Origin of the sequence: Sodalis sp. C49, assembly GCF_046352915.1 — a bacterium.
Classification (GTDB): domain Bacteria; phylum Pseudomonadota; class Gammaproteobacteria; order Enterobacterales; family Enterobacteriaceae; genus Acerihabitans.
The window spans coordinates 2,363,709-2,421,010 of sequence record NZ_CP163303.1 but is presented as its reverse complement, the minus strand read 5'-3'; the positions used below and the strand labels follow the sequence as shown (position 1 = coordinate 2,421,010).

The window sequence follows — 57,302 nt, the reverse complement described above, 5'->3', positions numbered from 1 at the left end:
AATCGCCAAACAACATATTGCCGGGTGAAAAGCATTGACGGCGACCGGCGCTGACCGTACTATTCGCCTCGCTTTCCCGACAAAGCACATGTGCGGTGTGGTAGTTCAGTCGGTTAGAATACCGGCCTGTCACGCCGGGGGTCGCGGGTTCGAGTCCCGTCCACACCGCCAACTAATTCCCAATGGGCTGCTGCGTTTACGCTGCGGCCCATGTTGTTTTTTAACACCCTTGGCGAGCGCGCGGCGTGTTTCTGGTTAACCTCTTTTGCGATAGCGCGGCGTGTTTCAGGCGCCGCGCGATGTCACGATAATAATCTAGGCGCCCGTCAGCCTGCGTATTGGGCAATGCCGTTGCCAAACGACCAATTCTCTTTCTTTACTTCGATAAGATTAATAAACACATCCTCGGGCGATACGCCCAGCGCCTCGCGCAGTCCACCGGCAATGGTTTTGTAGAGCGATTTTTTCTGCTCGATGCTGCGGCCCTCATTCAGGGTAATCTGGATGATGACCAGCTTATCCGTACGGTTAATGCCGAGGTAACCGGCATCATAAATAAAATGATCGCCGTCGTGCTCGCCGAGAATCTGGAAATTATCATGTTCGGGCACATTGATGGCGCTTTTCATCGCCTGATAAACGACTTTACCCACCCGGCCAATATAGGTCGGGTCGGGATTTTTCTTGATATCGATACGAACCAGCGGCATAACGTTCACTCCACGGCAAAATTGAAGAATATCCGGCCATCCGACTATCCATGGCCGCGAATGCAGCAATAGTAGGGTATGACCCCACGCCATGCAAGAGCACGTTCCCCGGAGGGTATACCGGCAGTGCCGTAGCGGATGGCGGGTGGGCAGGCGGCGGTATTTCTGCGGGTGAGAGAACTATCAGCGCCTTTTTGCAGACTAAACTTAGACACCGGATCTTTAAAAGGAACTGATCATGAGTGAAGCGACCGACAAAAAAAGTTTTTCGTTTAATAAAAACTATCCGCGCGACCTGATCGGTTATGCCGGCAAGCCACCTCACGCCGCCTGGCCGGAACAGGCCCGCATAGCAGTGCAGTTCGTGCTGAATTACGAAGAAGGTTCCGAAAACAGCGTATTGCACGGCGATACGGGATCCGAGCAGTTTCTGTCGGATATTATCGGCGCGGCAAGTTACTCCGAGCGCCATATGTCCATGGAATCTTTATATGAGTACGGATCCCGCGCCGGTTTCTGGCGCATCCAGCAGGAGTTTGAACGGCGCGGGTTGCCGCTGACCGTGTTCGGTGTAGCTATGGCGTTGGCGCGTAACCCCGCGGTGGTCGAGGCCATCAAAGGCGCGGGTTACGATGTGGTCAGCCATGGCTGGCGCTGGCTGCATTATCAGGGGATGGACGCCAAAACCGAGCGCCAGCATATGCAGCAGGCGATAGACACGTTAACCGAACTGTTCGGCAAGACGCCGCTGGGCTGGTATACCGGCCGTGATAGTCCCAATACCCGCAGGCTGGTGGTGGAACATGGCGGCATTCTCTACGACAGCGATTATTATGGCGACGACTTGCCCTTTTGGACTCAGGTGGCCTGTACGGACGGCTCGGTAAAGCCGCATCTGATCATCCCTTATACCCTCGAGGCGAACGATATGCGGTTTAGCACGCCGCAGGGATTTAACAGCGGCGAGCAATTTTTCACTTATCTTAAAGACAGCTTTGACGTGTTGTATGCGGAAGGGGAAACGTCGCCGAAAATGATGTCGGTGGGGATGCATTGCCGGATACTCGGGCGGCCAGGACGTTTCCGCGCCCTGCAGCGTTTCCTGGATTATGTGCAGCAGCATGAGCGGGTCTGGATTTGCCGCCGGCAGGACATCGCCGATCACTGGATAACCCATCATCCTTTCGCGGCCGGGCATGCCGCGCCGGAAGATAAACCGGCCTGAAATCCCTCCCGCGCGCTTTCGGCCGGCCAAGCGCGGGGAGGGCCGTTTCAGCTCATCTGGCTGATATGCGCGGCGACAATGCGCCAGCCGCAGGCCAGTTTGACCCAGGTCTGGGTTTGACGACCGATCTTATCGTTGCCAGAGCGGGTAAATTCGGTGCAGGCCACCGCCAAATCATCGCCAAAGGTGGTGATGGCCGTATTTTGCAACACCCGATCCAGGCCCGCCGGCGACCGCGCCGCCCGGAAAGCCTGGATGGCCTCGATACCGTAAAGGTTTTCACCGGCGCCGTACCTGACGGTGCGGGGATCGTGCCAGAACAGCTCGTCGAGCGTGGCGACATCATTCGTGATCAGCGCTTGTTCATATTGGTAAAAGGCGGCGTTAACTTCCGCCAGGATGGCCGGACGATCGATATATTCACTTTTCATGCTGCGTTTACTCTTGCTATGGTCACGTTGACAATGCCGCGCTGCTCCGGTGCCCAGGGGTAGCGGCTAGAGTAACATTGCCGGGGTCCGCCGGTATCATTATCTTTACTCAATGCTGGATTAAGCAAGAGACGTTCCAATATAACGGCGGGGCACGGCCCGGGCGGGCGCAGACGCACGCCAATGGTGCGCCGGTGTATGAGGTTTTTTGGTGCGCGGGTGAGTGATGTTGCGCTGTAATGGTGCGTTGCCTGCCGGAGAGAATGCCGTTGCGTCGCCACCCCTTTATATTTCGCGCATCGTGCCCGGCGCATTATGCGGGCTATGGCGCGCAAATGCCGGCAATCCACCGTGGCCGCACCATGGCACGGCAGTTGCACAGGGCAGTTGCATAAGGCAGTTGCAGTAGTTATCGCCATCCAGGCAAGCGTTACGGTTCAGGCGCATTCTTTATGCCGCTCATCCGCCCCGGCGCGGTGCGCCGGCCTGCGAAGCGGCGGGCTGTGCCAGACGGCGATCATCTCTTTATTGTTCCGCGTCGATACAGGGTCGTGGCCCAGCGTGGGATTGACAACCGGCAGAGGAGACGGCCTATGACGCTTGATGAATTTAATCAGGCCCCGCAGTCGGCGGTGGCGGAGCTCCTGCTCGCCTGCGCGGCTATCCCCGCCTGGGCCGGGAACATCGTGGCGGCCAGGCCGTTTACCTGCGTGGATCAGCTGCTGGCGTTTGCCGGTGAGCTGGCGCTGGCCTGGCGCGCGGAACAGGTGGACCTTGCCCTGGCGCATCATCCCCGTATCGGTGAACGCCCCGGCGGCGATAGTGCCGGCGCCGGACATTCCCTGCGCGAGCAGGCGGGGGTCGATCCTGCCGACGCGCGTCTGGCCGCCGATTTGCGGGAGGGCAACCGGCGCTACGAACAACGCTTCGGGCAGGTGTTCCTGATCCGCGCCGCCGGGCGCAGCGGTCATGAAATCCTGGCGAACCTGCGCCGCCGCCTGGATAATAGCCCCGAAGAGGAAACGCGCGAAACCGCGCTGCAGTTAAGGGAAATCGCCCTGCTACGTTTACGCAAGGAGCTGGAGGAATGTTGATGACCGGTTGCAAGATTACTACCCATATCCTGGATACCTCACGGGGCGCGCCGGCGGTACAGGTGAAGGTGAAGCTGGAAAGGGAAAAGTATTTCACATGGGAGGCGATCGCGCGGGGATTAACCGACAGCGACGGCCGGCTCACCACGCTAACGCCCGACGGCATACCGCCGGGACATTACCGGCTTAGCGCGGCATTCGGCGCCTGGTTTGCCCAACAGGGCATAAGCGCCTTATACGGCTCGGCAATAATCGATTTTTTTGTGCGCGAAGAGCAGGACCATCTGCATTTACCCCTGCTGATCAATCCCTACGGCTGGTCCACCTACCAGGGCAGTTAAGCCAGGCCGGCGGCACCGGGCGCGGGCGCATCAAGCGTAAAGCTATCGGCGTCGAGCCAGGCGGGAAACGCCGCGCGATACTCGCGCAGGCTGGCGAGGGATAGAGTGGCATCCAGGCGCTCGGCCCGCCCCGGCCCGCCCTGGGCCAGCACGTTACCCGCCGGGTCAATAATCATGCTGTCGCCGCTGTACTGATGACCGTTGCCGTCGGTGCCGACGCGGTTGCAGCCCGCGACATAGGCCTGGTTCTCGATGGCGCGGGCCGCCAGCAGGGTTTGCCAGTGAGACGCGCGCGGTGCCGGCCAGTTGGCGACATACAGCGCCAGATCGTAATCCTGGCGGTTGCGCGACCATGCCGGAAAGCGCAGGTCATAACAAACCTGCGGCAGGATGCGCCAGCCGCGCCAGTCCACCACCACCCGCTTTTGCCCGGCCTGGTAGTGATGATGCTCATCCGCCATGCGAAACAGATGGCGTTTATCATAAAGATGAACCCGACCCTGCGGTTCCACCAGCAAAAAGCGGTTCACCGCGCCCTCCGGCGTGCCGATGGCCGCGCTGCCGCCGATCATGGCGCCGGTGGCGTCGGCCCATTGTTGCAGCCACGCCACCACCCGGCCCTGCGGCAGCGCGCGGCCGGCCGCTTCCATGGCGAAGCCGGTGGTGAACATTTCCGGCAGGATAATCAGATCGCGTCCCTGGGCTTCGGCCAGCAGGCCGTCGAAATGAGCCAGGTTAGCCTCGCCGTCCATCCAGGCCAGAGGCTGTTGCAACAGGCTGATATTCAAAGTTGACATAAACGCTCCGCGGCGGCATCAAGGGTGGCATCCTGTTTGGCAAAACACAGCCGGATCAGTTTGTGGGCAAAGGGTTCGGCGCAGAACACCGACAAGGGAATGGCGGCAACGCCGACGTTCACGGTGAGCCACCGGCAGAACGCCACATCATCCATATCCGAGACCGCGCTATAGTCGGCCAGCAGGAAATAGGTGCCCTCGCAGGGCAACAACTCCAGCCGGCTCGGCGCCAGCGCCTGCACCAGGTGATCGCGCCGGTCGCGGTAAAACGCGGGCAACTGTCGCCAATGTTGCGGCTCGTCGCGCAGCATATCGGCCAGCGCCAGCTGCGCCGGGGTATTGACGGCAAAGGTCAGGTACTGATGAATCTTACGTACTTCGGCGCTGAGCGCCGCCGGAGCCACGCAATAACCCACCTTCCAGCCGGTCATATGGTAGGTTTTACCGAATGACGAGACGGCAATGGCGCGCTGGCGCAGCTCGGGGTGCGTCAGCACGCTGGCATGGCCGCCGGCGGCAAAACAGATATGTTCATACACCTCGTCGCTGAGCACATAGATTTCCCGCCCGGCGATGGCCTGCCAAAGCGCGGCGAAATCGTCGTCCCGCCATACAGTGGCGGAGGGATTATGCGGCGTATTCAGGATCACCAGGCGGGTGCGATCGTTAAGCTGCGCGCCAAACGCCGCCCAGTCGACGCGAAACGACGGCGGCGTAAGCGCAATGTGCCGGGTCACGCCGCCGGCCAGGGTGACCGCCGGGGCGTAGCTGTCATAGCTGGGATCAAAGCAGATCACTTCATCACCGGCGCGCACCAGGGCGCTGATGGCGGCGAACAGGGCTTCCGTGGCCCCGGCGGTGACCGTAACCTCCTGATCCTGGTCTGGCCGCCAGCCGTACAGTTGTTCGGTTTTATCGGCAATCGCCGCACGCAGCGCAGGCACGCCGGTCATCGGCGCATATTGATTAGACCCTTGGGCCACATGGTACGCCAGCCGCGCCTTAAGATGTTCCGGGCCGTCAAAATCCGGGAACCCCTGCGAGAGGTTGATGGCCTTGTGCTGCTGCGCCAGCGCGCTCATCTGGGTGAAAATAGTGGTGCCCAAGGCGGGGAGTTTGCTTTGGGGAACGTAGATGCTGCTCATGGCTAATTACCACTCTTAAAAGCCGGTTTTTATCTCAATATAACACGCTCAGCATAATTAACAATCGGGACGTTTAGATGGTTAAACGGCTAAATCCGCCGTTGGGCGAGTTTTATATCGCAGCACCTAAACGGCGCAAAAGCGATAACATACTCTCACTCTTCTGTTTTTGGCCCAATGACATTTCAGTCGGTCAAAACGACTGAATTAATAGGACAAATTTTTTCGGCAGCATGCGGTGCTTAAAAAGGCCACTATAATTGCTTCTTTGAACCGCAACGGAATGAGAGACAGATGATTAACGCAAAAAGAATCGCAGCACCCCTGGTTATCGGCTTTGGGCTGCTTTCCGGTTTTGCCCAGGCGGCGACCCAGACCTATGCCATGGATCCCGCGCACACCTCAGTGGTGTTCTCCTGGAACCATTTTGGCTTTTCCAATCCGACCGCTGATTTTTCAAACGTTACCGGTAATATTCATCTGGATGATGCCGACATCGCCCGTTCGACGGTGGATGTATCTATTCCGGTTGCCACGGTGGATACCCACGTCAAGGCGCTGACGGACGATTTCAAGGGTAAGGACTATTTCGATCTGGCCGCTTACCCCCTGGCCACGTTCCGCAGCACAAAAATCGTCAGCGAGGGCGGCAATAAATATAAAGTTTACGGTGAACTGAAAATTAAAAATATCACCAAACCGGTGATCCTGGACGCGGTGCTGAACAAAAAAGGCGAGCATCCGATGGCGAAAAAACAAGCGGTCGGGTTTAATGCCACCACCACCATCAAGCGCTCTGATTTTGCCATGGACAAATATGTGCCTATGGTCAGCGACGCCGTGGCTATCAGCATTTCCACCGAGGCCCTGGTGAAGTAGTCATGGCGTGAATGCAACCCCACCGGCCGGCGCCAGGCCCGCCGGTCGGCGTCTCCGCCGCCGTTGCTTTTTGCGGCATCACCATTCCATCCTGGCTCTAAACTGCAAATTCCATGTGGTAACGCAAGGGCACGGGATTAACTTCGCTTCTCGTGGTTTAGCCGATCCGGTAAACTGATGGCTGGGATAACGATTAAATTAGCCAGCCTATACCGAGGGAACCATGTATCAGGACTTGATTCGTAGTGAACTTAACGAAGCGGCGGCAACGCTTGCCAAATTTCTCAGCGACGATCGCCATCTGCAGGCGATAGAAGACGCCGCCATTATGATTGCCGATTCTTTTAAAGCCGGCGGCAAGGTGCTCTCCTGCGGCAACGGCGGTTCCCATTGCGACGCCATGCATTTCGCCGAGGAACTGACCGGCCGTTATCGCGATAACCGCCCGGCGTATCCGGCCATCGCCATTTCCGATCCCAGCCACCTGTCCTGCGTCAGCAATGATTTTGGCTACGACTTTGTCTTTTCACGTTACGTGGAAGCGCTGGGTAATAAAGGCGATGTCCTGCTGGGCATCTCCACGTCCGGCAATTCGGCCAATATCATCCGCGCCGTGGCGGCGGCCCGCGCCAAAGGCATGAAAGTCATCGTGCTCACCGGCAAGGACGGCGGCAAGATGGCCGGCACCGCCGACGTGGAAATCCGTGTGCCGCATTTCGGTTATGCCGATCGTATTCAGGAAATCCATATCAAGGCGATCCATATCCTGATCCAACTGATTGAAAAAGAGATGGCGGCGGGCGCGTAATTACGGCGTTCAGACGCCCTGGCATAGGAGACGGGTCATGTGCGAACTGCTCGGGATGAGTGCCAATGTACCGACGGACATTTGCTTCAGCTTTACCGGGTTAGTACAACGCGGCGGCCGTACGGGGCCGCACAAGGATGGCTGGGGTATCACCTTTTACGAGGGCATGGGCTGCCGGACCTTCAAGGATCCGTTGCCGAGTTTCAATTCGCCTATCGCCCGGCTGGTGCAGGATTATCCGATTAAATCCTGCGCGGTGGTGTCGCATATCCGCCAGGCCAACCGCGGCAAGGTGTCGTTGGAAAATACCCATCCGTTTACCCGCGAGCTGTGGGGACGCAACTGGACCTTCGCCCATAACGGCCAGCTGCGGGGGTTTCGCCAGTTGGATACCGGCTGTTATCGCCCGGTGGGGAAAACCGACAGCGAATATGCCTTTTGCTGGCTGCTGGCCCGGCTGGCGGCGCGCTATCCGCGCACGCCGGCTAACTGGCCGGCGGTATTTCGCTATATTGCGGTGCTTGCGGGCGAGCTGCGGCAAAAGGGCATCTTCAATATGTTGCTGTCGGACGGCCGTTTTGTGATGGGGTATTGTTCCACCAATCTGTATTGGATCACCCGGCGGGCGCCGTTTGGCAAGGCGACATTGCTTGACCAGGATGTGGAGATCGATTTCCAGCAGCAGACCACGCCAAACGACGTGGTCACCGTTATCGCCACGCAGCCGCTGACGGGGAATGAAACCTGGCACAAGATTGCGCCAGGGGAGAGCGTATTATTTCGTTTCGGAGAGCGCGAACTGTGAAATCACCGGGGTGCCGCTGTTTAACTGCAGCGGCGCGTTGATGGTGTATTGACCGTTGACGACCGCCACCGCCGGCGGCTGGTGGTAGCGGGCAAAATAGGCATAACCCGGTTCAAGTGAACGCCAGAAAGGATAATACGTCGAAAAACGGTGGCGCTGCAGGTTTGCCTCGGTCATCCGGAACGGGAAAATATGGATATTGACCTGGGCCTGTCCGTTTTGCAACGCGGCTTCCACATAATGATAAATTTCGGCGATATATCCATCGGTCATGGCATAACAGCCAATAGAGCGGCAGTCGCCATGGATCATTAGCATCGCGCCGGAATAGCCTTGCGATTGATCGTAGGCGTTGGGAAAACCGATATTTATCGCCCGATAATAATGACTGTTCGGATTTAGGTTACGGTTGGTAATTGAATAAAACCCTTCCGGGCTTTTAAAATCCCCTTCCCGGCGTTTCGGACCCAGGCCGCCGGAGAAATTACAAATGCGGTAGCTGCCCAGCATGCGGTATTCATTACCCATTTTGGCATACAGTTCAAGCGTTCGTTCTTCTTTGAAGATCTGAATAAAAACCGGTGAGCCTAATAGTTGTGCCTTTAATTCTTTCGATACCTGCGTCTGCGCCTGCTCACTGGCATAACTGACGGACGTCATGGCCGGTATACAAAACAATATCGCAAACAACAGTGCGATTTTGCCCATTATCATTCCTGCGTAGTCAAAATAATAAAGATGCCGGGCAACGGGGCGTTGTCGGCGGACCCTTTAAAAAACGGCAAGTAAAACAACTTAAACAGCGACAAGATATCACTGCCTGTATATTTATCAAGATACGTTTTGTATAAATTCGTCGCCTTACTGTATACTTGTACAGTTAAGGGGGATAAATGCGTAAAATCATACATGTCGATATGGATTGCTTCTTCGCGGCGGTGGAAATGCGCGACGATCCGACTTTACGCGATATCCCCATCGCCATCGGCGGCCGGGCGGACCGGCGCGGGGTCATCAGCACCGCTAATTATCCGGCCCGGGTATTCGGCGTGCATAGCGCCATGTCGACCGCCATGGCGCTGAAACTCTGCCCGCATTTAAAACTGCTGCCCGGGCGCATGGCGGCCTACAAAGAAGCCTCGGAACATATCCGGCATATATTCAGCCAGTATACGCCGCTGATTGAACCGCTGTCGCTGGACGAAGCTTTCCTGGATGTGACGGACAGCCATCATCACAGCGGATCGGCTACGCTGATGGCCCAGGCCATCCGCCGCCAGATTGCCGACGAGCTGAACCTTACCGCCTCGGCGGGCGTGGCGCCGGTAAAATTCTTAGCCAAGATTGCTTCGGACCTGAATAAGCCCAACGGACAGTATGTGATTACTCCCGGGGACGTGCCGGCTTTTCTGGCGCAGTTGCCGTTAGGCAAAATACCCGGCGTGGGTAAAGTCACCGCCAAAAAACTCGCCGACATGGGCTTAACGACCTGCCTGGATGTACAACGCTGTGACCTGGCGACGCTGCTGCGGCAGTTTGGTAAATTCGGCCGGGTGATCTGGGAGCGTTCACAGGGTATCGACGAACGGGAGGTCTCGTCCGATCGCCTGCGCAAATCCGTCGGCGTCGAGCGCACGCTGGCGGAAGATATCGTCGCCTGGGTGGAGTGCGAGGCCATTATCGAACAGCTTTATCCGGAACTGGAGCGACGCCTTGGCCGGGTCAGGCCGGATCTGCATATCGCCCGGCAGGGAATTAAGCTGAAGTTCGCCGATTTCCAGCAGACCACCCAGGAGCATGTCTGGCCGAAGCTGAACAAAGAGGATTTGCTGCATATTGCGCGGCAGGCCTGGGAGCAGCGGCGCGGCGATCGCGGCGTGCGGCTGGTGGGGCTGCATGTGACGTTATTGGATCCACAAATCGAGCGTCAGCTCATGCTTAATTGGGAAGACGATTTGCGCCACCGGCCTCTTTCCTGAGGCGCGGGGGCGTTACGCTTTAGTGCTTTTCAGGAATGGCTTTCAGCAGCGCGGTAAGCAATATCCAGTATTGGCCGACGCTTTTAATATGCACCTGTTCATCCGGGGAGTGCGGTCCTGTAATGGTCGGTCCGATGGACACCATATCCATGCGCGGATAGGGTTTTTTAAACAGACCGCATTCAAGACCGGCGTGGATCACCTGGATATTGGGGGTTTTGTTAAACAGCTTCTGGTAGGTCTCGCGCACCAGATGCATCACCGGCGAATTGGCGTCCGGTTTCCAGCCCGGGTAGCTGCCCTTGGCGGCGGTTTCGGCGCCGGCCAACTGGCCCAGGGCGGTGAGCGTGCCCACCACCTCTTCCTTGCCGCTGTCGATAAGCGAGCGGATCAGGCAGCGAATCATCGCTTGATCCGTCGCCATCGAGACCACGCCGACGTTCAGCGAGGTTTCCACCACGCCTTTGACGTCGTCGCTCATGCGGATCACGCCGTTGGGCGTGGCGTTAAGCAGGGCGATAAACCGATCGCCGCAGGCTTTGGTCAGCGCCTGCGCGTCCGACGTCGCCGGCTCAATCTCAATCGCCAGTTTCTTTTCCACCGCCGCCAGTTCGGCCTTGATGACCGCCAGGTATTCCTGCGCCAGGGCGTTCAGGCTCTCGGCGTTTTCCTGCGGCAGGGCGAGGGTGGCAAAGGCCTCGCGCGGAATGGCGTTACGCAGCGTGCCGCCGTTAAGATCCAGCAGGCGGATATCAAGCTTTTGCGCGTGCCGGGACAGGAAACGGGCCAGCAGTTTATTGGCGTTGCCCAGTCCCAGGTGGATATCGCCGCCGGAATGGCCGCCTTTCAGTCCTTTAACGGTCAGCTTGAGGATCTGGTAGCCGGCCGGCACCGCCTCGCGCTCAAGGGGCAGGACGGTTTTAAAATCAACCCCGCCGGCGCAGCCCATATAGATTTCGCCTTCTTCCTCGGAATCGGTATTGATCAGGATCTCGGCCTGCAGCCAGCCCGGCTGTAAACCAAAGGCGCCCGCCATGCCGGTTTCCTCGGTCATGGTCAGCAACACTTCCAGCGGGCCGTGCTGCACACTGTCGTCGGCCAGCACCGCCAGCGCGGAGGCCATGCCGATACCGTTATCGGCGCCGAGCGTGGTGCCGCGCGCCTTGACCCAGTCGCCGTCGACATAAGGCTGGATGGGATCGGTGGTAAAATCATGGATGGTATCGCTGTTTTTCTGCGGCACCATATCCAGATGCGCCTGCAGCACCACCGGCTGGCGTTTCTCATACCCCGGCGTGGCGGGCTTGCGCAGCAGGACATTGCCGACCGCGTCGCGCTCCCCATGCAAGCCTTTTTCCTGCGCCCAGCGCAGGATATGGGTAGCCAGCGCTTCTTCATGATAAGAGGGATGGGGAATGGAGCAGATCTTGGCGAATATCTGCCATAACGGCTGAGGTGAAAGTTGAGTCAGTTCAGACACGATAAAAACTCCTGTTACAACGTAAGACCCGGTCTGGTCATTAATAAACAGCCCGCAGACGGTCGGATGGTTACCAAAGAGAAATAAAGAATACCACTTTACTTTGCCCGGGTGGGAAACCGCGGTTAAAAAGGGAGGTAGCGCTGGTATTTCGGCGGTGGCGTCTTTATAATCTCGCGCAACCTTTTTTTCCTGTACTTTTAAGCCGACCCAATCCGGCTGGGACAGCATTTATGAGCGAAAAATACGTCGTAACCTGGGACATGTTGCAAATTCAGGCGCGGAAACTGGCCCAACGGCTACTCCCCGCAGAACAGTGGAAGGGCATTATCGCGGTCAGCCGCGGCGGCCTGGTCCCGGGATCGCTGCTGGCGCGCGAGCTGAATATCCGCCACGTGGACACCGTTTGCATCTCCAGCTATGACCATAACAACCAGCGCGAACTCAAGGTGCTTAAACGCGCCGAGGGCGACGGCGAAGGCTTTATCGTCATTGACGACCTGGTGGATACCGGCGGCACCGCCAAAGCCATCCGCGATATGTACCCCAAAGCCCATTTCGTGACGATTTTCGCTAAGCCCGCCGGCCGGCCGCTGGTGGATGACTATATGGTCGATATTCCTCAGGACACCTGGATCGAACAGCCATGGGATATGGGCGTGGTGTTTATTCCCCCTTTAGTCGGTAAATAAACAGCGGGGAAATAGTCCGTCGCACCCTCCCCCCGGGTTGTCTTCACGGCCGTTAATCCGGGGATGATTACCGACCGCACGCCCGGCACCATGCCGGGCGTTGGTTTATTTGTCGCGCAATGAGCAATCTTGCTAATATAACCCCTCATTCATAGATTTTGGCTGATAGAGGCAATAGCTCAATGAGCGGCACCAATCTGAGCGAAGTACTGTTTAAACCCACGTTCAAGCAACAGGAAACCTCGACACTGGTCACCCGGCCGCGCCATATCGGCAGGCAAGCCGCCATCCTCGCCGCCCTCGAGGGCACCAACCCCGGTAATTGGTATCGCATGATTAACCGCCTGCTGTGGATTTGGCGTGGTATCAATCCCTGGGAGATTGAAGAGGTGCTGGCCCGTATCGCCGCCAGCAAAAGCGAAAGGACAGACGAGCGCCTGCTGGATACCGTGATCGGCTACCGGCCCGGCAACTGGATTTATGAGTGGTCCCATCAGGGTATGGCGTGGCAACAGCGCGGCATGGATGAGCCGGATGCCGCGCTTGCCGGGCGGCATTGGCTGCAGGCGGCCAATTTCTACAGTGTGGCCGCGTATCCCCATTTGTGCGGCGACCTGTTGGCGGAACAGGCGCAAACCCTGGCCAACCGCGCCTGGGAGGAAGCCGCCTCCCGGCTAAGCTATGAGCTGAAAGCGCTGACCTTCCCCGTTGCCGGCGGCGGCAGCGTGACGGGATTTTTGCATTTGCCGGCGCAGGGAAAAGGCCCGTTTCCCACCGTACTGGTGTGCGGTGGCCTGGATATGCTGCAAAATGACACCTACCGCCTGTTCCATGACTATTTTGCCCCGGCGGGCCTGGCAATGCTGACCATTGATATGCCGTCCATCGGTTTTTCGTCGAAATGGACCTTGAACCAGGATTCCAGCTTTCTCCACCAGCAGGTGTTAAAAGGCCTGGCGGATATTCCGTGGGTCGACCCCAGGCGCGTCATGGCTTTCGGGTTTCGTTTCGGCGCCAATATCGCCGTCCGGCTGGCGTATCTGGAGTCCCGGCGCCTGCGCGGCGTCGCCTGCCTCGGACCTGTGGTGCACGCGCTGCTTACCGACCCGGCGCGCCAGGATCAGGCGCCGGATATGTATATGGACGTGCTGGCCAGCCGCATGGGCATGGCCCATGCCTCGGATGCGGCGCTGAAAATCGAGCTGAGCCGTTACTCGCTCAAGACCCAGGGACTGCTGGGCAGGCGCTGCCCAACGCCGATGCTGTCCGGCTTTTGGGATAACGATCCCTTTAGTCCGAAGGAAGAGGCGGCGCTTATCGCGTCTTCATCGTTGTCCGGCACCTTATTCCGCATAAAATCGGCGCCGGTGTATCAGAATTTTCATCGGGCGCTGCTCGAAATCCGCGACTGGCTGGCAAAATGTGACTAAGTAAGTTTGCTTAATCCTATAGATTTGCTACATAAAGAAGTCAGTATTCATTTTGAGGCATTTGAGGTTATCAGCATGGCGTTAGTAAGTGGACATCCGAAAAGCAGGTTGATGAAAGGATTTACCGCGCTCGGCCCCTATATCCGCGAAGGGCAGTGCAGCGACAATCATTTTTTCTTCGATTGCCTGGCGGTATGCATCAATATGCAGCCCTCGCCGGAAAAACGTGAATTCTGGGGATGGTGGATCGATCTGGAAGCTGAAGAGAACCGTTATACCTATGCCTATCATCTGGGCATGTTCGATAAAGCGGGCCGCTGGAATGAGGAAAAAATCAGCGATCCGGCGGTAATCGATAAGCTGGAAAGTTCGCTGCGCGCTTTTCATACCCGCCTGCGCGCTTATATCCTGTCGCTTGAGATGACGCTGGAACCGGCGGATAACTTCAAAGAAGAGCCCTTTGTCCTGAAAGACTAACACCATCACGCACCTGCTTTTTATCTTATTTCGCGTTATGCTGGCGGGCATAACGCTTTTTCTTTTTATAAAGACCAGGCACGCCTTTTTAACTTTATTACGGTAGATATGTTATGGATGGCAGCCAGACATTGGTTGTGAAGTTGGGCACCAGCGTTTTGACCGGCGGATCGCGCCGGCTTAACCGCGCCCATATCGTCGAGCTGGTGCGCCAGTGCGCGCAGTTGCACGCCGCCGGCCACAGGATTGTGATTGTCACTTCCGGCGCCATTGCCGCCGGTCGCGAGCACCTGGGCTATCCGGAATTGCCCGCGACCATTGCGTCAAAACAGCTGTTGGCCGCCGTCGGCCAAAGCAGCCTGATCCAGCTCTGGGAACAGCTGTTTTCCATTTACGGCATCCATATCGGCCAGATGCTGCTCACCCGCGCGGATATGGAAGATCGCGAGCGTTTCCTCAACGCCCGCGACACGCTGCGCGCGCTGCTGGATAACCGCATCGTGCCGGTGATCAATGAAAACGACGCGGTGGCCACCGCTGAAATAAAGGTGGGCGATAACGATAATCTCTCGGCGTTGGTGGCCATTCTGGCCGACGCCGATAAACTGCTGCTGCTGACCGACCAGGCCGGGCTGTATACCGCCGACCCGCGCACCAACCCCGACGCTACGCTTATCACCGAGGTCACGGCCATTAACGACGCCCTGCGCGCCATTGCCGGCGACAGCGTCTCGGGCCTGGGCACCGGCGGCATGGCGACCAAAATCCAGGCGGCGGACGTCGCCAGCCGGGCCGGCGTCGATGTGGTCATCGCCGCCGGCAGCAAGCCGGGCGTGATTGGCGATATGATGGCGGATCGGCCGGTGGGCACCCGTTTCCATGCGCAGCAAATGCCGCTGGAAACGCGCAAGCGCTGGCTGTTCGGGCCGCCGCCGGCAGGGGATATCACCGTCGATAACGGCGCGCTGGCGGCGATTCGCGAGCGGGGCAGCTCATTATTGCCCAAGGGTATCCGCTCGGTGGACGGCGATTTCTCCCGCGGCGTGGTGGTGCGTATCCGCGGTCTTGACGGCCAGGATCTGGCCCATGGCGTCAGCCGTTATAACAGCGACGCGCTGCGCATGATCGCCGGCCGCCATTCGCAGGACATCAGCGCCATCCTCGGCTACGAGTACGGGCCGGTCGCCATCCATCGCGACGATATGATTATTTATTAAGGAGTAGCTATGCTTGAGCAAATGGGCAAAGACGCCAAAGCGGCATCCTGGCAACTGGCCGTGCTGAGCAGCGCCGACAAAGACCGGGCCCTGCTGGCCATCGCCGATCGCCTGGAAGCGCAAAGCGGGGATATCCTGGCGGCCAATGCGCTGGATATGGCCGACGCGCGGCAAAACGGCCTGAGCGATGCCTTGCTGGACCGTCTGCTGCTTACCCCGGCGCGTTTATCCGCCATCGCCGCCGACGTGCGCCAGGTTTGCCGCCTGACGGATCCGGTCGGCCAGGTGATCGACGGCCGCCAACTGGACAACGGCCTGAAGCTGGAACGACGCCGCGTACCTTTGGGCGTGGTGGCTGTGATTTATGAAGCGCGCCCCAACGTCACGGTGGACGTGGCGGCTTTATGCCTGAAAACCGGCAACGCGGTGATCCTGCGCGGCGGCAAAGAGACCCACCGCACCAATGCCGCCACCGTCAAGGCTATTCAGCAGGCGCTGGTGGACTGCCAGTTGCCGCCTGGCGCGGTACAGGCCATCGATAATCCCGATCGCGCCCTGGTGAACGAACTGCTGAGGCTTGATCGCTACGTGGATATGCTGATCCCGCGCGGCGGGGCGGGGCTGCATAAGTTATGTCGCGAAAATTCCACGATCCCGGTGATTACCGGCGGTATCGGTGTCTGTCATATCTATGCCGATGAGACCGTCGATATCGAGCCGGCGCTCAAGGTAATCGAGAACGCCAAAATCCAGCGTCCCAGCGCCTGCAACTCCCTGGAGACCCTGCTGGTGCACGAGGCTGTCGCGCCGGCCTTCCTGAGCCATTTAAGCCGGCATATGCACAGCCTTGGCGTGACGCTGCATGCCGACCACGGCGCGCGGCCGTTCCTGGCCGACGGGCCGGCGGCCTGCGTGCCGGTGGAGGAGGCCAATTATCAGGATGAATGGCTGTCTCTGGATTTGAACGTCAAGGTGGTGAAAGGCTTTGACGAGGCGGTTGATCATATCCGCAGATACGGCACCCAGCATTCGGATGCCATTCTCACCCAGTCGCTGGCTAACGCGGAACGCTTTGTGCGCGAGGTGGATTCGTCGGCGGTATATGTCAATGCGAGCACTCGCTTCACCGACGGCGGCCAGTTCGGCCTGGGCGCGGAAGTGGCGGTAAGCACCCAAAAGCTCCATGCGCGCGGCCCGATGGGTTTGGAAGCGCTAACCACCTATAAATGGATTGGGTATGGGGATAATCTCAGCAGGGCGTGACAGCGCTCAGGTGTGGATGACCTCAGCGCCCGCCGGGACCGGACGGGCGACGGTTACGGCAATCGCTCCTGTGGTGCGGATACCTGTCAGGCCCCTAGTGCGTTAAGACGCTTATCGTGATAGCAGGCGCTTACTTCTATTATTACCGCCAGGCGCCGCGGCTATTACCGGTGGCGCCTGGCGATGCTCAGGCGGCCTAAAACGCATCCGGCCGGGCCTGTTGTTTGGCAACGCCATCGCGGCCGTTCTTTTATTCCAACCCATCATCATACTTGCTGAATATTCCCCGGCCCCGTTCTATAAACTCCAGGGTATTGCCCTCCGGATCATCCAGGAAAAGCGTGCCGATACCGTTATCCAGCGGGCCGGTGCCGTCGGTTATCAAACACACTTCCATGGTGACGGACATCTGGTATGGCTGGAGTCCTTGTGCAAGCAGAAAGCCGGCGCAGCGGTTAAGGTCACCCACCTGGAAGGCGATATGCCGAGACGGATCGCGTGGCGCCAGCGTGCCGTTCGACGGCATCAGGTGCAGGCAAAAGCCCCGGCCGGCGTTAAGCCAGTTACGTTTAATGGGGTGAGGCCGCATGCCGAGCGCGTCGCGATAATATGCCAGCATAAGATCCATATCGCTCACCGCCAGTGCGGCATGATGGATGCCTTGCAGTTGCATTGATTCCTCCGGGCAGCGCTGACAGAGTCCATCAGACTTATGGGAAAATAATAGTTAGTACTTACTATAGAGCATCCTGTCAGCGATGACGCGGCGCGGTATGGCAGGATAAGTGGCGATAATATAGGCGCGGGTTGATCTTAAACGGCTATTTGCTGTTTTTATCGGCATACGCGCGCCCGCCTATTGACTCTTTGACCACTTTTGCATAACGTGTCCCACCGAGATTCATCCCGCATGACACAGCTTCATCATGCCGATATAGCTCAGTTGGTAGAGCAGCGCATTCGTAATGCGAAGGTCGTAGGTTCGACTCCTATTATCGGCACCATCTTTCTCCATAAAATCATTAAGTTACCATTACGATGTTTTGCTTTATTAAACACTATTGTGCAGTTTTGCGCGTTATAGGTGTGGCAAAATTGTGGTGATCTCTTCCCAATAAACAGGACCAGGCTAAACTGGAGTTTTCTGCCACACTTCTCATACTAAAAGGGGGGATCCGGGCATGAAAAAATCAAGTTTACCGAGGAACAGATAGCGTTTGCCTTGAAACAGGCGGAAGGCGGCACCCGCGTGGCGGAAGTGTGTCGCAAGATGGGCATTTCTGAAGCGACCTTTTTCAACTGGAAGAAAAAATTTGGCGGCATGGGCGTGGCTGAACTGCGGCGCTTGCGCCAGCTGGAAGATGAAAATCAGCGGCTAAAACGCTTGGTGGCGGATCTGAGCCTGGACAAAGAGATGCTGCAGGATGTGCTAAAACGAAAGTTTTAAAGCCTGCCCGTAAGCGTGAAATTGTCCATTTTTTGCTTGACGCTTACCGGGTAGGCATTCGTCGCGCCTGCCAGACGATCCCCATGAGCCGCTCGGTTTATCACTACCGTTCTTGCCGTGATGACCGGGTGCTGACCATGCGGATCAGGGAGATTGCTGAAACCCGGATCCGTTATGGCTGCGAGCGAATACATGTACAGCTCAGGCGTGAAGGCTGGCGAGTGAACCACAAAAAAACGCACCGCATATACTGCCAGGAGGGGTTAAATTTGCGGTGCAAACGGCCCCGGCGCCATGTGACGGCGGCCCACCGGCGTGAGAGGCCGCTACTGTCAAATCCGGATCAATGCTGGAGCATGGATTTCGTTGCTGATAATCTGTTTAATGGGCGCCGGTTTCGGGCGTTAACTGTGGTCGATAATTTTAGTCGGGAATGCCTGGCGATCCATGCCGGCCAGTCGCTCAGGGGCGAGGATGTGGTGGCGGTACTGGAGCATCTGAGGTTGATGCACAATCGTGTGCCGTTAAGGATCCAGGCCGACAACGGCAGCGAATTTATCTCAAAAGTGCTGGATAGATGGGCGTACGAAAATAAGGTCACCATGGAGTTCTCACGCCCCGGCACGCCGACGGATAACCCGTTTATCGAATCGTTTAATGGCAGCCTGAGGGATGAATGCCTAAATATCCACTGGTTCCTGTCGATGGAAGATGTGCAGGAAAAGCTTGATCGCTGGCGGGAGGAATATAACCATGACAGGACACATTCTTCATTAAATGATCTGACTCCGGCGGAATTTATCCGAAGTCACCAAAAACGGCAAATCCTATAATTTAGCCATGATCAGGATATGGGGGGAGGTCAATTTTTATGAGTATTAGAGGAGGCAGATGCATTTTAAGTGGCCTATATCAGACAGCCACTTAATCTGAAATCTAAACAACGGTAGGTAATTAAAATCTATACTTCTTAAGAAGATCTTTATGACGTTCGACTTCTTTTGAATACCATTTGAGACTCCATGACCAGCTATCCTCTCTGGGTTTACAATCCGTGCATTTATCACAATTTGATTGTTTGAAGCTATTACCGAAATCATAGCTGCCAGTACTATCATATAATTGACTTAATAAATTTCCGGTTCCTTGTGCATGTCTGTGCTTTAAGCAGATCAAAAGATGCATGCCACCTAGAGAGTGCATTCTCAATGATTGGGCAAATATTCCTCCGGGACGATAATGAACAAATAAATGCTCACAATTTTTCATTATATTTGTGGGGTCATAATTGGCAAATCCAATTTTAAGGAATTCATGATGTTCTCCTTGTGGGTCATCCGGATCCATTCCTAGATTTTTGGCCATGCTTAAGAAGTATTCTTTTTGCTCTTCCGTTGTAAGATCATAAAAATTTTTTTGATTGTCAAGACTGATAACATGATTTTCTATTTCTGACAAAGCTTTATCAAAATCAGGAAATGTTGAAAGAATCATCTCTCTATGAGGTTGGGTCGCTTTAGGATTTTGTTTAAGCAATGTGGCAGTAAGTAAGTATAGTTTTTCAATTTTTTTAATATCTTTTGAAATTATACAATATGTCATTACTAATAATGACATTCTTTCATTCCAATCATCTAGAAAATCAATTGTTTCCTTCGAGCCTCGTGCTTCATGGATTCCTTTGAATATTAAAATCGACGCATAGATATCAACAAAAAAATCTGCAAGTATGTGATACTGCTCGTTTCTTGTCATTCGATTACATAACTCAATGATCTTTTGTAGGGATATGCAGCAATCTCTATACATTATTTGAGTTTGATCATTGAAAATATAACGCTCCAAAGATTTTTCTTCAAAGTGATTGACTGAATGATGGGTCGCATGGAGTTGATCCAGCTGAGCCTTAAATTTTGCTCTCCGTGATTTACCTAAAGCAATTAATCTGTGAGTCCGGCTTCTTTGCTCTCTGGCTAATAGTATTAAATGCTGGCAAATATAAAAATTTTCTCTGTAAACTTCTCTTTTAATATTAGTATAAGGAGAGACTTGGAATGCTTGTAAGTAATATAAAACTGCGATAAATCTATCTTTTGCTGGAACTATTGGTGAATGACTTATTTCGTTAGAGCGTTCAAAAACAGCATCATATTTTCTTTCAGATAAAAGATTATCCAGCTGCTGGTGATACGCTTTATATAATGCTTCACCTATATCTTCAATTTTCTTATCGAGAGTTGAAGGACTAATGATTGGATATCTGACAACAGAATCTTTAAGCCCCTTAATGTTCAAGTAATCCCAACAATCTATGGCAGCGTCTAATATTTTATTTGCTGATGCTATGCCTTTTCTGACCAGTGTATTTTCAATTGGGATATGAACTTGAACTGTATCATTTTGATTAGATTTTGATGCCTTTTCTCTCAACGTCTTATTGTTTGTTATGGGGAGCCAAAATATTTTCTCTGATGTAATTTCTACTACAACTAAAATAACAGGCACTTTGAATTCAAAGTAATATCTCAAACGCTCTGTTTTCAGTGTAAATGATAATAAGCTATTATCATGAATAAAGGTTGAGTTCTCTTCACCCTTAATCTGAACTTTGAAAACACTCTCTTTCCCAAGAGCTTTGCCACTACCATCTTTGAGTTCAATTTCTCCATCAATACCAAAATCATTTTGATCCTCTTGACTTCGGAAAATCCAATGGCTTGGTAAGTTGTATTCAAAAATACGCCCGGCTTCAGTTCCAATCTCTCCTGCGTTCATCAGGCCCCTCAATCTTGTTTTTTTCTTGTGGTTTTATAATACCATGCTCATGCAATAAAACAGTAACTCACCTGCAGCTATTGCTCTTACCTCCACTAAGACAATGCGGATGGTAGCAATATCAATCTTCACTCAAGCAGCGTTAGGCTCATGCTTCTGGTGGGCACGCCACTGCTAGACAGCATCCGCTATTGTGCGGCATGTTCAAAAGGAACTCCCGGTAAGTAATAATCTCACATTACGAACACAAAAAATCTATTGGGGGTATTTTTGGGGGTATGACCAAAGACGCAACAGGTTATTTGTGTTAATAATCAATAATATAATTGATAGATTTTGTTCCTATTATCCCTTCAAACTCTTCCCAAGTCTACCGAAATAAATTAACAGCCCGTATACTACGCAGTGTAGCCCGTTTCTTATCTCCCATTATCTACCAGACTGATCTTCCCCGCAGTAATCAGGACCAGGCTAAACGGGAATTTTCTGTCCCCCTTTTCTTTAAAAAAAACAATCCAGACATGAAAAAGATCCGCTGTACCGAAGAGCACATTGCTTTTGCCCTGAAGCAGGCTGAAACCGGCCCTCGCGCGGGCTATTTCATGCCTGTCATCCAGCCGTCACCTTCCTCACCTATTCTCACCCTGTCATTATTTAATTGCCCCATTTCGTTTTCGCCCGCCATCTGGTGGGCTTTTTTATGCGGGCAATGTCAAATGTCAAAGCCTACGCTCAATGCTATCTATGACGCTGACAGTCCAGGGGCCGTATCTGGCTGGATTGATTAGAATGTCTGTGCCCGTCTACAATCATTACCTCTTCTTCGGGGAGGGTTTAGCCTGCCGGAATTCTGCTTTTAACGGGAGAAAAAATCGGTCTTGGGTCAATCTCGGGATAATGGCAAGTTTAATTAACTATTTTCTGTCTGACGCCGATAGTTAAGGGCTGCTGAATGGTTTACGACATGCAGCCCTTCTATCCGGCACATCTCAGGTGAAAATAAATATGACAATTACACAGCGTCTGTTCCTGGTCTTTTCTCTGCTGTCAGCCTCACTTATTGCCCTGGTGATTGTGGCCGTTCTGGTAGTAACAGGATTTCAGGCACGTTTTCAGTATGTCCAGAGCAATACTGTTCCTTCCATTATCGACTTAAGCAAAATGGTGGATGGCGGCAACCAGCTGATTATCTGGATGTACCGGCATCAGAGCGTAACCGACCCGGCCAGACAAGCCAAAGTTGAGAAAAAACTCAGCGAGCTGGTAAGTAATCTGAAATCTCTCAATCAATTCTATCTGGATCACGATATTTCCAACGACAGCGACCGGCAGATGACGGAGGCAGGCCTGGCCAGCATACAAGATATCCAGAACAAACTGCCCGCCTTCCTGAAAGGCTCCCGTGAACAGAATAACGCGGTCTCCCTCGGTGAGCTCCAGGGCGACGCTGGTGTGGGTGAAGCCACCCGCGGCCTCATCGCCGGCTACATGAAGCAGTTGCAGTTGAACGTAGACGTCGGTGAAGCGCTTAACAATCAGAATATCCATATTTATCAGTTGACGTTACGGGGCATGATTGGCGGGTCGGCGCTGGTGATCCTTATCCTCGGCTTATTCAGTGTGAAGACGATAACCGGTATCCGCAGAAACCTTAACGCCATGCGTTCCACCATGGAGAATGCCAGTTCCCGCTTGGACCTGACCCTGCGGGCGGATGATTCACGTAAAGACGAAATTGGCCTGACGGCAAAAGCATTCAATGCCCTGGTGGAAAATGTTGCCGCCTCGCTGTTGTCCGTGAGCGCGTCCTCCCAATCCGTCACTACGGCCTCGACGCAGATATCGGCAGGCAACGAGAACCTTTCGTCCCGCACCGAAGAGCAGGCTGCCTCCCTGGAGCAGACGGCGGCCAGCATGTCAGAGTTGAGTGAAACGGTACGGCAGACTGCCGAAAATACCGGTATGGCAAGCCAGCTTTCACAGAATGCCCGCCGGCTCTCGGAAGACAGCACAGCTAAGGTCAGCACCATGCTGGGCACAATGTCCGATATCAGGAGCAGTTCTGCAAAAATTACCGATATCATCTCGCTTATTGAAGGTATTGCTTTCCAGACCAATATTCTGGCGCTGAATGCCGCAGTTGAAGCGGCGCGGGCCGGGGAGCAGGGGCGCGGATTTGCAGTCGTTGCCGGTGAAGTCCGTAGTCTGGCACAGCGCTCATCGTCTTCAGCCCGTGAGATCAAAGTGCTGATTGAGTCTTCCATGAGTTTCGTGGAGAAAGGGGCGGGTCAGGCGGAAGAAGTCGGGCAGAATATGGCCGGTATGAAGGACGCAATCAGTCAGGTCGCAGACCTGGTGAATGAAATCGCGGCCGCCGCTAAAGAGCAGATGCTGGGTATTGGCCAGGTCCACCAGGCGGTTAACCAGATGGACGACGTGACGCAGCAGAATGCGGCACTCGTACAGGAAGCCTCGGCCGCCTCGCACTCGCTAATGGAGCAGGCCACCGTCCTCAATCAGCTGGTAGCCACGTTTGTTATCGAATCACCGTCAACGGGAAAATCCCCCTCCGCGCTAAGCCCGGAAGGAGTGGCGAAATCGTCACCTTATGGACTGACAACGAAGAAAAAGACAGCGGAGATGGAAGAAGGCTGGCAAAGTTTCTAACCCGCGTAAAAAAGTCAAGGTGAGGCAGCGGGATTCAGAACCCTGCCTCATGCAACTCCGTGGATAATTACCGATAAAAAAAGCCCAGCATGACGGCTGGGCCTGATGCTCAATATTGCCATGTTACCAAAGTCCGATGATCTTCCACCAGAAAGCGCCCAGTATTGACCATACCAACACATTAAATAAGGTCACGATAAAACCTAACTTCCACCACTCCCTTTGTCCTATATATCCTCCAGCAAAAAATATTGCCGCCGGGCCAGACGAATAATGCGTAATGGCCTGATATAAAGAAGAGCAAAAGGCTAATAATAAGCATACCAGCATCGGCGGTGCGCCCACAGCAATGCCTACGGTTATAAATGCTGGATACATGACGAGAATATGCGGGATCCCCCCCGCAAAGAAATACGCAGAAAAAACATAGATGCTGACCAGTATGATCAATACGGGCAGAACCGGCATACCCGATAAGCTGACCTGTACCCAATCCGCAAATACCTTAAAGAAACCTGATTTTGATAAATTTTCCGCCAAGCCGTACATACCGCCCAACCACACCAGCGTGTCCCAAGCGCCACTTTCATTAATCACGTCCTTCCAGTCGATGACTTCCGCCAGCAACATAAGACAGACGCCGGCCAGGGCAATAACGGTCGCGGAGATTTTAGTCATTCCGCTGGTGCCCCAACCGATAATGGTCAATACCAGGATTACGCAAAGTAAAATTTCTTTAAAAGACATTTTGCCCATGGCCTGAAGCGACGATTTGGCAATCTGTTTGGTTTCCGGAGTCTGGTTCGATTCAGGTGGGTAAATCTTGTGCAGCAAATACGGCATGATCAACAGACAAAACAGCGCCGGCACAAACGCCGCCATTGCCCATATGCTCCAGGAAATTTCTATGCCCGCGATTTTGGAAGCAAACGCCACCATTAACAGATTGCCGGCTTGCCCCGTTAGGGTCAGGCAGGCGGCAACGCTGTCGACTTGTACCACCGTCTGCACGAGGTACGCCCCCAGTTTCCTGGCGGAGCTGCCGGGTTTAGAGCCGCTGACCTCCGCTACGCTTCGGACAATGGGAAACATGATGCCCCCACAGCGCGCGGTCGCCGAGGGAACACAAAAGCTTATCAGGACATCGCTGAAAGCCAGGGTATAGCCAAGCTTCAGGGAACTGCTGCCAAAGCGCTGCAACAAGGCATAAGCAATCCGGTTGCCCAGGCCGGTTTTAATCAAGCCGCGTGAAAAGAGAAACGCAGCGACGATAAGCCACACCACATCGGCACTGTAGCCGACCAGCACCCCTTTGACATCCAAAACGCCAAACATCGCCGCGACGACCAGGGATGCAATGGTAATAACCCCCAACGTCAGGGGCTGCAGCATAAAACCGAAAGCGGTGGAAAAAAATATTGCAAATAAATGCCAATTTTGAGGCGTAAACCCAATTGGGATGGGAATATTCCAAATGATGGCGCCAAACAAAACGCAAATGCCGATCCTGGCCCATTTTTTCTTAAGGGCAGAATGGTCAGGCATTTTTTCAAGCATGACAGCGCTCATAGAGAGTTCCTTGTAAGTATATCTATGTGCAAAAATATCCCTTCATAAAAAATGAATAATATAAAAGCAAATAGACATGAGAAGCTTTAGGCGAAAATAACAGTCACCATGGAGATGAATTATTTTACCGGCGTAATAGCCTGCCCTTCTTCGAAATAGCTTCTGATATTACGCACCGCTAAGTTTGCCATATCAGTACGGGTCTCAACGGTGTTGCTTGCCAGGTGGGGGGTAAGGACAACGTTGTCAAATTGGAACAGCTCACGCGGGATAACGGGCTCGTCTTCAAATACGTCTAGCCCCGCACCCAAGATGTCCTTATTATTTAATGCCTCGATCAATGCCGCAGTGTCGACAACAGTGCCGCGGGCGATATTTACCAAGATCCCGGATTTACCCAAGGCTTGTAATACCTCTTTGTTTATCGCATGGAAAGTTTCAGCACCACCCGGTAGGGTCAATACTAAAAAATCACAGGATTCCGCCAGCGCCACCAGGGTATCGAAACGTTTAAAGTTTTGTTCTTTGGAATAGGGGTCATAAAAATGTATTGGCATGCCAAAACCCTGCGCCCTGGTCGCTACCGCCTGCCCGACATTGCCCAGGCCGGCAATACCGCATATTTTGCCGTGCATCCGCGAGGCGGAAGGGAATTGTCCATTCAACCAGGCTTTAGAACGGGAAAACCGATCGGCCTCGCAAATACGGCGAGAGACGCTTAACATCAGCGCCAAACCGGTATCCGCCACACATTCACTGAGTACCTTCGGTGTATTCGTCACCACCAAGTTACGCGCACGCGCCGCATCCAGATCGACGGCATCCAGGCCAACGCCAAAAATCGACACCATCTCCAGCTGAGGCAAGGCATTGATAATTCTTCTATTTATTCCAAGATGGGATCGGGTCACCACCCCGCGTATCCGCGTGGCGGTTTGGCTTAATAATTCTTCTTTGTCTTCCGTCAACCAATAATTATGTATGGTAAATGTCTCTGCCAGTTCGTCCAGCATAACCGGGGGAAGAGGCGAAATAACCATTACTTCTATTTTTTTAGTGTCCATGACATATCCCGTTTAAAGTTTAAAGCGACATAACGTGACGGCTAATCCGGCGCAGCGAATTATCCTAATCCCATGATGATATAAATTAACATTTGCAGGCAATGTGACTAATAACACCCCAAGCAATTAACATACGGATGGGTAACATCGACATTTTGATACCAGAAACAGCCGTTGTTTATAATCGATCAGCATCCATATTATCTTTTCATTATTTAATTGCAGTCACTATGCAAAGATATGTAAACAACAGCATTGGGCAAAAGCTCAAAGATAAATTATAAAATTGGTACATAAGCCAAGATAATTTGATGCAAATCCCAAATTTGAACAATAAATTTGAATTTACGTTATATTGGAAAAATATGCGTAATATGTCGCATCATTTTTAAAATAAATGATATTTTGAAAATTTATATCAATTATATGATAGTCATCACATATAAATGTTAATTGATTTATGGTTTACTTGTGTCCATGTGTTTACCGTCTCATTTTGTTATAACCGTATCGCGTTACCCTGGTTAACAAGGAATAGTGCCGATGCGCTTGCTCAAGCGCGATGATAAAGGCTGCACGGGGCCAATGAGGGTACCTGCGCGAGGTTTACGGATTTTAACAGTCAACCCGCGGCGGGCTGTTTCGCTCAGAGTGTAATAGAGAGTCGCAATGGGTTTGTTTTCGTGATATCGGTCACTGATAAGCGGTCAATTGCCTAGATTGTCGCGCTGATCAATTTTTAAAAATGTGCATTTGCATAACCGTTGGGCCAGCAATTTGATTTATACTTAATATACTTCAGCATTATCGCAGTAACATTGGCAAAAAAAAGTGCACGGTAAATACCCGGCAGAGGGAATAATCTCCTGCGGAGCTTGTTTCTGACGATCTTCCGTTTTAGGTGCGATTTATATGGGATGCCGCGGCAAAAAACGTCTTAGTGTAAATGTAATGTTGCATTTGTTTTGCGGTGGTTTAACGCCATGGCACAAACGAGGGTTGTGGGTGTAATAACATCTGTTATGTCTTGCGGATTGTTTATGCTTACTGCCGGTTGATGACGACGTCATGATTCATTCTGAAGGGATACGCAATGATATTCAGTAAACTGGCCGACTGGAATAAAGAACAAAGCGCATTTCATCCGGTGTTCAATACAATAATAGATTATATACGCAACAATGATTTAGCCGGTCTTATGGTGGGTAAACACATCATAATTCCTGATAAGCTCTTCTTTTTTATGCAATCGTACGACACCATTGACCTGAGTGAATGTAAACCGGAATCCCATGTGGAATATGTTGACTTTCAGTATTTGTTGTCTGGGGAGGAAAAGATTGGCTTTTCTCGCGTGGATGATGGCGTAAAGATAACAGAAGACAAAACGCCAGGTAGCGATATGATTTATTACGACCTCAACACTCGGCAAGATGTTTTAACCATGGGGCCGGGGGAGTTTGGTATTTTTTTTCCTGATGATATCCATCGGACCCGAGGCCGTAGCGGTAATGATACATCCATACTAAAAGCGGTTTTCAAAATCCACTTGAGCATGTTGGTATAATTCAGGTAATACAATTTACAGGAGATAGGTATGTCCGAGTCAATACAGCAAGTAGAAAACGCCAGGATAGCGCTCGTCACGGGCGCCGGTAGCGGTATAGGCCGAGCCGTTGCTTTGGGATTGCTCCAGGACGGATTTACCGTTGTTCTCACCGGGCGGCGCATTGAGCCCCTGCTTGAAGTCCAGGATGCGGCAAAGGCGGCGGGACAGCAGGCGATTGCCATAACCGCAGATGTTCGCGACCCTGAAAGCGTGGAAGCGTTATTTGCCCAAATCGCGACACGGTATGGCCGCCTTGATGTGTTGTTTAATAACGCGGGCGTCAATGCGCCCGCCGTTCCAATGGATGAATTGCCCTTGGACAAATGGCTCAATGCCATCAATACCAATGTCACCGGTGTATTTCTTTGCGCCCGCGCGGCCTTCGGTTTAATGAGGAAGCAAACGCCCCAGGGCGGACGTATCATCAACAACGGTTCGATCTCCGCACATACTCCCCGGCCCTTCACCGCGCCCTATACTGCCAGTAAACATGCCGTCTCGGGTTTGACGAAAAGCATTGCTCTGGACGGGCGCGCGTTTAATATCGTTTGCGGCCAGATTGATATCGGCAACGCGTTGACCACGTTGTCGGAACGGATGACCAGAGGCGTTTTGCAAGCGGATGGACGCACGGCGGCGGAACCGATGGTCGACGTTAAATATATTGCTGACGCGGTGCGGCACATGGCGGCGTTACCTTTATCAGCAAATATTCTCACTATGACGGTAATGGCCAGCAATATGCCCTTTGTCGGGCGCGGATAAACCGGCGCTCAGTCTTAATCATTATTGCCTGGGACCCCGGCGCTATCAGGGACGATGAGGCTGTACCATAGCGCGCTTATCAACGGGGTTCTCAATCACTGCACCTATTGTCGCAGGCCCGGCATCCTCCTCCGGGCCTGCAAGCGTCAGTCGTTCAGCTTTACCTCACTGATGTCTTGAATAAAAATGGTAAAATATCAGTCAATTACTCCAGATGGCGTCACGCATTACTAGCGTGGGAAAACGCGCAGGACATCTTTTGACGGCGGCGGTTATTTTGCTTTGCTGAACGCCCAGGTTGACCCATGACAAGGCGGCACCCGCGTGCGGCCCTTTATAATCAGGCCCGTTTGTTTTCTTATTGGCGTGCAAGCATGGCTTATCAACTTAATCTCAATTGGCCCGAGTTTTTAGAGAAATATTGGCAAAAACAACCCGTTATATTAAAAAACGCCTTCCCGGATTTTGTCGATCCCATTACGCCGGACGAATTGGCCGGCCTGGCGATGGAGGCAGAGGTTGACAGCCGGCTGGTCAGCCATGCAAATGGCCAGTGGCAGGCCAGCAATGGGCCGTTCGAGCATTTTGATAATCTGGGAGAAACCGGTTGGTCGCTTTTGGCCCAAGCCGTTAACCACTGGCATGCCCCGTCTGCCGAGCTGGTGCGTCCGTTTCGCGTGCTGCCGGACTGGCGTTTAGACGACCTGATGATTTCTTTTTCCGTGCCGGGCGGCGGCGTCGGACCGCATATCGATCAGTACGATGTCTTTATCATCCAGGGGATGGGCCGCCGCCGCTGGCGTGTCGGCGCTAAACTGCCCCTGAAGCAGTTTTGCCCGCATCCGGCGCTGCTGCACGTCGAGCCGTTTATGCCCATCATTGATGAAGACCTTGCGCCCGGCGATATTTTATACATTCCGCCCGGTTTTCCGCACGACGGTTTCACTCACGAAACCGCCCTTAACTATTCCGTAGGCTTTCGCGGACCAAACGGCAGGGATTTAATCAGCAGCTTCGCCGACTATGCGCTGGAAAACGATCTGGGCGGCGAGCACTACAGCGATCCTGATTTAACGTGCCGGGAACATCCGGGCCGTGTCGAAAATGCTGAATTGGACCGTCTGCGCGCGATGATGATCGAGATGATGAATCAGCCGGAAGATTTTGCCCAGTGGTTTGGCCGCTTCGCGACGACCCCGCGCCACGAGCTGGATATCGCGCCCGCACAGCCGCTCTACAAGGAAGATGAGATTGTCGGCGCCCTGATGGCGGGCAAGGTTCTGACGCGCTTGGGCGGCTTGCGGGTCCTGCAGGTCGGCGAGAGCTTTTTCGTCAACAGCGAACGGCTGGAAACGGCCGATCCCGCAGGCGCCGACGCCCTGTGCCGCCACACCCTGATTGGTAAGGACGCGCTGGGCAAGGCGCTGGACAACCCGGCTTTCGTCACGGCGTTAACCGGGCTGGTTAATCAGGGTTATTGGTTCCTTGACGAATAGACTACCGGCGCCGTGAATGGCATTTTCAGGGATGTCCGCGCACCAACGCATCGACGCGACAGGGTGGGGGCTCGGCATCGCCGGCGGAGAAACAGTGGTAATGATTACCAAGGCTGCGCGGAACGGGCCCGGTAACGATCGTCATGGGCAGTGTGGGTGAATACAGGGAAGAAAGGGGCGCTGGACACGCCCCATGATCTTATTTGCTGCGGCCCAGGATAAAGCCGAGCAGCAGTCCGATGGTGCCGATGGCGGCAAGTCCCACCAGCGGGTTTTCACGGACATGTTCCCTAACACCGGCAGCCGCATCGTTTAATGCTTCGGAGACTTTCGCCGTGGCCTGCCTGGCGGCGCCTTTAGCTTCTTGTTCGGGGGAATCTACGGCCTCGCCGAATTTTTTCTGGGCAGCCCCAGCGAATTGTTCTGCTTTGTTCTTTGCCTTGTCGGCAACATCACCGATGGTGTCATTATTGGTTTTTGTGATCTCAGACATAACTTTCCCTCCTTTAATTATCGACAAGAATAAGCGTAGTTAAGTTTTGCTAATAGACATAATCGCAGGCCAGCTTTCGGACTATTGGAATATTGCAAAGCCCATCCCGGGTCGGCGGCATGGCCGCTACGCTGAAAAGGCCTTGTCCAGGCGGGCATACCGGCAGTCAGAACCGCGGCTGGAAACGGGCAAAAGAAATGTGGGCGATAGCCCAGGCTTGTCCCTGGCCGGATGGCAGGTTCTGCTTACGATTCCACGGTGGCGTAACTGGCGTTACTAAGGCAATAACCGGCCACCGCTTTGCGCCTGCGCAGCGTCAGGCGACTGGGATCATCGCCAGGGGGATCTGCGAAAACGCTGATCATGGCGGTATTCAGCGGATAATGCCTTATCCTTAACGGCATCGATAAGCTGCTGTAAAAATTAATATAATCCACCGCGGTGCATCTATAATGCAATGTCGCGAAAAATACCCTGGTACTGTTTAACGCCACTTAAGATAAATAGTTATCTATTCTAAGGTGTTAAACGTATTTAAGCGCAGCGGTAATATTTAATTTTTATCAAAAACAGATAGCTAGATAATAATTGTAAAAAATAATACATGACGGGTTAGCGAAATTTTCGCCATGTTCTATAGTATGGTAAAAGAAAGGTAAGTTTTATTTAAGTCTCTCCCGCCATTTTGCCGCGAGACGCGTTATTCATGGATATGCTTTGTTAGCGACAGGCATTCGGCGTCTGTATTTCTGTTTTAAATAAAAAATATCAATTATTTGAATTTTGTTATCCGGCAAGTCAGCGGGGTCTTCATGCCCCATGCCTGAATATTAGTTAGAACGCATAATTCTTACGGCCGATTAACAAAGAGATAAAGTTTTAATATCTAGAGGCGGCGGCATGACTATTTTCAGCAGTTTTTGGCAGGCGGGATTTGAAGCTGCGGATCATCGCAACCGGTTGGGTGAAATACTTGCATTAAACGAGGCAACCGGGCACATAGAACGCGTTCTGCAGGATTATAACGCGTTAAAAGCATTTAATATTACAACGGTTCGAGAAAGTGTCGGCTGGCGCCTGGTTGAAGGTAAGGAGGGTTATGATTTTTCCTCCCTGGCGGTCCGGATGGCGGCGGCAAATAAATCAGGCATGCAACTATGCTGGACGATATGCCATTACGGTTGGCCGGAAGATATTGATGTGTTTTCGCCAGACTTTGTTTCCCGCTTCGCCCGTTTATGCGGCGCCGTGGCCGCGTTTCTACGGCCCTATTATTCCCATGCCCCCGTCTATTCGCCGATAAATGAAATCTCTTTTACCAGTTGGGGAATTTCGGTGGGGTTATTTTCATGTTCCGCGCCGCCCGGCGTGGAGATAGGAAAATCAAGTAAACGCCAATTGGTTCGGGCATGTCTTGCCGCATGTGATGCTATTTGGGCAGCGGATCCGCGGGCGCGGATTCTACATTGTGACCCGATTATTTTTACCGTGGCTTCGGATAGCCGCCCTGAGGGGATGCGGCAGGCCGCTGATTGGCAAGCCGCCCAGTTTGAATCCTGGGACATGCTGTCAGGCGTTAGCGCGCCTGAACTGGGCGGCGCGCCGCGCTATCTGGATATCATTGGAGCCAATTATTATCATGATAACCAATGGGAAAGCGAAAATAACCAACGGCTCTTCTGGCATTTGGGCGACCCGCGGCGCCGTCCCCTGCACGATATGTTACAAGAGCTCTACCATCGCTACAAACGACCCCTACTCCTGGCGGAAACCAGTCACGTGGGCAGCGGACGCGGAGCCTGGATAGGCCAGATTGCCGCCGATATCGCCCAGGCGCAAATAGCGGGAGTCGAGCTGCTGGGCATTTGTCTTTATCCCATTATCGACCGACCTGACTGGGAAAATAAAAACGTCTGGCACCATAGCGGATTATGGGACCTCGACCGTGAGGGGCCGGACCCGCTGGCTCGGATACTGGATGCTGTTTATGCCTCTGCTCTCCTGCGAGCCCAGCATATGCTGGCGCTTTTCCAAAGACAATTAGGCGTATTAGCAAGCGCCGGAGAAAATACTTATATTATGAAAAATATATACGTTTTTAGCCATCTGCGGTGGGATTTCGTTTTTCAACGCCCTCAGCATCTCATGACGCGCCTGGCGCAACATTATCGAATCTTTTTTATAGAAGAACCTATTTTTTCTCTGCTGGAACCAGGCCTGAATATAACGACCCCGGCGCCGAATATCACTGTTATCCAGCCGCATACGCCTATACAGGCCGCAGGTTTCCATGATAGCCAGATTCCCTATATTCAACAGCTTCTTGCTGAGTTAATGCCAGAAAACGAGATGCCCATCGTCTGGTTTTATACGCCTATGGCGTTGCCGTTACTGGCTGTCTTTACTCCTGCGCTGGTTATTTATGATTGCATGGATGAGCTGTCTGCATTTGAAAAAGCGCCCAGACAACTTATGCAACGCGAATCCGCCTTGCTGGCGCGTGCCGATATCGTTTTTACCGGCGGGCCCAGTTTATATGCCGCCAAGGCGGGGCGACACCCTAATGTGCACTGTTTTGCCAGCAGCGTGGATACCATTCATTTTGAACAAGCCCGGGACAGGACAAATCATCATCCGCTCCAGGATCAACTGCCCCATCCGCGGCTGGGGTATTTCGGCGTGATTGATGAACGCATGGATCTGGCTTTGCTTGCGGCCCTGGCGGATGCGCATCCGCAATGGCAGTTGATAATGGTTGGGCCGGTAGTCAAAATAGATCCTGCTTTCCTTCCCCAGCGGCCTAATATTCATTACTTTGGTATGCAGCCTTATCAGGCATTGCCCCAGTTTCTTGCCGGGTGGGATGTCTGCTTAATGCCTTTTGCCCTGAACGCATCAACGCGTTTTATCAGCCCGACCAAGATGCTTGAATATATGGCGGCGTTATTGCCGGTGGTGAGCAGCGCCATTACCGATGTTGAGGAACCTTACGGTCATGTCGTCGCTATCGGACAGGATCACGCAGGCTTTATTCGCGCTTGTGAAGACGCGCTGGCGATACCGCCGGCATCCCGGGCAATGCAACAGCAGCAAATGAAAGCCATTGTTGATGCGACCTCCTGGGACAAAACAGCGCAGGCGATGCATGAGTTAATAGAAAATGAGCTGACCGTTTCGCCATCTCGTCCTACAGCGGACACGCCTGTCGCGCAGGCGGAGCAAGGATTGCCGGTAACGCCGGCTTTACGGCTGACGCCGCCCCACCCGGCAAGCGCATCGCCGGTCCGCTGTCTTATCCTCGGCGCGGGGCCGACGGGGCTGAGCGCTGCATATCATTATGGTTCGGGGGCCCTGCTGCTTGAACGCAACAAGACGGTAGGCGGATGGTGCCGCTCCGTCGAAGATCGCGGCTTCACCTTTGATTATGCAGGGCATATCATGTTTTCCAATGATCCCTATGTCCTCGCCATGTATGACATGCTGTTGGGCGATAATATCCATTGGCAAGAGCGTGAGGCATGGATTTACACCGACGGTATTTACACCCGTTATCCCTTTCAGGGCGCGTTGCATGGACTGCCGGCCGCTATCATAAAGGAATGTATCCTTGGGGCGATAGCGGCGCGTTATGAACCGCCCGGCGGCGGCGCGCCGATGCTAAAAGAACGCTGCGTTACCCATGGCGTGGAGGAGCATGGCACGCATACGGACTGCTGCGCCGATGGCGCGGTACCGGATTTTGTTCTTGGCCGCGCCGCCGACCGGCATGGACGGAAAGAAGATTTTGAGCAGTTTATCTACCGGACCTGGGGTGCGGGCATCGCCAGGCATTTCGCCATTCCTTACAATAAGAAATTATGGACGGTTCCGCTCGCGGATATGGAAACCTCCTGGCTGGGCGGGCGTGTGCCGCTGCCTGACCTGGCGCAAATCATTGAAGGCGCCCTGGGGTCGACAGCCAAGCCCATGGGACCTAATGCCCGCTTCGGGTATCCGCTGCGTGGCGGCTTTCAGGCGTTGATGTCGGGTTTCCTGCCGCATATCGGCGGTACGGTTGAAACCGGCGCCGAGGTGAAGCAAATCCTGGCGCACCAGCATATCGCCATCCTGGCCGACGGCAGGCAATACAGTTATGAGCAGTTGATCAGCACCATGCCGCTGCCGGAATTGATACGCATCATCGGAGACGAGGTTCCTGTAGACGTCAGGGCGGCGGCGGCCGGGTTACGCCATGTGTCGGTCCGCTGCGTTAACCTGGGTATCGGTCGCGCAAATTTGACCGATAAACATTGGATTTATTTTGCCGGCAATACCGTTTTTCATCGGATTTTCGTCCAGGGCAACGCCAGTCCCTTATGCAACCCTCCCGGCGGGTGCGGATTGACCTGCGAAATAAGCTATTCACCGCTCAAACCGCTCCCCGCAGAAGGAAAACAGCTTATCGACAGGTGCATCGCCGAGTGTATTGCCGTGGGGATGTTTAGCGCGGAGGATACTGTTATCACGGCTAACCAAATTGACATTCCTTATGCCTACGTGATTTACGATCATGCCCGTGAGCAGAATATTGCCACGGTGCGTCAGTGGCTATTGCTTCACGATATCGTGCTGTCAGGGCGCTACAGTGAATGGGAGTATTATAATTCCGACCATGCTTTCATCGCCGGGAAAACAGCGGCTGAAAAGGTGAAAAGCCGTGCCTATCGGCAGGGCGCGGGATCCTAGGAACGGATGATGCTAAGGTTAAACATATCACTGCCGGCCGGCGTTATCGTTTACGGGCGCTACCCTGTATGCTGACGTTCTGGCCGCGGGCTATTGTGGTGTTTAACAGGAGTTTTTTATGCTGGGCATTATCAGAGTTTTAACCCATGACGATCGGGCCTTTGTGGAAGAGCATGGCCGTCTGATCCAACAGCAATATGGGACGATATCCCTGAGTCGTTGCATCCCCGACCAACGCCAAGGTATTTATGACGATGCCAGCCAGTCCTTGGCAATACCGAAAATTATCGCGCTGGGACAGGCGCTGCAGGCGGAAGGCTGTAATGCCTTATTCCTGAGCTGTGCGGCCGATCCGGGACTGGCGGAACTGCGCCGGGCGGTGGCCGTTCCCGTCATCGGCGCCGGCAGCGCGTCCGCAAGCGTGGCCGCCATGCTTAAACGTCCTGTGGCGGTGATGGGGATAGGGGCCGGCGCGCCGGCGCCGTTTAAACAACTGCTTGGCGAAGCGGTGGTTTATGCGCGGCCGGAAGGGGTTTTCAACACGACGGATCTTTTAAGCGCTCAGGGGCGGGAAAGCGCGCTGGCTTGCGCCGATACGCTTTATCGCCAGGGCGCGGAAGTCATTGCTTTTTCCTGTACGGGGTTTTCCACCATCGCCCTGGCCGACAGCATCCGCCGTCATTTAGGCAAGATAGCCATTGATGCGGTCAGCGCGGCGGGGTTGTTTATCAGCCAGCTGGCGCCGCGCTAACATAATGTGTCGCCGGCTCCTGGCGATCGGTTAAGGGGTGCGGCGCTATTTTCATCAGGGCATAGCTCAACAGAGCCGATGTCTATGCCATCGGATGCGCTGTGCGCGGCACCGGGCCGGGGCGTTATTTTTTTTGCCGCTGGCTGCGGTAGGTGTCCAGCACCACGGCCACAATGATAACCGCGCCGGTAATGACCCGTTTCGTCGGTTCGCTTGCGCCTATTTGCGCCAGTCCCGCCGCCAGCACTGAAATAATCAAAGCGCCCAGGAAGGTGCAAATGACGGAACCGCGTCCGCCCATCAGGCTGGTGCCGCCGATGACGACGGCGGCAATCACCTGCAGTTCCATACCCACGCCGCCGTTGGGATCCGCCGCTTCGAGACGGGCGACCTGGAACAGCGATGCCAGGCCGGATAATCCCCCCATCAGGGCAAATACCGCGATTTTATAGGGACCGGGATTGATTCCCGCCAGGCGTACGGCTTCCTCATTGGTGCCGATGCCAATAAGATGGCGGCCGAAAATGGTACGGGTTAATGCCAGGTGCCCTAATAAAATCACCAGGGCGGCGATCACAAACGATGGCGAGATCCCAAGGACAATCGGATCGGCCAGATAATCAAAAATTGAACCGATATAGGCCGTCCGGGAATCGGTTAATTGATAGGCCGCTCCCCGCGCCATTTCCAGCATGCCCAACGACACGATAAACGAAGGGATACGCCAGAAGACCGTGATAAATCCGGTAAGCGAGCCCACGAGCGTCGCCAGCGCCACGCCCGACAGTGCGGCAAGCCAGGGATTCCAGTGCAGATTGAGGTAGGTGACGCTGACAACGGCGGCGGCTAATGCCAGCAGCGAGCCCACGGAAAGATCGATGCCCGCGATGATCAACACAAAGGTCATCCCTACCGACATCACCATTAAATCCGGAATCTGATTGGCAATGGTGCTGAAGGTATTCAGGCTTAAAAAATGATCGCTGAGAAAGGAAAACAGCACGATCATCGCCAGCAGCGCGCCGATCAGTCCCAGATAACTGCTCAGTCCCCGCCAGGAAGAGGGCGATAACCTTTTTTCCGCCGGTAGTGATTCCCTATTCTGCGGCCCGGTGTGATGAGATAATGGTGTTTTACGCATCGAGTGGTTTCCCTGGGCCGGCCTGCGTGGCGGCAACCTTTTCTGTTTGTTGATAGCCGGAAAATGCCGCGGCCAGAATACCGTCCTGCGTCCAGGCGCCGCGTGTAAACAGGCCTGCTAATTTCCCGGCGGAAAGGACGGCGATACGGTCGCAAATCAGCATTAATTCGCGCAGGTCGCTGGACACGACGATCAGGCCTTTGCCGTCCTGGGTTAGTTCATTCATGAGTAAATAGATATCCCGTTTGGCCCCCACGTCTATCCCGCGCGTTGGTTCGTCAAATAAAATGACGTCGCAGTTGCGCTCCAGCCAGCGGCTGATCAGCACCTTCTGCTGGTTGCCTCCGGACAAGCTTTCGACCGGCTGGCCGCTGCCCGTGGCGCGAATGCCCAGGCTGTCGATGTGTTTTTGCGCCAAACGCTGTTCATGGCGCGCGTTGACCACGGAGAAGCGGCTTATTTTATCGCGGTTTCCCAGGGAGATATTGGCGGCGATAGACTGCGGCAATAGCAACCCCTCGCCTTTGCGATCTTCGGTAACCAGCGCAATCCGGTGGCGGATCGCGTCGGCGGGGGAGCGAAGGGTGACCGGCAGCAGCGGATCGCCCACGGATAATTGCCCGTGCTCCACCGGGTCCGCACCAAATATGGCGCGCAATAATTCGGTCCGTCCCGCGCCAACCAATCCACCGATCCCCAGGACTTCGCCACGATGCAGGGTCAATGAAACGTCCTGGATAATATGACCCCGCCTGAAGTGCTCTACTTTTAAAATGGGCGCGCCCTGCCGGCGCGCGCTGATATCCAGGGTACTTTCCAGATCGCGACCCACCATTAACGACACCAGTTGGTCGCTGCTGTAGCGTCTGATATCGTCTGTGCACACGACATGGCCATCCCGTAAGACGGTAACATCGTCGGCAATCATCGCCAGTTCATCCAGACGATGGGAAATATAGATAAGCGAGACGCCGCGCTGCTTAAAGCGCTTAATTTGGCTGAACAATAATTCGACTTCGCGACTGGTCAGCATCGCTGTCGGTTCGTCTAAAATAAGGATGCGGCTTTCACCGATTAAGTTACGGGCAATCTCAATCATTTGCTGATGGCCCAGGCCAAGTTCACCGACCAGCGTATCCGGGTCAATCATTTGCAGGCCCACCAGCGCCATTACCGGCCGGGCCATGTCGCGCAGGCGTTTGCGATTGATCCAGCCCGCGCGGTGAGGTAATTGATCGATAAATAAGTTTTCCGCCACCGAAAGGGTTGGCAGCAGGTTGAGCTCTTGCATCACCATGCGGATACCTCTTTTTTCCGCGTCTTTTCTGCTCGCCGGCGTATAAGGCTGGCCCTGGTACAGCATAGTGCCCGTGGTGGGTATGACCAGGCCGCCGATTATTTTGGATAACGTGCTTTTACCCGCGCCGTTTTCACCCGTCAGCGCCAGGACTTTTCCCGGGTATAATTTCAGGTTCACATCCGTCAGCACCGGCTCGCTATAGGTTTTGCCGATACCCTTTATTGCTAGAATTTCATGCCGGTCTGTCATATTCAGGGTTATCCGGTGATGGCAGCATAACTGCGTTAACGGGCGGGTCAAAATACCGGGAACAGGTGCGCTTTGTTTGGCGCTAACCCTTGGCGTTTAACGCTGCCGCGGCGTGAGCGGCAACGTTAAACCACAGGGATATTCCGGTCCCAGGCATCAGCACCGCTCAGCGGCCCGGGTGTTTATTGCTTGACGATGAGTTTGACCGGCGTTTCTACGCTGCTGGCCAGTTCGCTTTGCTTTTTCCCGTTTTCCAGGGCGGTTAACGCGGCATTGATACCAAAAACCGCCTGCTGAGAGGCAAACTGATCGGCGGTCGCCAATACCCGCCCATCGGCCAGCATCGGTTTGATCGCCGCGATATTGTCATAGCCCACCACCTGGACCTGGCCCTTTTTCCCGGCTGCGCGAACCGCGGAAACCGCGCCCAGCGCCATATTATCGTTATCCGCCAATAACGCCTTGATATTGGGGTATTCGCTTAACATCGCCGCGGCAATGGCATTGGCATTATTAATCTCCCACTGTCCGGACTGTACCGACACGACTTTTATGCCTGCCTGCGCCATGGCATCCTGGTAGCCCTGCGTGCGCTGCTGGGAATTGGTCGAGGTAGGGATGCCTTCAATAATGCCCACCTGATCGCCGGCCTTAAGATGTTTTGCTAAATAATCCCCGATGCTTTTAGCGCCTTTACGGTTATCCGGGCCGACAAAGGGCACATTTAAGCCTTTGTCCTTCAGAACGGCGGCATCAAACTGATTATCGATATTGATAACAATAATGCCGGCATCAATCGCTTTTTTAACCACGGGTACCAGGGCTTTGGAGTCCGACGGGGCAATAATAATGGCGTCCGCCTTTGACACAATCATCTGTTCCACAATTTGAATCTGATTAGCTGTGTCGGTTTCATTTTTAATGCCGTTGGAAATAAGATCGAATTTATCGGCATGTTGTTTCTGGTAATCTTTCGCACCCGTTTCCATCGTCAGGAAAAATTCATTTGCCAGTGATTTCATGACCAGCGCGATCTTGGGTTTGTGATGCTGCGTGTCAGCGGCGGAAACCGGCAACGCAGCGGCGGCGGAAAACGCCAGTACCGCAACGGCACCTATAACTTTAAGAAATGGTACATTTTTCATGAAATTATCCTTTCTAGAGAGACACTATAAAGACAACAGCGTTGCGGTTGCCACAGCCCTGTTGTGCGTATACCCCGTTCCGCCGGCAACGGTACGCAAAACGTGGGTATAAATGAAAAGACCTCCTTTATCGGTGAAACAGCCAATAAGAATCTATTGTTGCATTCGATGATAAACCAGCGAGCTGTTCGGCATATTTGATGCCCCTTTACGCTCGACTTTCAGGGAGGCGAACGCGCAGGCATATCGCACGGCATCGGTTAATTTTTTACCATTGGCTATGCATCCGGCCAATGCGCCGGTAAAAGCATCTCCCGCGCCGCTGGTATCCATTACCGCTGATTTATAGGCGGGAACATAGGTAAAAATATCGCCGTCAAATAATAAACAACCCCGCTCGCCGAGCGTGATGATGACACATTTAGCCCCTTGGTTATGGATGCTTTTCGCCGCGGTTTTTGCTGAATGAATATCGGTGATTGCGATGCCGGACAGCGCTTCCGCCTCGATTTTATTCGGCGTGATAATATCAATTAAATGCAATATTTCCTTCACTTCCGAGACGTAGGGCGCAGGGTTCACTACTATTACGCACTGAAATGATTTAGCTTGCATAATGGCAAAGCGGGTAATGGGAAAATTATTCTCCAGCTGAGTTAAAAATACTTTACAGCTCTGGATGATATTTAAATCGAATAAAATATCTTCTTGTGTAAAGGTTTCGTTGGCGCCAAGGTCGATGCTGATCATGTTATCGCCAGTGGTATTGGAAACCCAGACAATGGCGATCCCCGTGGCAGCTATTTCATTTTCAAAAATAGTGAACGAGGAAATTTCAGTATTGGTAATGTATTTTCTCGCTTTCTCTGAAAATTCATCCATTCCCAATTTTATTGCCAGATGAACGTTATTATTTATTTTCGCTGCCGCCACCGCCTGATTGGTTCCTTTGCCGCCGGCATAAAAGTGAGTGGAAGATGACCGGATGGTTTGACCTATTTGCGGCAACATCATTGTTTCCGATACTATATCGACATTGAACGAGCCGAGAATATAGATGCCGTCGTCGAGAAGCTTTTCTTGTTGATCGGATCCCGTATAAGAATCCATGCTGCTGTCACCCAGGCCTTTGAGAATGGTATTGATGACGGATTTCTCAAAGAGTGATTCATCAGCGACCTCAGCTAACTTAGCGCCGCCGTGAAATAGCATGCAGTTGGCATGTGAACTCAATTCTTTCAGATCATTGCGAATGGTGCGCGTAGTGACGCTTAACTCTTTCGCCAGCTCTGCGACATAGACATTTTTATCCCTCACCAGCTTAACTCGAATCGCTTTTTGTCTTTCGCTTTTGTTCATCAAGTCTTACCCCGGAACCCATAATATGAAATGAGGAACGGTGTTTATCACGCAAAGCTCATAAAAAAGCCTAAAAAAGGGAAAATTTTTTTCCGATTACCGTTTAAACGGCAAGATCAGGAGATGCGTCACATAATAGTATTGGTGCAAGGAGCGACTGGGTTGTGGAATAACCCGGGCGCAATACTGGTGTGTCATTGGGACGAGGGCAAACCGTTTTTATTGTGCCCGGGAAAGGGTGACGCAGGGAGCGCCGATCTGGCCGGTACCGCCATTGATAACGATTTTCATCATTGCCTACCTCGCGCCCCGGCCACGGGGCGCTTTGTCGTGATATGACGAAAGCCGCGAATCGGCCGCCTTAACGCAAACCCGCCTTGTCGAGACCGAATACCTTGTCGGCCGAACCCGGTACGGCCCGGAAAGCCACGCCGGCGCGATTCCAGGCGTTAATCGCCATGACGGCGAAAGTCAGATCGGAAATTTCCTTTTCGGAAAATTGGCCGCGCACGTGTTCATAGAGCTCATCCGGCACATCGCCCGACAGTTTGGTGAGGGATTCGGCCCACGCCAACGCCGCGCGCTCGCGCGGTTGGAATAGGGGGGATTCGCGCCAGATTGCCACGTGATGTAGGCGCAGCGCGGACTCTCCGCGGATGGTCGCCTGTTTGATATGCATATCGAGGCAGAAGCCGCAGCCGTTAAGCTGGGAGGCGCGCACCTCGATCAAATCGATAATTCCCTCCTCGATGACGCCGTTTCGCACGGCGGCCGAGAACGCGATCAATTGCTGATACTGCTCGGGGGACAACTGGGCATAATTGAGACGTTGGGTCATTTGTCATTTCTCCGGGTGATTAAGGATATTTGTTATCCTTATGGATATATAATATCCTTAATTAAGCGCCTGTAAAGCTGCGCCGCAGCGAGACGGCGGCATAGGGGCTATAACCAAAAGTATGGAGCGACCTTATGGACATAGTATCCGCCTTGCGCAGCTTTCTGCGCGTCGCCGAAACCGGCTCGTTTTCCGCCGCCGCCGCCGATCTGGGCGTCACCCAGCCAGCCGTTTCCCGGCAGGTTTCGGCGCTTGAAAGCCATTTAACGATCCGGCTGCTGCACCGGACCACGAGCGGTCTGGCGCTGACGGCCGAGGGGGAACGGGCTATTCCTTTTGCGCTAAGGGTACTGGCGGCCGTCGACGAACTGGGCGACGCGGCCGGCCTGGGCTGCGCCGCCGCCTCGGGCAAGGTGCGCCTGAGCGTGCCGGGGCCGCTGGGGATGTATCTGGGCGGGCTGCTGGCGCCGTTTCTGGCGGCCTATCCCGGTTTGTCCGTTGAACTGGTGCTGCGGGAAAACCCGTCTGACCTGCTGGAAGAGGGGATTGATCTCGAAGTCCGGCTGGGGCCGGTGTTGGCGAATGGGCTGATCTGCCGGCATATCGGGTGGACTACGGCGTTTCTTGTGGCGGCGCCATCCTATCTGTCCCGGAGCGCCGCGCCAAGCGCGCCGGCGGAGTTACAACACCATGAGTGTCTTTACTACAACCGCGGCGGGGAGGGCATGACCTGGTCTTTCTCCGACGGTTCGGCGGAGACGGCCGTGCGGGTGGCGCCAAGGCTGATTTCCAATAATGCGCTTGCGGTGTACCGCGCGGCGCTCTCGGGTGCGGGGCTGGCGATCCTGTCCCATCTCGTTGCCGGCCCCGATATCGCGACGGGCCGGCTTATCGCCGTGATGCCAGGCTTTCCGCCGTCCCGGTTGCCTATGCATGTGGTCTATCTCTCGCGCCGCAATATCCCGCTGCGCGTCAAGGCGGTGCTGGATTTCCTGATGACGGCGGTAGGGGCCGATCCGGCGATGTCCCGGTAGCATGGTGAAAGGACAGCGGCGCGGGATATGGCGTACGCGGTGTCAGCCGGAGTGTTCCAGCAGCCAGTCCATGGTGCGTTTGAGCAGGTCGTCCGGGACATCCTCGGCCAGGGTCAACGCGAGGGAAGCCAGGCTTACGCCCGCGAGGGAATGGCGCCAGGCCGCATCGGCATCCCACATGATGCGCGCTATCGGACAGGGTTTGCTGTCGCAGGTTCCCTTTGCCCGGCAGGGGTTGTTGCCCCGTATTTCATTGCAAATAAACGTCTGGCGTTTACCCTCGACGGCTTCGACGATATCCAGGAAGGTGATCTCAGACGGCGCCCTGGCCAGCCGGTAGCCGCCGCCCGGGCCGAGCGTGGTCGCGACCAGGCCGGCTTGGGAGAGACTTTGCAGCGCTTTCGACAGATATTCCTTCGGCAGGCCGTGAAATTCCGCCAGGGTTTTCGTGGACAAATAGCGTTCCGCCGGCATACCGGCGAGCAGGGCGCAGCAATGGAGGGCCCACTCGACCTGACTCTTGAGGATCATGATTTTATCCGTTACAACACAACGACGGTTACGGATATATAATATCCGTAACTGAGACGTTTTGTAAATATGCCGCCCAAGTAAACCTATTCTGAGCTATTTTTTTGAATAATGGCTTCTAACGATACAATCAGCGTAAGGGAGGATCACAATATGCGTCCGGAATTTATCAGGCATTGGCGTGAGCTGGAGGGTGACGACGTGGCGGCCTATGAAGATAGCGGCGAGCGCATGTCGATTGGCGCGCCGTTGGGCCGAATGCTTGGCCTTAGCCGGATTGGTATTCATCATGAACGGCTGCCGCCGGGGCGCCGGACCACCTATCCCCATGCTGAAAGCGCGGAGGAGGAGTTTATCTATGTGCTGGAAGGGCATCCGCATGTCTGGATAAACGGCGTTATGCATCAGCTCTCGCCGGGTGAAGCGGTGGGATTCCCAGCCGGCACAGGCATCTGCCATACCTTTATCAATAACAGCGAACGAGAAGTCCGGCTATTGGTGGTCGGCGAGGCGTCCAAACCCGATAACAGGATCCATTACCCAAAAAACCAGCAATATGAATTGACGCGCAAAGACCGCTGGGTGTCACCGCCAGAGCAGGAATTTGGCGCACATGAGGGCATGCCGGACCGGCCGGAGGGCCAGTCGTAATCAAGATACGATTTGAGTCAGCCGGGGGCCGGATTCAGATAAGCGATGCCGGGCCATTCCCTCTGGTCAAAAAAGGGGCTCCAGGGCAAGAGCGGTCGCATGGGCATGCGTTTGGGATTGCCTGTATCATTAGGCCCCCGGTTGTGCCGGGTTAAAGCGGCTTAAAGAAAGCTGCCGGTCTTTGCGGGCGCGGCGGGCGATATCCGCGTTGGGATCGCCGTTAAAACCATGGAACCCGCCGGGGTAAACGTTCAACGCTACCGGCACGCCCGCGCGGATTAACCTGCGGGCATACTCCAGATTTTCGTCGAGAAACAAATCCAGCGTGCCCACCCCAATCCAGGCTGGCGGCAAACCGCCCAGGTAATTCGCTCTCGCCGCCGCCGCATACATGCAAATATCCTCGCCGCCCGGCTCGGCGCCCAAATACGACTGCCAGCCGAAACGGTTGCTTTCCCGCGTCCAGATAAATTCGCCGGTTATCGGATTAGGATCGGTCTCCACCACCGTGCGATCATCAAGCATCGGGTACATCAGGTTCTGAAAAGCCAGCGCCGGTGCGCCACGGTCCCTGGCGAGCAGCGCCAGCCCGGCGGCCAGTCCCGCGCCGGCGCTGTCGCCCATCACGCCGATATGCCGGGGATCGACGCCCAGTTCACCAGCGTATTGCGCCATCCAGGCCAGCGCGGTAAAACAATCTTCCAGCGGACCGGGGAAGCGCGTCTCGGGCGACAGCCGGTAATCAACCGAGACAACGACGCAATCCTGCCGGCTTGCGGTGAGGCGGGTAAGCGGCAGCGATTGTTCCGGGCTACCCATCAGAAATCCGCCGCCGTGGATATGCAGGATGCCCATCCGGCCTTTTTTCACCGCGAGCGGAGCGATAACCATCACCCGCACCGGCGGCGCGCCGTCCTGCCCGGGGATTGAATGTTCGGTCATGGACAGCGCCAGCCCATCGTCGCGCGCGGCGTTGTCCAGCGCGGCCGCCTGCCGTTGGGCGCGCATCGCCGGCAGGACCTGGGCATCAAGCGCGGGATGTTCCAGTTGTGATAATAATGGCTGCAGTTCGGGATCGACTAAATGGTAAGTACTCATCCGTGAAGGTCCTTCGGGCGGGTTTACGCTAAAAAATAACACCGCGGCTCGCCGGGAAGCAAGCCGCGGCAGAATTTAACGCTTAACTTATACCTTTACCACCTTCAGCAGATGATCCGCCAAACGCAGGCTTAATGCCGCGCCGGTAAGCGTGGGGTTCATGCAGGAGGTGGAGGGCATCACGCTGGTGCCGGCAATAAACAGATTAGGGTGATCGTGAGATTGGCAATGACTGTTCACGACGGAGTTTTTTGGGTCGTCGCCCATGATGGTGGTGCCCATAATGTGCTGGCGATCCTGATAGCTGGTATCGATTTTGGCAATATCGGCATCGAGCAGACGGGCGATATTTTTAAAATCCTTCAACGCCACTTCCTTACCCGCTTCCCAATAATCGGTCACGCTATAATAAATCTCCGGCAGCGGGATGCCGATGGCGTCGGTTTTGGTCTTGCTCGGCACCACGCGGTTTTCCGCCAGCGGCAGCGTCTCGAAATCAACGGCAAAATTCAGTGACCGCGCCGACTGACGATGCAATTCCTCATCCAGCTTCGAGCCGAGAACACCTTTTTCAATCAGCGATGCGGCATAATCAGCCGTCGGCACGGTGTTGCGTACTTTGGTCTTGTAGCTGGGGAAATCTTTGCGAAATTCACCATCGCGATTATTAAGATATACCAGCAGCTCGGTCGGTCCCTGACCCGGCCAGACATCTTCTTTCATCATGATATTCATACTGATGCCGGTATGTCCCATCAAATTACGCCCCACCTGGTCGGAGCTATTGGCAATGCCGTTCGGGTAGCGCGCCGATGTCGACATCAGCAACAATTTCGGCGATTCAATACCATATGCCGCCAACACGAAATAATTCGCGGTGAGGTGATGCTCGGAGCCGTCGGGTTTTTTATACCAGACTCCGCTGATAGTACCCTTATCGTCCGCCTCGATTTTATAGACCACCGAGTTATCCAGTAACTTCGCCCCCAATCTTTCAGCCTGATCGATATGTATCGAACCATCATACTTGGCGCCAATCGGACAAACCGGGTTGCAGTTATTGTTGCCGGCGCAAATCGGGCGATTGCCGTAAGGACGCGTTGCGCGGCCATTGGGCTCCATTACCGGGTTATAGCCGTCCTTACCCAATAATTCCGACAGCCGGGTAAAGAGATAACTCGGCGTCAATCCTTTCATCGGAAACGGCGTGGAACGCGGCGGCCACGGACGTTTGCCCTGGCCGCTTTCATCCTGCCCGTCGACGCCGGATACCCCTAGTTCGTGTTCGGCCGCGCCATACCAAGGTTCAAGTTCATCATAACCGAACGGCCAGTCCCTGCCGCGACCATACAGCGAGTTAAGTTTGAAGTCGTTGGGGATCATGCGCCACAGCGCCGAGCCGAAGTGCCAGGTTGTTCCGCCCACCACGCGTAAATATTTGGTCGGATATTTTACCGGACCGGTTTGTTGCAGGTAGCTGCCATAGGTGGAAGGCACGTGAGGCAAGTCAGGATAGGGAGAGCCCACGCCCTGAAGTTTCATATTGGTCAATGACATCTTGAACGGGGAATTACGAAAGCGCTCGACGATGTCCTCGCGCTTAATGCGCGGCCCCGCCTCAAGGATAATCACTGATTTTCCCGCTTTCGCCAATTGGGTGGCAATCAAGCCACCCATGACGCCGGAACCGATAATAATCACATCGGCATCAACATTTTTATTGCTCATAGATTTGATCCTTTGCCCGACGTTGGCTCAATAGGTTTGCCGCCCCAGGAATCCGGGCCTCCGCCATAGGTCGGCACCACCAGAATGCCCTTGGTCGGCAAATACATTAACGCCTCGGCGTAGGCAATCAATTCCAGATGCTCGCCATCACCGACGACGCCGGTATACCAGGCGGAAATCACCAGGGTCGCGGTGCGGATCAGCGCGTCGTCGGGGCTTAGGCTTGCCAGGAAATCATCCACATGGCCAAAATGACGGCCGTTGAGGTAATTGCCGAGTGCGGTAAGGCTGGCGGGAAAATCGGGATGGTGTTTAACCAATGCGGTGTAATAGCGCTGGCCCAGAATCGGATTGACCGGGCGGCTAACCAAAAAAGAGGACACAGGAATAAAGCCGCTTGCGCTTACCGCTTGCGCCCGCACCTTTAGCGCGGGGAACAGGGTGGCACATACGGCGCTGAGTGATAAAACGCCCATCCCCTGTAAAACGCGACGTCTCGTCATCGACACCGGCGGATGATTATTTTGCGCCATGTTGCCTCCTTTTTTTAGTTATCAGCACCACCAGCAAAACGACGATAAGTAACAGGATAATCGCGGCGATAAGTAGGGATGCCGGGCTGGTAATCTTGGCCAGCAGCGGTTTATCACCCCCTTCACGAATCACCCTTACCCTGTCGGCGCTAACGCTAAGCTGCGGATTGCCGTAGTTCTTGAGCACGTAATTGCTGACATCGGCAATCTGTTGGTCGCTGAGCCGCTCGCTGAAGTGGGCTTGCGGGCCAAAGGCCGGCATGGCGATCTCTTCGCCGTTTACGTTACGATGCACGCCGTACAAAATCGTGGCGATCAGGTTATCCGGGCGATCCGCGCCGGTGGCGCTGTTATGGAATAGGGACGGGTAAAAGCGATTGCCCTGGCCGTCCGCCTGGTGGCAGTTGGCACAACTGCCGCTGAAAACCTGCCAGCCGGCATCGATATTATCCGTCTGGCCGCGCAGGCTCAGTTCACTGGCGGAGGGTTGCCCATATCCGTCGCGCGGCCTGGTCGCGCCGGTATCCACCGCCGGGATCTGGCGCAGATAGGCGACCATTGCCCGGATATCCGCATCGGACAGGTATTGCAGACTATGCTCGATGGCTTCCGCCATCGGACCCGCCGCCTGCGCTTTGCCGCTGACATGGCCGGTCATGAGGTATTGCGTCAGGTCGGCGTCCGACCAGTCGCCGATGCCCGAATTGCGGTCGGGAGTGATATTCGGCGCATACCAACTGCCCAGGCTGCCGCCGGACAAGGCTTTACCATTATCTTGCCCCATCAAGGCATTGCGCGGCGTGTGGCACGTATCGCAATGCTCCAGCGCATTGACCAGATAATCGCCGCGATTGATGTCATCGGAGACGCCCGGTGTGGGTGTAAAAGGTGTATTGCCGGCAAACAGCCTATTCCACAGTGCCATGGAGGCCCGGATATTGAAGGGAAAGGGCAAATGGGTTTGCGGTGCGGGCGTATCGACCGGCTGTACGCCATGCATGAAATAGGCATACAGCGCATGAATGTCGGCATCGGTAATGCGCGAATAAGAGGTATAAGGCATGGCCGGGTAAAGATGCTGACCTTGCTTATTGATACCGTCTCTTACGGCGCGGGCAAAATCCTGCTCGCTGTAATCACCGATACCGGACACCTTTGACGGGGTAATGTTACTGGCAAATATATCACCTAACGGAGAGTGTATCGCATACCCGCCGGCCATAGGCGCGCCCCGATCGGGGGACGTATGACAGGCGCCGCAGTCTGCGGCGGTAGCGAGGTATTTTCCTTGCGCAATAAGATCTTCTGAGTCCGGTTTATCCGCAGCCAAGGCGTTTAATCCGCTTGCCAAGAGAAGTCCCATCACGAGAGGGAGATAATGACGCCTCACGGTCTTGCTCCTTTAAAATTGGGAATAACACGTATTTTTATAATTTTTTTAAACCAGGCCTGAAAAAGGCCACGCCATAAAAAACATGACACAAGTCACCATACAGGTCAGGGTTATTACAGCAATTTTTTAACATATGATCTACAAATTTTGTATGACAATTATTTTTTTCCTGAAAAAGCGAGACTTTTCAGCAGGGGTTTGATCGGCGTCATGTCATATCTGGTACCGCCATGGCAGCCACTATGTAGCAATAAAGGATTGATTATGATCAAGCTGGAAAAAGAAAGCTTCGGGCAAACGCCCAAACCTAAGGCTTTCGGTATCCGATAACCCTGCCGGCTGGATCGGCTCTGCGCCCGGGCGGGCCGGATATTGCCGGTATTAAACTGCAACCTGACCGAAGCGGAAACCAGCCAGTTGGGAGAAATACGCGCGCTGCGGCAGCTCTCCTGCGCTGCGGTGGTGGCGCGATTACCCAATCTGTCATCTGCCCGCCATGTCGTTGTCATCGATGCTGTTTATGGTCGGAGGAACGCATTTGGAGGTGTTCCTATGTTTAGCATGGAAACGGTGCTTCAGGATCTGAACCCACGGCATAAAACCGCGCCCTGGCAGCTCAGGCTGCTGAAATGGCTATTTCGCGAAAAAGAGTTTCATCAGTTAGCCGATAATTACCGGCATCTGAAGGGACTGGACATGGTGGAGCAGATCCTTGAATTTTTAAATATCCAGTGCGAACTAACCGAGCGCGATCTTGAGCAAATCCCCAGCTACGGTCCGGTCGTGGTGGTGGCCAACCATCCGATCGGCACCATCGACGGGCTGGTGTTGCTGCGCGCGGTCGCGTCGGTGCGCAGCGATGTCAAGGTGGTGGCGAACCGGCTGCTGTCGCGCGTGGAATCGTTAAGCAGCCTGATGATCCCGGTGGATAATATGGGCAACCGCACGCGCCGTACGCAGGTGGCGCTGATGCAGGAACACCTCGATAACCAGGGCGTGCTGATCGTGTTCCCGGCGGGAGAAGTCTCGCGTCTTGGCAGCAAAGGCGTACGTGACGGCCGCTGGCGCACCGGTTTTATCCGTCTGGCCGCCAAAAGCCGTGCGCCCGTCGTGCCGGTGCATATCGGCGGCGGCAACAGCGCGTGGTTTTATCTGTGTTCGCTGCTTTACCGCCCGCTGTCCTCGCTGTTATTGGTGCGGGAGATGTTCCGCCAGCGCGGCAACCGCCTTAAATTACATATCGGCGCGCGCATACCCTACGCCAACTGGCATGATGGCCATACCGACGTCAATGTCCTGGCCGGACGCTTTCGCCGTCATGTTTACCGCATCGGGCTGGGTAAAGACGGTTTGTTCGCCACCGAGTCGGCCATTGCCCGCGCCGAAGATCGCGCCGTCCTGAAGCGCGCGCTGTCCGCCAGCGAAACGCTGGGCCGGACGCCTGATGGCAAAATCATCTATTTATACCGGCGCGCCGGCGAAGAGTACGTGCCGATATTGCGCGAATTGGGCCGTCTGCGGGAAATCGCCTTTCGCGCCGTCGGGGAAGGCAGCGGCCGCCGCCGCGATCTCGATAGCTATGACGACGATTATTATCACCTGGTGCTCTGGGATCCGCAGGAGCTGGAGATCATCGGCGCCTACCGCTTTATTCCCACCGCCGGGCACATTAAGCAAAAAGGCATTGCGGGTCTCTACAGCCAGAGCCTGTTCCATTATGGCCATGAAATGGATCCCATTCTCGATCAGGGTATCGAGCTGGGGCGGAGTTTTATCCAGCCCCGGTATTGGGGCAAGCGCGGCCTGGATTACCTGTGGCTGGGGATTGGCGCGTATCTGGCTACCTATCCGCAATACCGCTATCTGTTCGGCCCGGTGTCGATTTCCGGCGGCCTGCCGCTGGCGGCGCGGGATATGCTGGTCGCGTTTTACCGACTCTATTTTGCCCCGGCGCTGCCGCTGGCGACATCGCGGCGGCCCTATCCGGCGTCGCTGCCCGAGGTGCTGGCGCAATTTACCGGGGATGATTATCAGGCGGATTTGCAAAAGCTGAAGCAGCTGTTAAGTCATTTTGGCTGCAGTATCCCGCCGCTGTACAAACAGTATTCTGAACTGTGCGCCACCGGCGGCGTGCAATTTATCGACTTCGGCAGCGACCCCGCGTTCAACAACTGTATAGACGGACTGGTGCTGGTTGACCTGACCCAACTCAAACCCGCGCGTTATGCCCGCTATATTGGCTTCCATAACGCCGCGCTTAAGCAGCCCGCTTAACCGTCAGTCTTTTCCCACCACCGGGTGAATGCCTGCCCCGGGCGGTCCAGCAACACGGCTTCGCCAATCACCGGCGTCAAGAGTCTGTAGGTTTTATCCCGGCTGGCGGCGGACAGGCGGATATACGGATCGTCCCAGGCATGGTTGGACATGCAAAACCGCCCGGAGTGACCGGCTAACAGCGCGCCGGCGCGCACGTCCGTCGCCGCCAGGGCAACTTGCTCAGGCATCATATGAATGTACTTCCAGCTCTTGTCGTATTGCCCATTCTCCATAATGGCCAGGTCGACCGCGCCAAAGCGGTCGCCTATAGCGGCAAAATGCGGCCCGTAGCCGCTGTCGCCGCTGTAGAAAACCCTGCGGGCCGGTGTTTCCAGCATAAAGCTGGCCCACAACGTTTTGTTGCGGGCCAGGCCACGGCCGGAAAAATGACGGGCCGGCAGGACATGGACGGTAAAATCGGCGGCAAAAACCCATTCCTGGTCCCAATCCGATTCATGGATAATCTCCGGTGAGAACCCCCAATATTCCAAATGCGCGCCGACGCCCAGCGGGCAAAGGATGGTTTTTATTTTTGTCCTCAGGGCGGTCAGGGTGGGATAATCCAGATGATCCCAATGATCGTGGGAAATAATCAGGTAATCGATCTCGGGCATATCCGCGGCGGAATACGGATAGTCGCCCTTAAAAGCCCGGTTAAAAACAGAAAAGGGCGCGGCGTAGGCGCTGAATACCGGGTCTATCAGGATCCTGTGGCCGCCAAGCTGCATAAAATAAGACGAATGCCCCAGCCATAGCACTGTATCCTGGCCGGCATCAAGCGCTTTCAGGTCTGTTTTCACCATCGGCAGGGCACCCGCGGGTTTCACCCGTTGACGGCTACCGAAAATAAATTCCCATAACAGCGCCACATATCCGGCGCCTTCTGTCAGCTGGGGCGTGGGCAGTGGGTTACGAAACTCGCCGTCGGTGAAGTTAACGGAGGCGCTGATACGCTCCAAACGCTTTCCCGCAGGCAATTTACCGAATGCCGGCAGAGAAAAAAAAGAGGAAAAACCGCTGGATCTGTCTGATAACATGGTGATCACGACCGTTGGGCTAACGTTCTATTGGCGGAGTATGCCTTGGCGCTGCGGGCGGGCATGGTAAAATGGCTTGAATATGAGTGATTACATACTCATTATAGGGGGAACGGATTTACCGTCAATATGATCTTGCCCGTTGCGGCAAAAACCGTTGATTGCCGGACGATAAGGCGGCAGGGGTCTATCTTTTGATGACGAAAAAGGAGGGTGCCGCGTGGCTCGCCCGAAAAGTGAAGAGAAAAGGCTTGCCCTGCTCGAGGCCGCGACGGTGACGGTCGCGGAGTTTGGGTTGGGCGCGTCCACCGCGCGCATAGCCGTAAGGGCGGGTGTCGCCGAAGGCACGCTGTTCCGGTATTTCGCTACCAAAGACGACTTGCTGAATGCACTCTACCTGCACCTCAAGCAAAACCTGTGCGGAGCGATGATGCTGGATTATAACCGCGCCGGGCAGATTAAGGAGCGCGCGCGCGCTGTATGGAACAGTTATATCGAGTGGGGCTTGGTTAACCCAGCCGCTAATAAAGCGATGCGCCAGCTGGCCGTTTCTGAAAAGATAAGTCCCGCCACTCTCGCCAGCGTGGCCGAACTGTTTCCGGATTTAAAGGCGCTGTCCGATGCCTGTTTTTTCAATCATGTTTTTATAACAGGGCAGTCGGCTTTTGCCGAGGCGATATTTATGGCGCTGGCGCAAACCACGATGGAATTTGCAGCGCGCGGAACGGATGAAATCGCGGCCTACAAGGCGGCAGGATTCGATGCCATGTGGCGGGCTTGCGCCAACGAGCAATGAACCGCGCCGCGCGCCAGGCAAAGAGATTCATCAGGGCGGATAAACCCCGGCACGGCGTCAGGGCGTGTATTCATCCAACGCTTTGCCAATAGGATATTGATATTATGTTAGCACGCTGGTATAGCTTTATAGGATGCGAACGGCGGCAATAACACGTCGTGCAGCGGCAGTCGTGCGCATGTCCCGGTTTTTAGGGCCGTGGAAAGGCGGAGGTCAAGGCGATGGTATGGGCATGTTTTATTAGCGAGGAAAAATATGACCGAAAATAAATGCGAATTAACTTACTCCCAGGTAACAACGCTGTGCTTTATGGCTTTTTTTATCCTGGCCGCGGGCATCTGCTGGATTCACGTCTGGCCATAAGCTGATCGCGTATCAGCGTCGCCTGTTCGGTTAGCCCGGCGGTGGCCTTGTCTCAGGATGCTGCATCCGCCCGGATGTAGCCAATGCCTTGCGTCCTTAATTTGTCGTCATTCCCCCTCTTTGTTCACCGCGCAAAAATAACGCCGGCCGTCGTTGACATAATAGATGTCGATCAACATATAATCGAAATTAGATGTCAGTCATCATCTAAATAACGTGGCAACGCATTATCCGCTCCGCTAAATCATAACAACAGAGACAGGGGAACAACCATGGGTTTACTGCAAGGTAAGGTGGCATTGGTTACCGGCGGCACGTCGGGCATCGGCAGGGCCAGCGCTATCCTGTTCGCCCGCGAAGGCGCGCGGGTGGTGTTAACCGGGCGGCAGGAAGACGCCGGGCGCGCCGTGGTGGCCGAGATTGTCAAGGCGGGCGGCAGCGCATTATTTATTGCGGCGGACCTGACGCGCACAGAGACTATCGCCGCGGTCATTGAGCAGGCGGCGGCGCATTACGGCAGGCTGGACTGCGCGTTCAATAATGCCGGCGTGTCCGGCGGCGGTCCGATAGACTCTCTCGACGAAGCGCTGTGGGATCGCGTTCTTGACACCAACCTGAAAGCGGCGTTCTTTTGCCTGCAGGCGGAAGTCGCTCAGATGAAGCGTCAGGGAGGCGGCGGCGCGATTGTCTTTAACGGTTCGGTACTGGCGAACATCGCCCAGCCCGGGACGACGGTTTACAGCGCCAGCAAAGGCGGCATAGTCTCGCTCGCCCGCGCGGCGGCCGTGGAGTTTGGGCCGGCCGGTATCCGGGTGAATTCCATTAATCCGTCCATCACCCGCACGCCGATGACGCAGGGCCGTATTACCACCGATGAACAAGGCAACGCCTCGCATCCCTATGCCGTGGGCATCCCGCTGGGACGCATGGCGGAACCGGAAGAAATGGCGCAGGTCGCGTTGTTCCTGCTATCGGATCGCGCCTCCTATGTGACGGGACAGGCGCTGGTGGTGGATGGCGGCCAAAGCGCGATGTAACAAAAGGGAAGAAGGCCGGCGCGATGTCGCAAAACTGACGCCGGCAGATAAAGCCGTTCAGGTTTGAAAACCGACCTGCCGGTGATACGGCAAGGCTTACAAATCCATAATGATTTGTTTGACGACGCCGATGATCCGGCAGTTGCCGTTTACTTCGAGCATTTTATAGTTGGGATTGAGCGGTACCAGATATTTAAACGGGCCGTCGGTGGTGAATTTTTTCAGGGTGGCTTCGTTGCTGCCTTCCAGTTGGGCGACCACGATCTTACCGTTGGCTTCATCACTGCCGCCAAAATCGGGATCGACCACGACCACCGAACCGTCGGGGATACTGGGCGCGCCATGGGGATTGGTCATGGAATCCCCCCTGACCTTAAGGGCAAAAGCGAACTCCGACACCGAGGCCGTGGTATAAATCCAATCCCTGGCATCATCGAGGGTGACGGGTTTTTCCGATTCGGTCCAAATACCGGCCTGCACCCAGGATAACAACGGGATTTCCTTAATGCCGAAACGTGCGGTTGGCGGCAGGGGCGGATGCCCGGCGCCGGCTTCCCCTTTACCGTCCACAAGCCAGGCGGGGCGACACTGCAAGGCTGCGGCCAGCGCCTGGAGATTGGCGCCGCCGGGCTGGTAATCTCCCGACTCCCATCCCGTCACCGTGACGCGGCTGACCCCCACCAGGTTGGCCAGGACCTGCTGGGTGATGTTTAACTCTTTGCGCCTGGCACGAATGCGATTGCTCATTTCCATGTCGGTTATCCTACCATTATCTGATGTAAGTTTTATTGACTTTTTTATGTCAGATATCCTACTATTTAAAGGTCAGTATATCTGACATGAAGGTCTTTATGAAGCAAAAAGACAACATATCCTACACATGATGTCGGGGGTGCGGCCTCCGGACATAAAAAAGCACCCCGGCAACCTCGCCCGGCGCGGTGCTGGAGAAGGAGGTACCCACGATGACGGAACTAATAACAGCAATCACCCTGGCCAAGCGGCTGGAGAGCCGCCGGTTATGGCGGCGCGCCGCGCGCCAGTGGCTGGCGGTAATTGATATTACGCCGGATACGCATGAACGCCTGCGCGAAGGATTTATCGCCCGTAGGGAAAAATGCATTACGAACGGCAACTGTTTTTGCGGCGATTACGGCGGCATCAGCGAGGCAAGGATCATTGAGCAATGAACGTCCGCCGGGGATTGTCCCTGAACGGGGGGCAAGCTCTGCGCGACAGGTGGAGAACAGCGTATGCCCGGGAAATTGACTACCGCAGGAGCCTATTCTATGTCCGGTTTTCTTATCGCTATCGGCAACATCGGTACCTGGCTATGCCATCTGGACTGGGACAAAATCGCCATCATCCTGGGGGTGGTGATTGGCATAGCCACTTATTTCACCAATCTGTATTTCCAGCGGCGGCAGACCAAAGCCATTGAGCGGGCCGCGCAGAAAGGCAATACCCTTATTCCGCCGTCGTAACGCCGAGGCGCCGGGCGATGCCGGCACCCAGGCTTGATTAACCGGGGGAGGGCGCGGGACTACCCGCATTGTCCGGGCTGGACCTATGGGATTTCATCGGAGAGGGGACATGATAACGTAGCCCCGGCGGGCGCCGGGGCATGCGGTTGACTTCCTGTTATTCTGCGAGGGTAAGCCATTCCGCCGAGTCATCGAACATTTCCTCAACGATGCGGGCCAGGATGGCTTTATCGCTTTTGCTGGCATCCGTATCCAGGCCGTTGCGCTGCATCGGCTTGATGTTGACCTCGGCGTCAGGGAAAACCTGCTGTACGCGTTTGGTCAACTCGGCCAGGATAAGACCGCCGGCGTCGGGCAAGGCGGTAAAATTTCTTTTGTCGTAAATCAGTTCAACGTGCATGATCTATCCTTTTATTTATACTGGGTAAATATACAGTTTTTTCCGGAGCGAATGCAAGTTGCTTTGACGGTTTTTCGCGGTAAAAACGGCGCCGCGTCGATCGGGGCGGCATTGACCCGCCGTGTTCGGGCGTAATCATGGCGCCGGCCTGCCTGGCGGGGTATACTTTTACGGTGCGCTAAATCCTGTTCGCCGCTGTAATTACCTGATTTTTGATGGTAACCGAATCGCAGGTATGCCTGGGAAAACATATGATTAATCCAATTTACCGATTGCCGGTGTTGATCCTGCTGGCCGGCCTGGCCGTCAATGCGGCCGCGGCTGAAAAAGAATGCCCCGCGGCAAAAAAAAATATCAATGACAGTAATAACCTCATCATGCTGAGCGGCACCGCCAAAGGCGACATCCGGCTGGTGGTGGCGGGGATGGTGGGAAAAGATCTGGATGAGCAGGCCCGTTCAAGCATCAGTTTCGACACCTGCGGCGCCCTTATCGAGGAAGCGTACGATTACCACAAAACGGAGGGCCGCATGACCCTGCGCATGTCCAATCACACGGTAAAATCCGCTGATGGCTGGGAGAGCGAGTACGATATCGCCATCATTATCGATCAAGACGGCAAGCCAACGCTGGTTAACCATAAGCAGGGCAAAAGCCGTTTTTTTACCGGTAAAAACGGCGTGATCACCTCCTCGACCGATGCCTTTACCCTTAACGAGCGGCCCGGATTTACCA

Annotated in this window: 51 protein-coding genes and 2 tRNA genes (1 of these 53 only partly in view); 29 read left to right on the top strand and 24 right to left on the bottom strand. The window is 54.6% G+C overall.

From position 1 onward, the window contains the following. Positions 1–94 precede the first annotated feature (94 nt). Positions 95–171, top strand: a tRNA-Asp gene (locus ABUK12_RS10980). Positions 172–326: 155 nt separating this feature from the next. Here ABUK12_RS10980 and ABUK12_RS10975 read toward each other — a convergent pair. Then, a complete protein-coding gene (locus tag ABUK12_RS10975; protein WP_410016295.1) occupies positions 327–710 on the bottom strand; it encodes a tautomerase family protein in 384 nt (127 codons plus the stop codon). A gap of 238 nt (positions 711–948) precedes the next feature. Between ABUK12_RS10975 and puuE the strand changes: the two genes are divergently transcribed. Then, positions 949–1,935, top strand: coding sequence for an allantoinase PuuE (gene puuE / locus ABUK12_RS10970; protein WP_410016294.1), 987 nt, complete (start codon positions 949–951; stop codon positions 1,933–1,935). A gap of 47 nt (positions 1,936–1,982) precedes the next feature. Here puuE and hpxZ read toward each other — a convergent pair whose 3' ends face one another. Then, positions 1,983–2,366, bottom strand: coding sequence for an oxalurate catabolism protein HpxZ (hpxZ, locus tag ABUK12_RS10965; protein ID WP_410016293.1), 384 nt, complete (start codon positions 2,364–2,366; stop codon positions 1,983–1,985). Between the two features lie 593 nt (positions 2,367–2,959). On the opposite strand from hpxZ, the gene uraD reads away from it, so the two are divergent. Continuing rightward, positions 2,960–3,460: a 2-oxo-4-hydroxy-4-carboxy-5-ureidoimidazoline decarboxylase gene (gene uraD, locus ABUK12_RS10960; protein ID WP_410016292.1), complete on the top strand. Its 501-nt coding sequence runs from the start codon at positions 2,960–2,962 to the stop codon at positions 3,458–3,460. Next, positions 3,460–3,801: a hydroxyisourate hydrolase gene (gene uraH, locus ABUK12_RS10955; RefSeq protein ID WP_410016291.1), complete on the top strand. Its 342-nt coding sequence runs from the start codon at positions 3,460–3,462 to the stop codon at positions 3,799–3,801. Before uraD ends, uraH begins: the two co-directional genes overlap by 1 nt. Here the strand turns inward: uraH and ABUK12_RS10950 are convergent. Together ABUK12_RS10950 and ABUK12_RS10945 are read right to left on the bottom strand one after the other, a co-directional pair. Continuing rightward, entirely contained in the window at positions 3,798–4,598 is an 801-nt protein-coding gene (locus ABUK12_RS10950; protein WP_410016290.1) for an amidohydrolase, read from the bottom strand. The genes uraH and ABUK12_RS10950 overlap by 4 nt on opposite strands. Then, a complete protein-coding gene (locus tag ABUK12_RS10945; RefSeq protein WP_410016289.1) occupies positions 4,586–5,743 on the bottom strand; it encodes a pyridoxal phosphate-dependent aminotransferase in 1,158 nt (385 codons plus the stop codon). The genes ABUK12_RS10950 and ABUK12_RS10945 overlap by 13 nt, the downstream gene beginning before the upstream one ends. A gap of 294 nt (positions 5,744–6,037) precedes the next feature. Between ABUK12_RS10945 and ABUK12_RS10940 the strand changes: the two genes are divergently transcribed. The 3 genes from ABUK12_RS10940 to ABUK12_RS10930 all read left to right on the top strand — a co-directional run bounded on the left by ABUK12_RS10940 (position 6,038) and on the right by ABUK12_RS10930 (position 8,235). Further along, entirely contained in the window at positions 6,038–6,622 is a 585-nt protein-coding gene (locus tag ABUK12_RS10940) for a YceI family protein (protein WP_410016288.1), read from the top strand. Positions 6,623–6,845: 223 nt separating this feature from the next. Continuing rightward, a complete protein-coding gene (gene lpcA, locus ABUK12_RS10935) occupies positions 6,846–7,430 on the top strand; it encodes a D-sedoheptulose 7-phosphate isomerase (protein ID WP_410016287.1) in 585 nt (194 codons plus the stop codon). A gap of 37 nt (positions 7,431–7,467) precedes the next feature. Next, entirely contained in the window at positions 7,468–8,235 is a 768-nt protein-coding gene (locus tag ABUK12_RS10930; RefSeq protein WP_410016286.1) for a class II glutamine amidotransferase, read from the top strand. On the opposite strand, the gene dpaA is transcribed toward ABUK12_RS10930, so the two are convergent. After that, positions 8,206–8,943 carry a peptidoglycan meso-diaminopimelic acid protein amidase gene (gene dpaA / locus ABUK12_RS10925; protein WP_410016285.1) on the bottom strand — a complete coding sequence of 246 codons (738 nt, stop codon included), beginning with the start codon at positions 8,941–8,943 and terminating at the stop codon, positions 8,206–8,208. The two genes, ABUK12_RS10930 and dpaA, sit on opposite strands and share 30 nt — an antisense overlap. A gap of 185 nt (positions 8,944–9,128) precedes the next feature. Between dpaA and dinB the strand changes: the two genes are divergently transcribed. Further along, positions 9,129–10,214, top strand: coding sequence for a DNA polymerase IV (gene dinB / locus ABUK12_RS10920; RefSeq protein ID WP_410016284.1), 1,086 nt, complete (start codon positions 9,129–9,131; stop codon positions 10,212–10,214). Positions 10,215–10,233: 19 nt separating this feature from the next. Here dinB and pepD read toward each other — a convergent pair whose 3' ends face one another. Further along, positions 10,234–11,694, bottom strand: a complete 1,461-nt coding sequence (gene pepD, locus ABUK12_RS10915) for a beta-Ala-His dipeptidase (protein WP_410016283.1) — start codon at positions 11,692–11,694, stop codon at positions 10,234–10,236. A gap of 233 nt (positions 11,695–11,927) precedes the next feature. Here pepD and gpt point away from each other — a divergent pair, with 233 nt between their 5' ends. The 5 genes from gpt to proA all read left to right on the top strand — a co-directional run bounded on the left by gpt (position 11,928) and on the right by proA (position 16,773). Beyond that, positions 11,928–12,386: a xanthine phosphoribosyltransferase gene (gpt, locus tag ABUK12_RS10910; RefSeq protein WP_162367625.1), complete on the top strand. Its 459-nt coding sequence runs from the start codon at positions 11,928–11,930 to the stop codon at positions 12,384–12,386. 182 nt (positions 12,387–12,568) lie between these two features. Next, a complete protein-coding gene (gene frsA / locus ABUK12_RS10905) occupies positions 12,569–13,816 on the top strand; it encodes an esterase FrsA (RefSeq protein ID WP_410016282.1) in 1,248 nt (415 codons plus the stop codon). Positions 13,817–13,891: 75 nt separating this feature from the next. Then, positions 13,892–14,293: a sigma factor-binding protein Crl gene (gene crl, locus ABUK12_RS10900; RefSeq protein ID WP_410016281.1), complete on the top strand. Its 402-nt coding sequence runs from the start codon at positions 13,892–13,894 to the stop codon at positions 14,291–14,293. Positions 14,294–14,406: 113 nt separating this feature from the next. Then, positions 14,407–15,510, top strand: a complete 1,104-nt coding sequence (gene proB, locus ABUK12_RS10895) for a glutamate 5-kinase (protein WP_410016280.1) — start codon at positions 14,407–14,409, stop codon at positions 15,508–15,510. Between the two features lie 9 nt (positions 15,511–15,519). Beyond that, complete coding sequence (gene proA, locus ABUK12_RS10890) at positions 15,520–16,773, top strand: glutamate-5-semialdehyde dehydrogenase (RefSeq protein WP_410016279.1); 1,254 nt, start codon at positions 15,520–15,522, stop codon at positions 16,771–16,773. A 250-nt stretch (positions 16,774–17,023) separates the two neighbouring features. Here proA and ABUK12_RS10885 read toward each other — a convergent pair whose 3' ends face one another. Then, complete coding sequence (locus ABUK12_RS10885) at positions 17,024–17,446, bottom strand: VOC family protein (protein ID WP_410016278.1); 423 nt, start codon at positions 17,444–17,446, stop codon at positions 17,024–17,026. 255 nt (positions 17,447–17,701) lie between these two features. On the opposite strand from ABUK12_RS10885, the gene ABUK12_RS10880 reads away from it, so the two are divergent. Further along, positions 17,702–17,777, top strand: a tRNA-Thr gene (locus tag ABUK12_RS10880). 185 nt (positions 17,778–17,962) lie between these two features. Beyond that, a protein-coding gene (locus ABUK12_RS10875; protein ID WP_410016610.1) for an IS3 family transposase occupies positions 17,963–19,053 on the top strand; the annotation gives its coding sequence in 2 pieces (ribosomal slippage) (positions 17,963–18,206 and positions 18,206–19,053; 1,092 coding nt in all). Positions 19,054–19,174: 121 nt separating this feature from the next. On the opposite strand, the gene ABUK12_RS10870 is transcribed toward ABUK12_RS10875, so the two are convergent. Then, on the bottom strand, positions 19,175–20,995 hold the full coding sequence (locus ABUK12_RS10870) for a DUF4365 domain-containing protein (RefSeq protein ID WP_410016277.1): 1,821 nt from the start codon (positions 20,993–20,995) through the stop codon (positions 19,175–19,177). Positions 20,996–22,000: 1,005 nt separating this feature from the next. Here ABUK12_RS10870 and ABUK12_RS10865 point away from each other — a divergent pair. Beyond that, positions 22,001–23,662 carry a methyl-accepting chemotaxis protein gene (locus ABUK12_RS10865; protein WP_410016276.1) on the top strand — a complete coding sequence of 554 codons (1,662 nt, stop codon included), beginning with the start codon at positions 22,001–22,003 and terminating at the stop codon, positions 23,660–23,662. Positions 23,663–23,785: 123 nt separating this feature from the next. Here ABUK12_RS10865 and ABUK12_RS10860 read toward each other — a convergent pair whose 3' ends face one another. Together ABUK12_RS10860 and ABUK12_RS10855 are read right to left on the bottom strand one after the other, a co-directional pair. Beyond that, positions 23,786–25,231: a DASS family sodium-coupled anion symporter gene (locus ABUK12_RS10860; protein WP_410016275.1), complete on the bottom strand. Its 1,446-nt coding sequence runs from the start codon at positions 25,229–25,231 to the stop codon at positions 23,786–23,788. Between the two features lie 119 nt (positions 25,232–25,350). Beyond that, positions 25,351–26,295, bottom strand: a complete 945-nt coding sequence (locus tag ABUK12_RS10855; protein ID WP_410016274.1) for a 2-hydroxyacid dehydrogenase — start codon at positions 26,293–26,295, stop codon at positions 25,351–25,353. 1,093 nt (positions 26,296–27,388) lie between these two features. Here ABUK12_RS10855 and ABUK12_RS10850 point away from each other — a divergent pair. From ABUK12_RS10850 to ABUK12_RS10840, 3 genes are all read left to right on the top strand, one after another. Further along, positions 27,389–27,862, top strand: a complete 474-nt coding sequence (locus tag ABUK12_RS10850) for a YhcH/YjgK/YiaL family protein (RefSeq protein ID WP_410016273.1) — start codon at positions 27,389–27,391, stop codon at positions 27,860–27,862. 30 nt (positions 27,863–27,892) lie between these two features. Next, positions 27,893–28,669: an SDR family oxidoreductase gene (locus ABUK12_RS10845; RefSeq protein WP_410016272.1), complete on the top strand. Its 777-nt coding sequence runs from the start codon at positions 27,893–27,895 to the stop codon at positions 28,667–28,669. A gap of 374 nt (positions 28,670–29,043) precedes the next feature. Further along, complete coding sequence (locus ABUK12_RS10840; protein ID WP_410016271.1) at positions 29,044–30,165, top strand: JmjC domain-containing protein; 1,122 nt, start codon at positions 29,044–29,046, stop codon at positions 30,163–30,165. Positions 30,166–30,364: 199 nt separating this feature from the next. On the opposite strand, the gene ABUK12_RS10835 is transcribed toward ABUK12_RS10840, so the two are convergent. Further along, positions 30,365–30,658, bottom strand: coding sequence for a CsbD family protein (locus ABUK12_RS10835; RefSeq protein ID WP_410016270.1), 294 nt, complete (start codon positions 30,656–30,658; stop codon positions 30,365–30,367). 900 nt (positions 30,659–31,558) lie between these two features. On the opposite strand from ABUK12_RS10835, the gene ABUK12_RS10830 reads away from it, so the two are divergent. Both ABUK12_RS10830 and ABUK12_RS10825 read left to right on the top strand, forming a co-directional pair. Then, on the top strand, positions 31,559–35,383 hold the full coding sequence (locus tag ABUK12_RS10830) for an NAD(P)-binding protein (RefSeq protein WP_410016269.1): 3,825 nt from the start codon (positions 31,559–31,561) through the stop codon (positions 35,381–35,383). 118 nt (positions 35,384–35,501) lie between these two features. After that, entirely contained in the window at positions 35,502–36,134 is a 633-nt protein-coding gene (locus tag ABUK12_RS10825) for an aspartate/glutamate racemase family protein (RefSeq protein WP_410016268.1), read from the top strand. A 124-nt stretch (positions 36,135–36,258) separates the two neighbouring features. Here ABUK12_RS10825 and ABUK12_RS10820 read toward each other — a convergent pair whose 3' ends face one another. The 5 genes from ABUK12_RS10820 to ABUK12_RS10800 form a co-directional block, all read right to left on the bottom strand. Continuing rightward, positions 36,259–37,275 carry an ABC transporter permease gene (locus ABUK12_RS10820; RefSeq protein WP_410016267.1) on the bottom strand — a complete coding sequence of 339 codons (1,017 nt, stop codon included), beginning with the start codon at positions 37,273–37,275 and terminating at the stop codon, positions 36,259–36,261. Beyond that, the gene (locus tag ABUK12_RS10815) at positions 37,268–38,824 is read right to left on the bottom strand and encodes a sugar ABC transporter ATP-binding protein (protein WP_410016266.1); all 1,557 of its coding nucleotides are present in this window, start codon (positions 38,822–38,824) and stop codon (positions 37,268–37,270) included. Before ABUK12_RS10815 ends, ABUK12_RS10820 begins: the two co-directional genes overlap by 8 nt. A gap of 182 nt (positions 38,825–39,006) precedes the next feature. Then, a complete protein-coding gene (locus tag ABUK12_RS10810) occupies positions 39,007–39,969 on the bottom strand; it encodes a sugar ABC transporter substrate-binding protein (RefSeq protein WP_410016265.1) in 963 nt (320 codons plus the stop codon). A 153-nt stretch (positions 39,970–40,122) separates the two neighbouring features. Then, a complete protein-coding gene (locus ABUK12_RS10805; protein ID WP_410016264.1) occupies positions 40,123–41,328 on the bottom strand; it encodes a PfkB family carbohydrate kinase in 1,206 nt (401 codons plus the stop codon). Positions 41,329–41,689: 361 nt separating this feature from the next. Beyond that, positions 41,690–42,166, bottom strand: coding sequence for a carboxymuconolactone decarboxylase family protein (locus tag ABUK12_RS10800; protein ID WP_410016263.1), 477 nt, complete (start codon positions 42,164–42,166; stop codon positions 41,690–41,692). A gap of 134 nt (positions 42,167–42,300) precedes the next feature. On the opposite strand from ABUK12_RS10800, the gene ABUK12_RS10795 reads away from it, so the two are divergent. Further along, positions 42,301–43,200, top strand: a complete 900-nt coding sequence (locus ABUK12_RS10795; protein ID WP_410016262.1) for a LysR family transcriptional regulator — start codon at positions 42,301–42,303, stop codon at positions 43,198–43,200. Between the two features lie 42 nt (positions 43,201–43,242). On the opposite strand, the gene ABUK12_RS10790 is transcribed toward ABUK12_RS10795, so the two are convergent. After that, positions 43,243–43,731 carry an RrF2 family transcriptional regulator gene (locus tag ABUK12_RS10790; protein ID WP_410016261.1) on the bottom strand — a complete coding sequence of 163 codons (489 nt, stop codon included), beginning with the start codon at positions 43,729–43,731 and terminating at the stop codon, positions 43,243–43,245. 153 nt (positions 43,732–43,884) lie between these two features. Between ABUK12_RS10790 and ABUK12_RS10785 the strand changes: the two genes are divergently transcribed. Beyond that, positions 43,885–44,382: a cupin domain-containing protein gene (locus tag ABUK12_RS10785; protein ID WP_410016260.1), complete on the top strand. Its 498-nt coding sequence runs from the start codon at positions 43,885–43,887 to the stop codon at positions 44,380–44,382. A gap of 129 nt (positions 44,383–44,511) precedes the next feature. Here the strand turns inward: ABUK12_RS10785 and ABUK12_RS10780 are convergent, their stop codons facing one another. The 4 genes from ABUK12_RS10780 to ABUK12_RS10765 all read right to left on the bottom strand — a co-directional run bounded on the left by ABUK12_RS10780 (position 44,512) and on the right by ABUK12_RS10765 (position 49,104). Continuing rightward, a complete protein-coding gene (locus ABUK12_RS10780; protein WP_410016259.1) occupies positions 44,512–45,480 on the bottom strand; it encodes an alpha/beta hydrolase in 969 nt (322 codons plus the stop codon). Positions 45,481–45,567: 87 nt separating this feature from the next. Beyond that, positions 45,568–47,208: a GMC family oxidoreductase gene (locus tag ABUK12_RS10775; RefSeq protein ID WP_410016258.1), complete on the bottom strand. Its 1,641-nt coding sequence runs from the start codon at positions 47,206–47,208 to the stop codon at positions 45,568–45,570. Further along, positions 47,205–47,741 (bottom strand): sugar dehydrogenase complex small subunit, encoded by a 537-nt coding sequence (locus ABUK12_RS10770; RefSeq protein ID WP_410016257.1) that lies wholly within the window; start codon positions 47,739–47,741, stop codon positions 47,205–47,207. The genes ABUK12_RS10775 and ABUK12_RS10770 overlap by 4 nt, the downstream gene beginning before the upstream one ends. Beyond that, entirely contained in the window at positions 47,728–49,104 is a 1,377-nt protein-coding gene (locus ABUK12_RS10765; RefSeq protein WP_410016609.1) for a c-type cytochrome, read from the bottom strand. Before ABUK12_RS10765 ends, ABUK12_RS10770 begins: the two co-directional genes overlap by 14 nt. Positions 49,105–49,686: 582 nt before the next feature. On the opposite strand from ABUK12_RS10765, the gene ABUK12_RS10760 reads away from it, so the two are divergent. Continuing rightward, positions 49,687–51,408, top strand: a complete 1,722-nt coding sequence (locus tag ABUK12_RS10760) for a lysophospholipid acyltransferase family protein (RefSeq protein ID WP_410016256.1) — start codon at positions 49,687–49,689, stop codon at positions 51,406–51,408. Here the strand turns inward: ABUK12_RS10760 and ABUK12_RS10755 are convergent. Further along, positions 51,405–52,487, bottom strand: coding sequence for an MBL fold metallo-hydrolase (locus tag ABUK12_RS10755; RefSeq protein ID WP_410016255.1), 1,083 nt, complete (start codon positions 52,485–52,487; stop codon positions 51,405–51,407). The two genes, ABUK12_RS10760 and ABUK12_RS10755, sit on opposite strands and share 4 nt — an antisense overlap. Before the next feature lie 220 nt (positions 52,488–52,707). Here ABUK12_RS10755 and ABUK12_RS10750 point away from each other — a divergent pair, with 220 nt between their 5' ends. Both ABUK12_RS10750 and ABUK12_RS10745 read left to right on the top strand, forming a co-directional pair. Then, positions 52,708–53,283, top strand: a complete 576-nt coding sequence (locus tag ABUK12_RS10750; protein ID WP_410016254.1) for a TetR/AcrR family transcriptional regulator — start codon at positions 52,708–52,710, stop codon at positions 53,281–53,283. Positions 53,284–53,918: 635 nt separating this feature from the next. After that, positions 53,919–54,683, top strand: a complete 765-nt coding sequence (locus tag ABUK12_RS10745; RefSeq protein WP_410016253.1) for an SDR family NAD(P)-dependent oxidoreductase — start codon at positions 53,919–53,921, stop codon at positions 54,681–54,683. A 96-nt stretch (positions 54,684–54,779) separates the two neighbouring features. Here ABUK12_RS10745 and ABUK12_RS10740 read toward each other — a convergent pair whose 3' ends face one another. After that, positions 54,780–55,436, bottom strand: coding sequence for a LexA family protein (locus ABUK12_RS10740; protein WP_410016252.1), 657 nt, complete (start codon positions 55,434–55,436; stop codon positions 54,780–54,782). Between the two features lie 212 nt (positions 55,437–55,648). Between ABUK12_RS10740 and ABUK12_RS10735 the strand changes: the two genes are divergently transcribed. Continuing rightward, on the top strand, positions 55,649–55,873 hold the full coding sequence (locus ABUK12_RS10735) for a PerC family transcriptional regulator (RefSeq protein WP_410016251.1): 225 nt from the start codon (positions 55,649–55,651) through the stop codon (positions 55,871–55,873). A 63-nt stretch (positions 55,874–55,936) separates the two neighbouring features. Further along, positions 55,937–56,167, top strand: coding sequence for a phage holin (locus ABUK12_RS10730; RefSeq protein ID WP_410016250.1), 231 nt, complete (start codon positions 55,937–55,939; stop codon positions 56,165–56,167). 157 nt (positions 56,168–56,324) lie between these two features. On the opposite strand, the gene ABUK12_RS10725 is transcribed toward ABUK12_RS10730, so the two are convergent. After that, complete coding sequence (locus ABUK12_RS10725; RefSeq protein WP_410016249.1) at positions 56,325–56,567, bottom strand: DinI-like family protein; 243 nt, start codon at positions 56,565–56,567, stop codon at positions 56,325–56,327. A gap of 251 nt (positions 56,568–56,818) precedes the next feature. Between ABUK12_RS10725 and ABUK12_RS10720 the strand changes: the two genes are divergently transcribed. Beyond that, positions 56,819–57,302: the 5' portion of a hypothetical protein gene (locus ABUK12_RS10720; protein WP_410016248.1), read on the top strand. It continues 368 nt past the right edge of the window; only the first 484 of its 852 coding nucleotides appear in the window; its start codon is at positions 56,819–56,821; its stop codon lies off the right edge, out of view.

Coding starts and splice junctions, on each gene's coding strand:
- ABUK12_RS10975 (WP_410016295.1), bottom strand. CDS start 710: ATGCCGCTGGTTCGTATCGATATCAAGAAAAATCCCGACCCGACCTAT.
- puuE (WP_410016294.1), top strand. CDS start 949: ATGAGTGAAGCGACCGACAAAAAAAGTTTTTCGTTTAATAAAAACTAT.
- hpxZ (WP_410016293.1), bottom strand. CDS start 2,366: ATGAAAAGTGAATATATCGATCGTCCGGCCATCCTGGCGGAAGTTAAC.
- uraD (WP_410016292.1), top strand. CDS start 2,960: ATGACGCTTGATGAATTTAATCAGGCCCCGCAGTCGGCGGTGGCGGAG.
- uraH (WP_410016291.1), top strand. CDS start 3,460: ATGACCGGTTGCAAGATTACTACCCATATCCTGGATACCTCACGGGGC.
- ABUK12_RS10950 (WP_410016290.1), bottom strand. CDS start 4,598: ATGTCAACTTTGAATATCAGCCTGTTGCAACAGCCTCTGGCCTGGATG.
- ABUK12_RS10945 (WP_410016289.1), bottom strand. CDS start 5,743: ATGAGCAGCATCTACGTTCCCCAAAGCAAACTCCCCGCCTTGGGCACC.
- ABUK12_RS10940 (WP_410016288.1), top strand. CDS start 6,038: ATGATTAACGCAAAAAGAATCGCAGCACCCCTGGTTATCGGCTTTGGG.
- lpcA (WP_410016287.1), top strand. CDS start 6,846: ATGTATCAGGACTTGATTCGTAGTGAACTTAACGAAGCGGCGGCAACG.
- ABUK12_RS10930 (WP_410016286.1), top strand. CDS start 7,468: ATGTGCGAACTGCTCGGGATGAGTGCCAATGTACCGACGGACATTTGC.
- dpaA (WP_410016285.1), bottom strand. CDS start 8,943: ATGGGCAAAATCGCACTGTTGTTTGCGATATTGTTTTGTATACCGGCC.
- dinB (WP_410016284.1), top strand. CDS start 9,129: ATGCGTAAAATCATACATGTCGATATGGATTGCTTCTTCGCGGCGGTG.
- gpt (WP_162367625.1), top strand. CDS start 11,928: ATGAGCGAAAAATACGTCGTAACCTGGGACATGTTGCAAATTCAGGCG.
- frsA (WP_410016282.1), top strand. CDS start 12,569: ATGAGCGGCACCAATCTGAGCGAAGTACTGTTTAAACCCACGTTCAAG.
- crl (WP_410016281.1), top strand. CDS start 13,892: ATGGCGTTAGTAAGTGGACATCCGAAAAGCAGGTTGATGAAAGGATTT.
- proB (WP_410016280.1), top strand. CDS start 14,407: ATGGATGGCAGCCAGACATTGGTTGTGAAGTTGGGCACCAGCGTTTTG.
- proA (WP_410016279.1), top strand. CDS start 15,520: ATGCTTGAGCAAATGGGCAAAGACGCCAAAGCGGCATCCTGGCAACTG.
- ABUK12_RS10885 (WP_410016278.1), bottom strand. CDS start 17,446: ATGCAACTGCAAGGCATCCATCATGCCGCACTGGCGGTGAGCGATATG.
- ABUK12_RS10870 (WP_410016277.1), bottom strand. CDS start 20,995: ATGAACGCAGGAGAGATTGGAACTGAAGCCGGGCGTATTTTTGAATAC.
- ABUK12_RS10865 (WP_410016276.1), top strand. CDS start 22,001: ATGACAATTACACAGCGTCTGTTCCTGGTCTTTTCTCTGCTGTCAGCC.
- ABUK12_RS10860 (WP_410016275.1), bottom strand. CDS start 25,231: ATGAGCGCTGTCATGCTTGAAAAAATGCCTGACCATTCTGCCCTTAAG.
- ABUK12_RS10855 (WP_410016274.1), bottom strand. CDS start 26,295: ATGGACACTAAAAAAATAGAAGTAATGGTTATTTCGCCTCTTCCCCCG.
- ABUK12_RS10850 (WP_410016273.1), top strand. CDS start 27,389: ATGATATTCAGTAAACTGGCCGACTGGAATAAAGAACAAAGCGCATTT.
- ABUK12_RS10845 (WP_410016272.1), top strand. CDS start 27,893: ATGTCCGAGTCAATACAGCAAGTAGAAAACGCCAGGATAGCGCTCGTC.
- ABUK12_RS10840 (WP_410016271.1), top strand. CDS start 29,044: ATGGCTTATCAACTTAATCTCAATTGGCCCGAGTTTTTAGAGAAATAT.
- ABUK12_RS10835 (WP_410016270.1), bottom strand. CDS start 30,658: ATGTCTGAGATCACAAAAACCAATAATGACACCATCGGTGATGTTGCC.
- ABUK12_RS10830 (WP_410016269.1), top strand. CDS start 31,559: ATGACTATTTTCAGCAGTTTTTGGCAGGCGGGATTTGAAGCTGCGGAT.
- ABUK12_RS10825 (WP_410016268.1), top strand. CDS start 35,502: ATGCTGGGCATTATCAGAGTTTTAACCCATGACGATCGGGCCTTTGTG.
- ABUK12_RS10820 (WP_410016267.1), bottom strand. CDS start 37,275: ATGCGTAAAACACCATTATCTCATCACACCGGGCCGCAGAATAGGGAA.
- ABUK12_RS10815 (WP_410016266.1), bottom strand. CDS start 38,824: ATGACAGACCGGCATGAAATTCTAGCAATAAAGGGTATCGGCAAAACC.
- ABUK12_RS10810 (WP_410016265.1), bottom strand. CDS start 39,969: ATGAAAAATGTACCATTTCTTAAAGTTATAGGTGCCGTTGCGGTACTG.
- ABUK12_RS10805 (WP_410016264.1), bottom strand. CDS start 41,328: ATGAACAAAAGCGAAAGACAAAAAGCGATTCGAGTTAAGCTGGTGAGG.
- ABUK12_RS10800 (WP_410016263.1), bottom strand. CDS start 42,166: ATGACCCAACGTCTCAATTATGCCCAGTTGTCCCCCGAGCAGTATCAG.
- ABUK12_RS10795 (WP_410016262.1), top strand. CDS start 42,301: ATGGACATAGTATCCGCCTTGCGCAGCTTTCTGCGCGTCGCCGAAACC.
- ABUK12_RS10790 (WP_410016261.1), bottom strand. CDS start 43,731: ATGATCCTCAAGAGTCAGGTCGAGTGGGCCCTCCATTGCTGCGCCCTG.
- ABUK12_RS10785 (WP_410016260.1), top strand. CDS start 43,885: ATGCGTCCGGAATTTATCAGGCATTGGCGTGAGCTGGAGGGTGACGAC.
- ABUK12_RS10780 (WP_410016259.1), bottom strand. CDS start 45,480: ATGAGTACTTACCATTTAGTCGATCCCGAACTGCAGCCATTATTATCA.
- ABUK12_RS10775 (WP_410016258.1), bottom strand. CDS start 47,208: ATGAGCAATAAAAATGTTGATGCCGATGTGATTATTATCGGTTCCGGC.
- ABUK12_RS10770 (WP_410016257.1), bottom strand. CDS start 47,741: ATGGCGCAAAATAATCATCCGCCGGTGTCGATGACGAGACGTCGCGTT.
- ABUK12_RS10765 (WP_410016609.1), bottom strand. CDS start 49,104: ATGGGACTTCTCTTGGCAAGCGGATTAAACGCCTTGGCTGCGGATAAA.
- ABUK12_RS10760 (WP_410016256.1), top strand. CDS start 49,687: ATGTTTAGCATGGAAACGGTGCTTCAGGATCTGAACCCACGGCATAAA.
- ABUK12_RS10755 (WP_410016255.1), bottom strand. CDS start 52,487: ATGTTATCAGACAGATCCAGCGGTTTTTCCTCTTTTTTTTCTCTGCCG.
- ABUK12_RS10745 (WP_410016253.1), top strand. CDS start 53,919: ATGGGTTTACTGCAAGGTAAGGTGGCATTGGTTACCGGCGGCACGTCG.
- ABUK12_RS10740 (WP_410016252.1), bottom strand. CDS start 55,436: ATGGAAATGAGCAATCGCATTCGTGCCAGGCGCAAAGAGTTAAACATC.
- ABUK12_RS10735 (WP_410016251.1), top strand. CDS start 55,649: ATGACGGAACTAATAACAGCAATCACCCTGGCCAAGCGGCTGGAGAGC.
- ABUK12_RS10730 (WP_410016250.1), top strand. CDS start 55,937: ATGCCCGGGAAATTGACTACCGCAGGAGCCTATTCTATGTCCGGTTTT.
- ABUK12_RS10725 (WP_410016249.1), bottom strand. CDS start 56,567: ATGCACGTTGAACTGATTTACGACAAAAGAAATTTTACCGCCTTGCCC.